Annotated in this window: 44 protein-coding genes; 16 read left to right on the top strand and 28 right to left on the bottom strand. The window is 71.9% G+C overall.

What is annotated here, in order from left to right; translation table 11 throughout:
* Positions 1–71 precede the first annotated feature (71 nt).
* The 3 genes from GTY47_RS38090 to leuA form a co-directional block, all read right to left on the bottom strand.
* The gene (locus tag GTY47_RS38090; RefSeq protein WP_040903437.1) at positions 72–2,156 is read right to left on the bottom strand and encodes an MMPL family transporter; all 2,085 of its coding nucleotides are present in this window, start codon (positions 2,154–2,156) and stop codon (positions 72–74) included.
* 184 nt (positions 2,157–2,340) lie between these two features.
* A complete protein-coding gene (locus GTY47_RS38085) occupies positions 2,341–3,039 on the bottom strand; it encodes a TerB family tellurite resistance protein (RefSeq protein ID WP_010042104.1) in 699 nt (232 codons plus the stop codon).
* A gap of 186 nt (positions 3,040–3,225) precedes the next feature.
* Complete coding sequence (gene leuA / locus GTY47_RS38080) at positions 3,226–4,947, bottom strand: 2-isopropylmalate synthase (RefSeq protein WP_010042103.1); 1,722 nt, start codon at positions 4,945–4,947, stop codon at positions 3,226–3,228.
* 319 nt (positions 4,948–5,266) lie between these two features.
* On the opposite strand from leuA, the gene GTY47_RS38075 reads away from it, so the two are divergent.
* The 3 genes from GTY47_RS38075 to GTY47_RS38065 all read left to right on the top strand — a co-directional run bounded on the left by GTY47_RS38075 (position 5,267) and on the right by GTY47_RS38065 (position 8,009).
* A complete protein-coding gene (locus tag GTY47_RS38075; protein ID WP_029181328.1) occupies positions 5,267–6,328 on the top strand; it encodes a M4 family metallopeptidase in 1,062 nt (353 codons plus the stop codon).
* Positions 6,329–6,348: 20 nt separating this feature from the next.
* Entirely contained in the window at positions 6,349–6,615 is a 267-nt protein-coding gene (locus GTY47_RS38070) for a protealysin inhibitor emfourin (RefSeq protein ID WP_010042100.1), read from the top strand.
* A 71-nt stretch (positions 6,616–6,686) separates the two neighbouring features.
* Positions 6,687–8,009 carry a GH1 family beta-glucosidase gene (locus GTY47_RS38065; RefSeq protein ID WP_010042098.1) on the top strand — a complete coding sequence of 441 codons (1,323 nt, stop codon included), beginning with the start codon at positions 6,687–6,689 and terminating at the stop codon, positions 8,007–8,009.
* Here GTY47_RS38065 and GTY47_RS38060 read toward each other — a convergent pair.
* From GTY47_RS38060 to GTY47_RS38050, 3 genes are all read right to left on the bottom strand, one after another.
* Positions 7,999–8,811 (bottom strand): SAM-dependent methyltransferase, encoded by an 813-nt coding sequence (locus GTY47_RS38060; protein WP_010042096.1) that lies wholly within the window; start codon positions 8,809–8,811, stop codon positions 7,999–8,001. The two genes, GTY47_RS38065 and GTY47_RS38060, sit on opposite strands and share 11 nt — an antisense overlap.
* 68 nt (positions 8,812–8,879) lie before the next feature.
* Positions 8,880–9,131, bottom strand: a complete 252-nt coding sequence (locus tag GTY47_RS38055; protein WP_010042095.1) for a DUF397 domain-containing protein — start codon at positions 9,129–9,131, stop codon at positions 8,880–8,882.
* On the bottom strand, positions 9,128–10,000 hold the full coding sequence (locus GTY47_RS38050; RefSeq protein ID WP_010042092.1) for a helix-turn-helix transcriptional regulator: 873 nt from the start codon (positions 9,998–10,000) through the stop codon (positions 9,128–9,130). The genes GTY47_RS38055 and GTY47_RS38050 overlap by 4 nt, the downstream gene beginning before the upstream one ends.
* A 246-nt stretch (positions 10,001–10,246) precedes the next feature.
* On the opposite strand from GTY47_RS38050, the gene GTY47_RS38045 reads away from it, so the two are divergent.
* The 6 genes from GTY47_RS38045 (at position 10,247) to GTY47_RS38020 (ending at position 15,561) form a co-directional block, all read left to right on the top strand.
* A complete protein-coding gene (locus tag GTY47_RS38045) occupies positions 10,247–10,699 on the top strand; it encodes an ATP-binding protein (protein WP_010042090.1) in 453 nt (150 codons plus the stop codon).
* Positions 10,700–10,834: 135 nt separating this feature from the next.
* Positions 10,835–10,948 (top strand): keywimysin-related RiPP, encoded by a 114-nt coding sequence (locus GTY47_RS38040; RefSeq protein WP_107500549.1) that lies wholly within the window; start codon positions 10,835–10,837, stop codon positions 10,946–10,948.
* Between the two features lie 109 nt (positions 10,949–11,057).
* Positions 11,058–12,893: a lasso peptide isopeptide bond-forming cyclase gene (locus tag GTY47_RS38035; RefSeq protein WP_010042088.1), complete on the top strand. Its 1,836-nt coding sequence runs from the start codon at positions 11,058–11,060 to the stop codon at positions 12,891–12,893.
* A 13-nt stretch (positions 12,894–12,906) separates the two neighbouring features.
* Positions 12,907–13,287 (top strand): lasso peptide biosynthesis PqqD family chaperone, encoded by a 381-nt coding sequence (locus GTY47_RS38030; RefSeq protein ID WP_010042086.1) that lies wholly within the window; start codon positions 12,907–12,909, stop codon positions 13,285–13,287.
* The gene (locus tag GTY47_RS38025; protein WP_010042084.1) at positions 13,284–13,757 is read left to right on the top strand and encodes a lasso peptide biosynthesis B2 protein; all 474 of its coding nucleotides are present in this window, start codon (positions 13,284–13,286) and stop codon (positions 13,755–13,757) included. The genes GTY47_RS38030 and GTY47_RS38025 overlap by 4 nt, the downstream gene beginning before the upstream one ends.
* A complete protein-coding gene (locus tag GTY47_RS38020) occupies positions 13,735–15,561 on the top strand; it encodes an ABC transporter ATP-binding protein (RefSeq protein WP_010042082.1) in 1,827 nt (608 codons plus the stop codon). Before GTY47_RS38025 ends, GTY47_RS38020 begins: the two co-directional genes overlap by 23 nt.
* 40 nt (positions 15,562–15,601) lie before the next feature.
* Here the strand turns inward: GTY47_RS38020 and era are convergent, their stop codons facing one another.
* On the bottom strand, positions 15,602–16,564 hold the full coding sequence (gene era, locus GTY47_RS38015) for a GTPase Era (protein WP_086012539.1): 963 nt from the start codon (positions 16,562–16,564) through the stop codon (positions 15,602–15,604).
* Positions 16,565–16,736: 172 nt separating this feature from the next.
* Between era and GTY47_RS38010 the strand changes: the two genes are divergently transcribed.
* Both GTY47_RS38010 and GTY47_RS38005 read left to right on the top strand, forming a co-directional pair.
* Positions 16,737–18,047: an ammonium transporter gene (locus tag GTY47_RS38010; RefSeq protein ID WP_010042078.1), complete on the top strand. Its 1,311-nt coding sequence runs from the start codon at positions 16,737–16,739 to the stop codon at positions 18,045–18,047.
* Positions 18,044–18,382: a P-II family nitrogen regulator gene (locus tag GTY47_RS38005; protein ID WP_010042075.1), complete on the top strand. Its 339-nt coding sequence runs from the start codon at positions 18,044–18,046 to the stop codon at positions 18,380–18,382. Before GTY47_RS38010 ends, GTY47_RS38005 begins: the two co-directional genes overlap by 4 nt.
* A 22-nt stretch (positions 18,383–18,404) precedes the next feature.
* On the opposite strand, the gene GTY47_RS38000 is transcribed toward GTY47_RS38005, so the two are convergent.
* The 9 genes from GTY47_RS38000 to GTY47_RS37960 form a co-directional block, all read right to left on the bottom strand.
* Entirely contained in the window at positions 18,405–18,881 is a 477-nt protein-coding gene (locus GTY47_RS38000) for a hypothetical protein (RefSeq protein ID WP_010042073.1), read from the bottom strand.
* Positions 18,882–19,063: 182 nt separating this feature from the next.
* Positions 19,064–19,417, bottom strand: a complete 354-nt coding sequence (locus GTY47_RS37995; RefSeq protein WP_010042071.1) for a hypothetical protein — start codon at positions 19,415–19,417, stop codon at positions 19,064–19,066.
* A gap of 20 nt (positions 19,418–19,437) precedes the next feature.
* The gene (locus GTY47_RS37990; RefSeq protein ID WP_010042069.1) at positions 19,438–19,797 is read right to left on the bottom strand and encodes an MmcQ/YjbR family DNA-binding protein; all 360 of its coding nucleotides are present in this window, start codon (positions 19,795–19,797) and stop codon (positions 19,438–19,440) included.
* Entirely contained in the window at positions 19,794–21,098 is a 1,305-nt protein-coding gene (locus GTY47_RS37985) for a hemolysin family protein (protein ID WP_010042067.1), read from the bottom strand. Before GTY47_RS37985 ends, GTY47_RS37990 begins: the two co-directional genes overlap by 4 nt.
* A 7-nt stretch (positions 21,099–21,105) precedes the next feature.
* Complete coding sequence (ybeY, locus tag GTY47_RS37980; protein ID WP_010042065.1) at positions 21,106–21,603, bottom strand: rRNA maturation RNase YbeY; 498 nt, start codon at positions 21,601–21,603, stop codon at positions 21,106–21,108.
* A gap of 14 nt (positions 21,604–21,617) precedes the next feature.
* Entirely contained in the window at positions 21,618–22,685 is a 1,068-nt protein-coding gene (locus GTY47_RS37975; protein WP_029181327.1) for a PhoH family protein, read from the bottom strand.
* A 344-nt stretch (positions 22,686–23,029) separates the two neighbouring features.
* Positions 23,030–24,166, bottom strand: coding sequence for a PfkB family carbohydrate kinase (locus GTY47_RS37970; RefSeq protein ID WP_010042061.1), 1,137 nt, complete (start codon positions 24,164–24,166; stop codon positions 23,030–23,032).
* 149 nt (positions 24,167–24,315) lie between these two features.
* Complete coding sequence (locus tag GTY47_RS37965; protein ID WP_010042059.1) at positions 24,316–25,614, bottom strand: glucarate dehydratase family protein; 1,299 nt, start codon at positions 25,612–25,614, stop codon at positions 24,316–24,318.
* Positions 25,611–26,582, bottom strand: a complete 972-nt coding sequence (locus GTY47_RS37960) for a 5-dehydro-4-deoxyglucarate dehydratase (RefSeq protein WP_050810267.1) — start codon at positions 26,580–26,582, stop codon at positions 25,611–25,613. The genes GTY47_RS37965 and GTY47_RS37960 overlap by 4 nt, the downstream gene beginning before the upstream one ends.
* A 100-nt stretch (positions 26,583–26,682) precedes the next feature.
* Between GTY47_RS37960 and GTY47_RS37955 the strand changes: the two genes are divergently transcribed.
* Together GTY47_RS37955 and GTY47_RS37950 are read left to right on the top strand one after the other, a co-directional pair.
* Positions 26,683–27,465, top strand: coding sequence for an IclR family transcriptional regulator (locus GTY47_RS37955; RefSeq protein ID WP_029181325.1), 783 nt, complete (start codon positions 26,683–26,685; stop codon positions 27,463–27,465).
* Between the two features lie 217 nt (positions 27,466–27,682).
* Entirely contained in the window at positions 27,683–28,996 is a 1,314-nt protein-coding gene (locus tag GTY47_RS37950; RefSeq protein WP_010042056.1) for an MFS transporter, read from the top strand.
* Positions 28,997–29,021: 25 nt separating this feature from the next.
* Here the strand turns inward: GTY47_RS37950 and GTY47_RS37945 are convergent, their stop codons facing one another.
* The 10 genes from GTY47_RS37945 to hrcA form a co-directional block, all read right to left on the bottom strand.
* Positions 29,022–30,014: an adenosine deaminase gene (locus GTY47_RS37945; RefSeq protein ID WP_010042055.1), complete on the bottom strand. Its 993-nt coding sequence runs from the start codon at positions 30,012–30,014 to the stop codon at positions 29,022–29,024.
* Between the two features lie 20 nt (positions 30,015–30,034).
* Positions 30,035–30,940, bottom strand: coding sequence for a ribonuclease Z (locus GTY47_RS37940; protein WP_010042054.1), 906 nt, complete (start codon positions 30,938–30,940; stop codon positions 30,035–30,037).
* Between the two features lie 6 nt (positions 30,941–30,946).
* On the bottom strand, positions 30,947–31,300 hold the full coding sequence (locus GTY47_RS37935) for a histidine triad nucleotide-binding protein (protein WP_010042053.1): 354 nt from the start codon (positions 31,298–31,300) through the stop codon (positions 30,947–30,949).
* Between the two features lie 98 nt (positions 31,301–31,398).
* On the bottom strand, positions 31,399–34,602 hold the full coding sequence (locus tag GTY47_RS37930; RefSeq protein WP_010042050.1) for a S41 family peptidase: 3,204 nt from the start codon (positions 34,600–34,602) through the stop codon (positions 31,399–31,401).
* 45 nt (positions 34,603–34,647) lie between these two features.
* Positions 34,648–35,205 (bottom strand): hypothetical protein, encoded by a 558-nt coding sequence (locus tag GTY47_RS37925; protein WP_040903434.1) that lies wholly within the window; start codon positions 35,203–35,205, stop codon positions 34,648–34,650.
* 49 nt (positions 35,206–35,254) lie between these two features.
* Entirely contained in the window at positions 35,255–35,647 is a 393-nt protein-coding gene (locus GTY47_RS37920; RefSeq protein WP_010042047.1) for a VOC family protein, read from the bottom strand.
* Between the two features lie 17 nt (positions 35,648–35,664).
* Positions 35,665–36,405, bottom strand: a complete 741-nt coding sequence (locus tag GTY47_RS37915) for a 16S rRNA (uracil(1498)-N(3))-methyltransferase (RefSeq protein WP_010042045.1) — start codon at positions 36,403–36,405, stop codon at positions 35,665–35,667.
* Entirely contained in the window at positions 36,402–37,478 is a 1,077-nt protein-coding gene (locus tag GTY47_RS37910; protein WP_010042043.1) for a nitronate monooxygenase, read from the bottom strand. The genes GTY47_RS37915 and GTY47_RS37910 overlap by 4 nt, the downstream gene beginning before the upstream one ends.
* A 213-nt stretch (positions 37,479–37,691) precedes the next feature.
* On the bottom strand, positions 37,692–38,828 hold the full coding sequence (gene dnaJ, locus GTY47_RS37905) for a molecular chaperone DnaJ (RefSeq protein ID WP_010042041.1): 1,137 nt from the start codon (positions 38,826–38,828) through the stop codon (positions 37,692–37,694).
* Complete coding sequence (gene hrcA, locus GTY47_RS37900; protein WP_010042039.1) at positions 38,828–39,844, bottom strand: heat-inducible transcriptional repressor HrcA; 1,017 nt, start codon at positions 39,842–39,844, stop codon at positions 38,828–38,830. The genes dnaJ and hrcA overlap by 1 nt, the downstream gene beginning before the upstream one ends.
* A gap of 171 nt (positions 39,845–40,015) precedes the next feature.
* Between hrcA and GTY47_RS37895 the strand changes: the two genes are divergently transcribed.
* Positions 40,016–40,747, top strand: a complete 732-nt coding sequence (locus tag GTY47_RS37895) for an MBL fold metallo-hydrolase (protein ID WP_029181323.1) — start codon at positions 40,016–40,018, stop codon at positions 40,745–40,747.
* 34 nt (positions 40,748–40,781) lie between these two features.
* Positions 40,782–41,588 (top strand): DUF3097 domain-containing protein, encoded by an 807-nt coding sequence (locus GTY47_RS37890; protein ID WP_029181322.1) that lies wholly within the window; start codon positions 40,782–40,784, stop codon positions 41,586–41,588.
* A 137-nt stretch (positions 41,589–41,725) separates the two neighbouring features.
* Here GTY47_RS37890 and hemW read toward each other — a convergent pair whose 3' ends face one another.
* Complete coding sequence (gene hemW, locus GTY47_RS37885; protein ID WP_010042030.1) at positions 41,726–42,958, bottom strand: radical SAM family heme chaperone HemW; 1,233 nt, start codon at positions 42,956–42,958, stop codon at positions 41,726–41,728.
* Between the two features lie 27 nt (positions 42,959–42,985).
* The gene (locus GTY47_RS37880) at positions 42,986–45,265 is read right to left on the bottom strand and encodes a SpoIIE family protein phosphatase (RefSeq protein ID WP_029181321.1); all 2,280 of its coding nucleotides are present in this window, start codon (positions 45,263–45,265) and stop codon (positions 42,986–42,988) included.
* A gap of 102 nt (positions 45,266–45,367) precedes the next feature.
* On the opposite strand from GTY47_RS37880, the gene GTY47_RS37875 reads away from it, so the two are divergent.
* The coding region (locus GTY47_RS37875; protein WP_199784621.1) for a HAMP domain-containing protein at positions 45,368–46,118 on the top strand (751 nt) is incomplete at its 3' end.

Raw genomic sequence — 46,118 nt, 5'->3', positions numbered from 1 at the left:
GGGCGGCACGGGTGGGCGATGGGGGTACCCCCCTGCTCGAGCGAAGCCGAGAGCTCGGGGGAGGCACCCCGCTACGCCGGGCTGCGAACCCGCCCCCGCTCGGCAACAGCGGGCGGTTCCGGTGCGCGCGACAGCCGTCCCGGCCACCAAACCCGCCGCCGCAACAGCACACTCGCCGTCGTCACCAGATACGTCCGCACCAGGAACGTATCGAGCAGCACCCCCACCGCGATGACGAATCCGAGCTCGACGAGCCCGACCATCGGCAACGTCGTCAGCACGGCGAAGGTCGCCGCGAGCACCACACCCGCGGAGGCGATGACCCCACCGGTCGTACGCAACGCGGTGAGCGCGGCCGCCTCCGGCTCGACGCCCTTCACGGACTCCTCCCGCATCCGGTGCATCAGGAAGATCCCGTAATCCACACCGAGCGCGACCAGGAACACGAACGACAGCAGCCCCAGCCCGGGATCCGTACCGCCGAAGCCGAACACCGGCTCGAACACCAGCCCCCCGATGCCGAGCGCCGCACCCCACACGGCCACCACCGCCGCCAACAGCAGCAACGGCGCGACGAGACTGCGCAACAGCCCGACGAGGATGACGAACACGGCCCCCAGCACCAGCGGCACGATCACCTTCCGGTCCCGGGACTCGCTGTCGGCCAGGTCGATCTGCTGCGCGCTGGGACCACCGACATAGGCGCCCGCGGGGTCGAGCCGGGCCCGCAGGGCCTCGATGGTCCGGGTCTCGGCCGGAGTCTCGGGCGAGGCGGTCGTGAAGACCGCGATCTCGGTCCACCCCGAGCCACTGCGCCCGGCAACCACCTCGGCGACACCGTCGGTCGCACGGGCCCGCTCCACAGCCGTGCCGGCCCGCTCGTCGGGGGCGATGACCGTCACCGGCCGGCTGCTGCGCTCCGGATACTCCCGCGCCAGCGTCCGCATCGCGGCGATCGACTCGGGCCGCTCCGTGAAGGAGTCCTCCTGCTTGATGCTCCCGGACAGATTCAGCGTGCCGAGCGCCAGCGCACCGAGCAGCGCGGCCCCACCGACGAGCACGGTGACGGGCCTGCGCGTCGCCGAGGTCCCCATCGCGGCGAACAGCGACCGGCGCGCCCTAGGCTCGCTGCCGAACGCGGGGATCAGCGGCCAGAAGACCCGCCGCCCGAGCAGCACCAGCACGGCGGGCAGCAGGGTCGTCATGGCGACCAGCGCGGCGAGCACCCCGACCATGCCGACCGGTCCCATGCCGCTGCTGCTGTTGAGGTCGGCGGCGAGCAGGCACAGCAGCCCGGCCCCGACGGTCCCGGAGGAGGCGAGGATCGCCGGTCCGCAGCCGCGCAGGGCGGCGCTCATGGCGTCGTACGGCCGCTCGTGGCGCCGCAGTTCCTCGCGGTAGCGGGAGATGAGCAGCAGCGCGTAGTCGGTGCCGGCGCCGAGGACGAGCACGGTCATCACGCCGCCGCTCTGGCCGGTGACGGTGACGTCGAACAGTTCGTGGAGCCCGTACCCGGCGGCCATCGACACGGCGGCGGCGACGCCCGCGACGGCGAGCGGCACCAGCCACAGGAACGGGCTGCGGTAGATCAGGATCAGCAGGACGGTGACTACGGCGAGCGTGGCCAAGAGCAGGGTGCCGTCGATCGTCTCGAACACCTTGCTCATGTCGGTGTTCAACGCCCCGGGCCCGCCGACCTCGACGCTCAGCCCGCCGCTGCCCTCGGCGATCTCCCGCACGCCGTCCACGAAGGCGTTCCGGGCCTCCTCGTCCTGGCCGGGCTGGGTGCTGGACACCGGGTACATCAGGGTGGTGCCGTCCTCGGACGGCACGCCGTGCGGCTCGCCGGTCAGGTCGTAGGCGCCGCGCACCTCGGCGACCTGCTCGGCGGCCGTGCGCCGGTCGGCGTCGGTCAGACCGCCGTCCCGGTGGTACACGAGCACCAGGTCGGTGGACTCGCCTCCCGGCAGCCGGTCCTGGATCCGCGCGACCTGCGTGGAGTCGGCGCTGTCGGGCAGGTAGTCGACGGCGCGGTTCTGCTGGATGCCGGCGAACTTCCCGGCGAGCGGCCCGACCAGCACGAGGGCGGCGAGCCACAGCCCGACCACCACCCAGGGCACGGTTCGCCGCCGTGCGGTTTTCCTTGTGTCCCCCACTGTTCGGGCTCCCTCCGGTCCGGGTGTCTGGAACGGTCTCCAGACTCCCGGCGCGCGGGGGCCGATGCGTCGGACCCGAGGCCGAGTCGGGGGTTACTGCGGAGGGCGGTACGGGCGGCGGATTACTCCCCGGGGAGTAACGCCCGGGGAGCGACGCCGGGGAGTGCCCGGCAGGGGCGCTGCCCTACGACGGCGTCCGTGCCGCCTCCGCCAGCACCCGTGTCACGTCGTCCGAGCAGATGGTGAGCGCCGCCCCCACCGTCGCGAGCACGTCCCGCTCGGCGGGCGTGTACGGCCCGTCCGCCAGGGCGATACGGGCCCCCTGGAGCAGGATCGATTCGCGGCCGACCGTGGCGAGGTGCGGGGCGAGCGGGTCCAGCGCCTCGTGCAGCTCTATGGCCAGCCCCGCACCGCAGGGCTCCCCGGTGATCCGGCCGGTGTCCGCCTCCAGCGCCTCCACGAGGGCGGCCAGCTGTTCCTCCGTGCAGTCGTCGAAGCCGGCCGCGCGCACGGCGAGCACCGCGGCCTCCAGCGCCGGACGGGAACCGGCGCCGCCCGCGGCCAGCACGGCGAGGGCGACGGTGTGCACGGCGTCGCGGAGCATCGCGGAGAAGCGGGTGGTGGTCGGATGGTCGAGGACGTCCGTGCCGAAGTGGCGGCGGCAGGCGGCGCACTCCACGACCGGGCCGGTCTCACCGCGCGGCAGCACGGGCAGGCCGAGCAGGGTGAAGCGGCGTTGTCCGGTCAGCCGCTGGTAGTTGCGGTCGCCGCCGCAGCCGGGGCAGAAGAACTCCCCGTCACCGGCGGGCGTCCACGCGGTACGGGTGCCCAGGATGCTCGAAAACCTGGCGGCATGGCCGTTTCGTCCCCGTCCTGGCAGCACGTCGCACCTCCGTCACGCCGCACGGCAGCGTCGCCGCGCTTGCGTGATGTTAGCCACATCCGTGAGGAGGAGTCAGTACCCCGGAGGAGACCTTTCCGTGACCCTCACAGGGATTGGCCGGTATGCGACGGGGCTCCGCCCGCCGGACAACGGCGGACGGAGCCCCTGAACCCTCGTCGGGACAGGTCAGCGCGTCGCCCGGTTGACGGCCGAGACGACCGCCTTCAGCGAGGCCCGCGTGGTGTTCGCGTCGATTCCGATCCCCCACAGGACCTTGTCGTCGATCGCGCACTCGATGTAGGAGGCGGCCTGCGCGGAGGCGCCCTCGCTCATCGTGTGCTCCTGGTAGTCCAGCAGGCGTACGTCGATGCCGACGGACTGGAGCGCGTCGAAGAAGGCCGAGATCGGGCCGTTGCCGGAACCGGACAGGACGGTGTCCTGGCCGTCGACCGTGGCCTCCACCGTCAGCGTGTCCACGCCGTCGGTGTCGGTCGTCGACTGGTTGTTCTTGACCTGGATCCGGCCCCACGGGTTCTCGGGGTTGGGCAGGTACTCGTCCTGGAAGACGGCCCAGATGTCCTTCGGCGTGACCTCGCCGCCCTCGGCGTCCGTCTTCGCCTGGATGATCTTCGAGAACTCGATCTGCATCCGGCGGGGCAGTTCCAGCTTGTGGTCGTTCTTCAGGACGTACGCGATGCCGCCCTTGCCGGACTGCGAGTTGACCCGGATGACCGCCTCGTAGGAGCGGCCGACGTCCTTGGGGTCGATCGGCAGGTACGGGACGGCCCACTCGATGTCGTCGACGGTGACGCCCTTGGCCTTCGCGTCGGCCTCCATGGCGTCGAAGCCCTTCTTGATGGCGTCCTGGTGGGAGCCGGAGAAGGACGTGTAGACCAGGTCGCCCACGTACGGGTGGCGCGGGTGGACCTCCATCTGGTTGCAGTACTCCCACGTGCGACGGATCTCGTCGATGTCGGAGAAGTCGATCTGCGGGTCGACGCCCTGCGAGAAGAGGTTCATGCCCAGGGTGACCAGGTCGACGTTGCCGGTGCGCTCGCCCTGGCCGAACAGGCAGCCCTCGACGCGGTCGGCACCGGCCATCAGGGCCAGCTCGGCTGCGGCGACGGCCGTGCCGCGGTCGTTGTGGGGGTGGACGGACAGGCAGACGTGCTCGCGGCGGGAGAGGTTGCGGCCCATCCACTCGAAGCGGTCCGCGTGGGTCGACGGGGTCGAACGCTCCACCGTGGCGGGCAGGTTGAGGATGATCTCGCGGCCCGGGCCGGGCTGCCAGACGTCCATGACCGCCTCGCAGACCTCCAGCGCGAAGTCCAGCTCGGTGTCGGTGAAGATCTCCGGCGAGTACTGGTAGCCGAACTCCGTCTCCGGGCCCAGCAGCTTCTCCGCGTACTCCATGACCAGCCGCGTGCCGTCGACGGCGATCTGCTTGATGTCGTCCTTGGAGCCCCGGAAGACGACCCGGCGGAAGACGGGGGCGGTGGCGTTGTAGAGGTGGACGGTCGCGCGCTTGGCGCCCTTCAGGGACTCCACCGTGCGCTCGATCAGGTCCTCGCGGGCCTGGGTCAGTACGGAGATGGTGACGTCGTCGGGGATGGCCCCGGGCTCTTCGATGATGGAGCGCACGAAGTCGAAGTCGGTCTGGCCGGAGGCCGGGAAGCCGACCTCGATCTCCTTGTAGCCCATCTTGACCAGCAGGTCGAACATCGCGCGCTTGCGGGCGGGCGACATGGGGTCGATCAGGGCCTGGTTGCCGTCACGCAGGTCGGTGGAGAGCCAGCGGGGGGCGGCGGTGATGCGGTTGTTCGGCCAGGTGCGGTCCGGGATGTCGACCTGCTCGTAGCGGCCGTACTTGTGGATCGGCATGGAACTGGGCTGCTGGCGGTTCGCCATGATGCGGGGGCTCCTCAGAGTGTCCGGAAGGACGGCCGACGACGCAGCACCAAGCTCCGCGGGGAGGGAGTCGGCCTCGACTACAGGCCCTCGCCGCGGCAGCTAAGGAGAAGCAGCCCGAAACGCATGATGCGCAGCATGCTAGCCGAGGCCCTCCGGGTGCGCGGGTCCGTATCAGTATGCGGGACCGGGCGCACATACGGGACAAAAAGTGCGCTATACCACTTCGCCACGGAGGGTGAAGGCCCTTGTCCCGGTATTTCACCAATCATGGTGGCGACTAGTGACAGCTCCGTCACGCAGTGCAAGGGTGCCGGGCATGACGACTCACGGGGGCTTCGAGCCCGTCTTCTGCACCATCGTTCCACCGCATGTCCTCGACAAGCTCGCCCAGGCCGAGGACCCCGCGCTCGCCGGGCCCGCCCGCCGCACGCTGCAGCGCGACGCCTTCGAGCGCACCCAGCGCCGCCTCACCACGGTCATCGGCGCGACCGCCGTCACCGGGGTCGCCGACGGCAAGCCGCAGCGGACCATCCACGACGCCCGGCACGGCACCGACCTGCCCGGCCACAAGGTCCGCGGCGAGGGCGACAAGCCCGGCAAGGACGCCACCGTCAACCGCGCCTACGCGGGCCTCGGCGCCACCTTCGAGCTGCTCTGGCGGGCGTACCAGCGCGACTCCATCGACGGCGGCGGCCTGCCCCTGAACGCGACCGTGCACTACGACCGCGACTACAACAACGCCTTCTGGAACGGCGAGCAGATGGTCTTCGGCGACGGGGACGGCGAGATCTTCCTCGACTTCACCATCCCGATCGACGTCATCGGCCACGAACTGGTCCACGGCGTCACCCAGTACACGGCCAACCTCACCTACTTCGGTCAGCCCGGCGCGCTGAACGAGTCCCTGTCGGACGTCTTCGGCTCGCTCATCAAGCAGTACACGCTGGGCCAGACCGCCGCCGAGGCGGACTGGCTGATCGGCGCGGGCCTGCTCGCCCCACGGGTGACGGGCAAGGCGCTGCGCTCCATGAAGGAGCCGGGCACGGCGTACGACGACGACGTCCTGGGCAAGGACCCGCAGCCGGCCACGATGGACGACTTCGTCCGCACCGGCCGCGACAACGGCGGTGTCCACATCAACTCGGGCATCCCGAACCACGCCTTCTACCTGGCGGCCACGGCCCTCGGCGGCCACGCCTGGGAACGCGCGGGACAGGTCTGGTACGACGTGCTGACCGGCGGCGAGCTGAAGCAGCAGGCGATGTTCGCCGACTTCGCCACGCTCACCGTCAAGGCCGCGCGGGAGCGGTTCGGCGACGGGGAGGAGCTGGACGCCGTGTCGAAGGCCTGGGAGCAGGTCGGGGTGCGGACCCTGTAGTTCCGTACTAGACAGGTGCCATGCGGATTCAGGTGAGGCGCACGGGCGGGTTCGCGGGCATCGAACGGCATGCCGAGGTGGACACCTCCGGCCGCCCCGATGCCCCCGAATGGCACGCCCTGGCCGAGAAGGCGTTCGCCGCCGGACGGAGCACTCCGCCGATCGGCGTTCCGGACGGCTTCGGCTACCAGATCACGGTGGACGGCAAGACGGTGTACTGCGCGGACCCCCGGCTGACCGAGGAGCAGCGGAAGCTGATCTCCCGGGTGCTGAAGGAGGGGGCGTGACAGGCGGGGGCAACAGGTGCTCCGCGGCGGCCTGTTGACTTCTGTTACCGGCGGTACGGATGATCCAGCGCATGGCGACTGACGCAGGCAATCCGATCCCCCGCTTCCCGGCCGGCTTCCTCTGGGGCGTGTCGACCTCGGCGCACCAGATCGAGGGCGCGGCGGACGAGCGCGAGCCCTCCGTGTGGGACGCCTTCACGGCCGAGCCGGGCCGGGTGAAGGACGGCTCGACGGCGGTGGTGGCCTGCGACCACTACCACCGCCACCGCGAGGACGTGGCACTGCTGGCCGGCCTCGGCGTGAACGCGTACCGCTTCTCGGTGTCCTGGCCGCGCGTGCGCTCCGAGAAGGGCCTGGACTTCTACGACCGGCTGGTGGACGACCTGTGCGCGGCCGGGATCCGCCCGGTGCCGACCCTGTTCCACTGGGACCTGCCGACGGACCTGGACTGGCTGGAGCGGGACACGGCGGCGCGTTTCGCCGAGTACGCGGCCCTGGTCGCCGGCCGCCTGGGAGACCGGGTGACGAAGTGGATCACCCTCAACGAGCCCGCCGAACACACCCTGCTGGGTCACGCCCTGGGCGTGCACGCGCCGGGCAGGCAGCTGCTGTTCGACGCGCTCCCGGCCGCCCACCACCAGCTGCTGGCCCACGGCCTGGCCGTCCGGGCCCTGCGCGCCTCGGGCGTCACGGACATCGGCATCGCCAACTCGCACGGCCCGACCTGGGCCGCGTCGACCGAGGCGGCGGACGCGGAGGCGGCCGAGTTCTACGACGTGCTGCTGAACCGACTGTTCGCGGACCCGCTGCTGCTGGGCCGCTACCCGGACGGCATCGGCGAGCTGATGCCCGGGGACGTCGCGGCCGACCTGAAGGTGATCGCCGAGCCGGTCGACTGGTACGGCGTCAACTACTACGCGCCGACGCGGGTGGGCGCCCCGCAGGGCACCGACATCACCTTCGGCGGCGTCGCCATGCCCGCCGAACTCCCCTTCTCCGTACGGGAGATCACGGGCCACCCGGTCACCGACTTCGGCTGGCCGGTCGTGCCCGAGGGCCTGACCGAGCTCCTCACCACCTTCCACGACCGCTACGGCGACCGGCTCCCGCCCGTCGTCATCACCGAGAACGGCTGCTCGTACCCGGACGTCGACGACCAGGACCGCATCGCCTATCTGGACGGCCACATCCGGGCCCTGCACCGGGCGCTGGAGGCGGGCGTCGACGTACGCGGCTACTTCGTGTGGTCCCTGCTCGACAACTTCGAGTGGGCGGAGGGCTACGCCCGCCGCTTCGGCCTGGTCCACGTCGACTTCGAGACCCTGGAGCGGACCCCGAAGTCGTCGTACCGCTGGTACCGGGAGGTGCTGCGGGCCCAGGGAACTACGGTTTGACGCCCACCCCGGTCCACAGGCTGACCTCGGCGTCCGTCGGGGCGTCGCCGTCGGTGGCGTCGGGCCGCCAGCGGTGGCCGACGGTGACACCGGGGTCGAGCAGCTCCAGGCCGTCGAAGAAGCGGGTGACGTCCGCCCGGGAGCGGAACTGCACCGGCGTCCCGGCCGAGGTGTAGATCTCGGTGACCTTCTGCCAGGTCGACGGGTCGAAGTCGGGCGTGCAGTGGCTCAGCGCCAGGGCGCTGCCCGAGGGCAGGACGTCCAGCAGCCGGCGCACGATGCCGTACGGGTCCTGGGCGTCGGTGACGAAGTGCATCAGCGCGTTGAGGGAGAGCGCGACCGGGCGGCTCAGGTCGAGGACCTCGGCCAGTTCGGGTGCGGTCAGCAGCGCCTGGGGGTCGTTGACGTCCGCCTCTATGTACGTCGTACGGCCCTCGGCCGTGCTGCGCATCAGGCGCTCGGCGTACTTGAGGACGAGGGGGTCGTTGTCGGCGTAGACCACGCGGGCGTCGGGGACCACGGACTGGGCCACCTGGTGCAGGTTGGGCTCGGTGGGGATGCCGGTGCCGATGTCCAGCCACTGGCGGATGCCGTGCTCGCGGGCGAGGACGCGGGTGGCCCGGTGCATGAAGGCGCGGTTCTCGCGGGCGCAGACGAAGATGGCGGGGTAGGCCTCGGCGACCCGCTCGGCCGCCTGCTTGTCCACCTCGAAGTGGTCCTTGCCGCCCAGGTAGTAGTCGTACATGCGGGCGGAGTGCGGCCTGCTGGTGTCGATGTCCCGTGACGCGTGCGAGTGGGTCATGCCGTGCCTCTCGGTGGGGGGTGGTGGTGCGGGTCCGGCTCGGTGGGGGTTGTGGGGATCGCGGGGGTTCAGAGGGCCGTGAGATGGTCGGCGAGGCCCTGCTTGACGCCCGCGACGAACGCGGTGATCTCCTCGGGCGTGTAGATCAGCGCCGGACCGGCGGGATCGGCCGACTGCCGAACCGCCACGCGGCCGTCGGCCAGTTGCTTGGTCTCCACGCACTGGCCCCCGTTGGGGCCGCTCCACGGACGTTCCCAGCCCTGTTCCCCGAGGTCCGACGCGGGCATCCCGTTGTACACGGCGCCCTCGGCGATGGTCATGAGTACTCCTTCCGCATGCGGTTCAACAGCGCCTTGCTGTCCGCTGACGAGGTCTTCAGCGACAGCCGGTTGTGGGCCTCCAGATGGGCCACGACGTCGGCGCGCTGGTCGAGGTAGACGGACGCGGAGAGGATCTCGCTGTAGACAATGTCGGGCAGCTCCCGCTCCTCGAACCGGAAGTAGGTGAAGGGCGCGCACGCCCCGACGTGGGCGCCCGCCGTGAACGGCACGATGTCGACGCTGACGTGCTCCAGCTCGGACGCCTCCAGGAGCCGGTCGATCTGCTCGCGCATCACCTCGGGGCCGCCCACCACCCGGTGCAGCACGGCCTCCTCCATCACCACCCACAGCGTGGGCGCGTCCGGCTTCGTGAGCAGGCTCTGGCGGCGCAGCCGCAGCTCCACGCGCCGCTGGAGGTCCTCGTCGTTGTCGTTCGGGAAGCCGCCGCGCAGCACGGCACGGGCGTACCCGGGTGTCTGGAGCAGTCCCGTGACGTACTGCGGCTCATAGGTGCGCAGTGTTCTCGCGCCGGTCTCCAGGCTCACGTAGGCGGTGAACCAGGACGGCATCACATCGCGGTACGGGTGCCACCAGCCGGGCTCGTTGGCCCGCTCGGCCAGACTGACGAACTCGTCGATCTCCTGCTGCTCAGCCCCGTAGGTCTGGAGCAGCTTCTCGACGTAGAGGATCTTCAGGCCGACCTCGGCCTTCTCCAGGCGGCGGATGGTCAGCGGCGTGACGCGCAGGGCCTTGGCCGCGTCGTCGAGGGACAGGCCCGCGGTCTGCCGGGCCTCCTGGAGGCGGCGTCCCAGGATCATGCGGAGAACGGTGGGCGCGCCGGCGCCGGTGCCTGATCGCGCGTCGTTCACGCCCGTGCCTCCTGAGGGGTCGTCACCGGTGCAAGCCTGACAGGGACTTGATCGTCCGCCAAGCGGCCCGGAGCAGCGATACCTTCCTTCTGAAATTATCAGGCAGATGGTTGCAGCGTGAACTGCTCTACGAGCATAGTTACTTGTGTGAACAGGGCGCCGGAATCCCCAAGTCCCCTTCCGGGCGGTCCGTTTCGCGCCTCGCCCCTTCCTTGACTGCGCCCACCCCCACGGAAGGCGAATGCCGTGTCCCCCCACACGACTTCCACTCCCCGGTTCCTGGACGCGGTGCGCCCGGGCCGCACCCACTGGCTGGAGCTGCCGTCCCACCGGACCAGCGTCAGAGTCGCCCGTCATGCCACGCAGGCGCGGCTGGACTCCTGGCAGGTGCCCGACGAGGCGTGCGCGAACGCCGTCCTGGTGGTGTCCGAGCTGGTGACCAACGCCGTTCTGCACACGCCCGGCGAGCGGATCCTGTGCGGCGTGGGCCGGATGACGGCGGAACGCTTCCGGCTGGAGGTGCACGACGGCGACCTCACGGGCCGCGGCATCCCCGACTGCCGCCCCGCCCTCGACGACGAGGGCGGCCGTGGCCTGCTGCTCGTACGGGAGATAGCCGACAGCTGGGGAGTCACCCGCTCACCCCTCACGGGGGGCAACGCGGTGTGGGCGAGCCTGGCGACGACCCAATGCCCCTGAGAAGTCCTAAAGGTTGAATCAGTAACGTTATCTGGCTCTTTGGTCAAACCAGACTTTTTGGCCAATCACCCCATTTGGTGTCATGGTGGAAGAGACAACCGATAGCGACGCGCGCAGTTCAGGAGGTGCAACGACATGCGCACCTACGAGCGTCCGACGCTGACTGCGGTCGGCTCCTTCCGCAAGACCGGTCTGGGCTTCAGGGACGGGCCGGAGAGGTTCTGGTTCTTCCGGAGGAGGTTCTTCTGATCCGCCGGTTGTTCCGCCGGTGCGGGATCTCCGAGGGGTGGCAGGGCGTCAGTCCTGCCGCCCACATCTCTTGATCGCTTCAGGGCTCGGGGTACAGGAAGGGACCGGCATGGTCGATTTTCCTGGTTCCGGCGAGGGTCCGGGCTGGTTCGTCGTCCTTCCGGACTGTGCTTCGGCGGCCCGGGTGTCCGCCGCACTTCGCACCCGGAAGGTCCAGGAGGTCAGCCACCCGTCGGGACGGCCGTGGCTGCTCGGCCACTGGTCTCCCGGTGCCATGGCCGTCGGCGAGGCGGGCCGGACGAAGATCGCAGTCGTCGGTGAACACGCCGTCACCGCCGACCGGCTCACCCCGGCGGCCGACCGGATCCGGACGATCAGCGACCTGGACGGTCTGGCCCGCGGCCTGGCCGGGAGTTGGCATCTGGTCGCTTCGGTCGCCGGACGGGTGCGTGTCCAGGGGAGCGTCACCGGCTTTCGGCGGGTGTTCCACGCCAGGCTCGAGGACACCACCGTGGCCGCGGACCGGGCCGACGTCTTGGCCGCTCTGCTCGACGCGGAGGTCGACGAGCAGCGGCTGGCGGCCCGCCTGCTGAATCCGTGCGCGCCGCACCCGCTGGCCGGCGAACCGGTGTGGCGTGGTGTGGGCGCCCTGGGGATCGGCCGCTACCTGGCGCTCGACGCCGACGGCCGGGGACGGCCCGTCGCGTGGTGGGCGCCTCCCGAGCCGGTGGTGCCGATGGCCGAGGGCGCGTCGGCGTTGCGGAAGGCACTGTCGGCGGCGGTGGAGGTCCGCGTCCGGGGCCGGGACGTGGTGAGCTGCGATCTGGGCGGCCTGGACTCGACCTCGGTGTGCGCTCTGGCCGCACGCGGCACGGCGAAGGTCATCGCCTACACCGCCGACGGTCTCGACCCCCTGTGCGACGACGTGACCTGGGCGCGCCGGACGGTCGCGAGACTGGGCGACGTCGGTCACCACGTCATCGCCGGAGACCAGTTGCCGATGGTGTACGAGGGCCTCCGGGACGTGGACGAGCGCTTCGACGAGCCGTGCCCGGCGATGATGCATCCCAGCCGCTGTCTGCTCATTCCGCGGCTTGCTGCGGCACAGGGCTCCCGCATACACCTGACGGGCTTCGGCGGGGACGAGTTGCTCTCCGGCTCGCCGGCGCATCTGCACACGCTGGCACGGACCCACCCCAGGATCGCGTGGCAGCGCCTGCGCGGCTTCGCCGCCCAGGGCCCGTGGCCGTACCGGGAAGCACTGCGGCAGTTGTGGGACAACAGCTCCTACCGGACGTGGCTCGGCCGAGCCGGCGACCTGCTCACCGCCGTACCGCCCCCCTTGGAGACGCCCGCGCTGGACTGGGGGACGCCGCCACGGCTCCCTCCATGGGCGACGCCGGACGCCGTCGCGGCCGTACGCGAACTGATCCGCACCGCGGCGCGTACCGCCGAACCACTGGCCGAGAGGCGCGGGCAGCACATCGAGCTGGAAGCCATGGGGAACAACTCCCGCATGGTCCGGCAGGTGGGCCAGATGGCCAGCCGCGCCGGGCTCACCCTCGCCGCCCCCTACTACGACGACCGGGTGGTCGAAGCGGGCCTGGCGGTGCGGCCGCAGGACAGGATCACCCCCTGGCAGTACAAGCCGCTCATCGTCGAGGCGATGCGCGGCATCGTTCCCGACGAGAGCCTGACCCGTCACACCAAGGACGAGGGTTCCTACGAGGCGGAGGTCGGGATGCGGGAACAGCGTGCCGAGTTGCTGGCCCTGTGCGAGGACTCCCGGCTGGCTCGGTTGGGTCTGATCGACGCGAAGGTGCTGCGCGAGACGTGCGGCCGGCCGCTGCCCCCGAGCCTGCCTTTCGACGCGCTGTACCAGACCGTGGTGTGCGAGATGTGGCTGCGCACGCTGGAAACCGCCACCACCGCTGTTCCGGGCTGAATGGAGACGGCCGATGGCGTTCAAGCTGCGTGAGGGTGTGTTCACGGCCGAGACCGACTACGGGATCGCGATCCTCGACGAGGACCGCAACCAGTACTGGACGCTCAATCCCAGCGCCGCCGTCGCCTTGCACACGTTGCTGGCGGGCGGCAGCGAAGACGACGCCGCGCAGACGCTCAGCGCGGAGTACGCGGTGGACATCGGCACGGCGCGGCGGGACGTCCGGGACCTGGTCGGCGGACTGTACTCGGCGGGCCTGGGCGAAGCGGACAGCGACGGGCCGGGAGAGGGCGCCCGAGCTCCGACGGCCCGGCCCGTCGGGCTGGTGCGGCGGCGGATGGGCGGCCGATGGCCGCACCTGCGCGGCCGGCGTGCGGGGAGGGAGCGGCGATGACCTCACCGGAGGTGATCTTCCACGACCCGCGCTCGGTTCCTCTGCGGCGCCGGATCCCGGTCCGGCTCGCCGTGGGAGCAGCGCGGCTCCTGGCCCGTCAGCGCCCCCGGCGCATACGGGCCGCGCTGGAGTGGCTGCGCCGGGGCGCCCGTCCGGCCACCCTCGGGCAGACCCGGGCCGCCCGGGACTCCGTGGTCGCGGTCAGCCTCGCGTGCGGGGGGCGGGAAGGGTGCCTGCCCCGGTCGCTCGCCACGGTCCTGCTGTGCCGCCTGCACGGCCAGTGGCCCACCTGGTGCGTGGGCGCGCGGCGCCTGCCGCCCTTCGGTGCGCACGCCTGGGTGGAGGCGGAGGGGGTGCCGGTGGGAGAGGAGCACCCGCCCGACTACTTCCGCCCCCTGTTCACCGTGCCCTGCGTTCCTGGTTCCGTCCGCCGTGAGGCCGTGATCCATGAAGCCCCGAGCGACGGGTGAGACCGACGAGCGGAGCCGGACCGCGCCGCGGGACTTCCTGCGCCTGCTGCACGGCCACCGGCGGTGGGTGGCTCTCGCCGTCCTGCTGACACTGGGAGCCTCCGCTCTGAGCCTGGCCCAACCGCTGCTGGTCAAGCAGGTGATCGAGTCGACCACCTCCGGCAGCGCGATCGGGACCGCCCTGGTGCTGCTCGTCGTCCTCTTCCTCGCCCAGGCACTGGTGCAGGGCCTCGCCCAGTTCGTCCTGGCCCGGACGGGCGAAGGGATCGTCCTGGGGATCCGGCTCGGCCTGATCAAGCACGTGCTGCGGTTGCCCATGGCCGTCTACGACCGCCACCGCATAGGCGATCTGATCTCGCGCACCAGCACCGACAGCACGACCTTGCGGCTGCTCGTCGCGGAGGGCTTCACCGAAGCGATCACCGGTGTCATCGGGCTGATCGGTGTCGTGGCGCTGATGATCTGGCTCGACTGGTTGATGTTCCTCGTCGTGCTGGGCATGGTGGCGATCGCCACCATGATCGTCGTCTCGGTGCTGCACGGCATCGAGGTGGCGTCGCTGTCCACGCAGCGGGCGACGGGTGCGATGACCGCTGATCTGGAGCGCGCGCTCGGTGCCATCCGCACGGTCCGGGCCAGCCGCGCCGAGCAGCGCGAAACCGACCGCATCGCGGATGGCGCCCGATCGGCGTACGCGGGAAGTGTGCGGATGGCGAAGCTCGACGCCGTGGTGGCACCGGCGATCCAGCTGGCCGTCAAAGGATCCTTCGTCGTCGTGCTGCTCATCGGCGGCATGCGGGTCGCCGACCGGCAGGGGTCGATCGCCGATCTCGCCGCCTTCCTGCTGTACATGATCTATCTGGTGGAGCCGATCGGCATGCTGTTCCAGTCCCTCAGCACCATGGAGCAGGGCGTGGGCGCGTACCGCAGGGTCACGGAAGTGCTGGAGCTGCCCACGGAGCAGGACGCCGTGTCGGGAGCCGGAGCTCCGGTGTCCCGCCCGGCGGGGGGCAGCGGCGGCCGGTCACGGGCGCCCGCGCTGGAGTTCCGTGACGTGTGGTTCGGCTACGAACCGCGCCGTCCCGTCCTGCGCGGCGTGACCTTCGAGGCACCGGAGCACTCCCACGTGGCCCTGATCGGCAGCTCGGGAGTCGGAAAGTCCACCGTGTTCGCGCTGATCGAGCGGTTCTACGACCCGGACAGCGGCCACATCCTTGCCGAGGGCCGTGACATACGGGCGAGCGGCCGGGCCGAACACCGGGCCCGGATCGGCCTGGTGGAACAGCATGCCCCGGTGCTGTACGGCACACTGCGGGAGAACCTGATGTACGCCGTCCCGGACGCTGAACCGGAGGAGCTCGACCGGGTGGTCGAGCTGGCGCACCTGTCGGACCTGATCACCCGTCTGCCGCGGGGCCTGGACACCGACGCCGGTGAGCACGGCATGGCGCTCTCCGGTGGTGAGCGCCAGCGGATCGCCATCGCCCGTGCTCTGCTGGCCCGGCCGCGTCTGCTCCTGCTGGACGAGCCGACCGCCCATCTGGACGCGGTCAGCGAGGCGGCGCTGCGCAGGTCGATGCGGGAAGCCACGCGGGAGTGCACGTTGCTCGTGATCGCGCACCGCATGTCCACCATCCACGCCGCGGACCTGATCGTCGTCCTCGACGCCGGCCGGGTCGTCGCCACGGGCAGCCATGGGGAGCTCCTCGACAGCAGTGAGCACTACCGGTCGCTCCTCCGCGCTCAGCAGACCGGGGATCTCCGCGTGCCGCGCACGGCCGGCCTGAAGGGCGGCGCCGGGTGACCGTCCGCGTGACGTCCCACCGGCACGGGAAGCCGGCTCCTCAGAACCCCAGCTTGCGCAGCTGCCTCGGGTCCCGCTGCCAGTCCTTCGCGACCTTCACGTGGAGGTCCAGGAACACCGGTGTCCCGAGGAGTGCCTCGATCTGTTTGCGGGACTTGATGCCGACCTCCTTCAGACGCTTGCCCTTGGGGCCGATGATGATGCCCTTCTGGCTGGGGCGCTCGATGTAGACGAAGGCGTGGATGTCGAGCAGGGGCTTGTCGGCGGGGCGGTCCTCGCGGGGGAGCATCTCCTCGACGACGACGGCGATGGAGTGCGGGAGCTCGTCGCGGACGCCCTCCAGCGCGGCCTCCCGGATCAGCTCCGCGATCATGACCTGCTCGGGCTCGTCGGTCAGGTCGCCCTCGGGGTAGAGCGCCGGGCCCTCCGGCAGGAGGGGGACGATCAGGTCGGCCAGCAGGCCCACCTGCTTGTCGCCGACCGCCGACACCGGGACGATCTCCGCCCACTCGAAGCCCAGCTCCTTGCCGAGCTGGTCGATCGCGATGAGCTGCTCGGCGAGCGCCTTGCCGTCCACCAGGTCCGTCTTCGTGACGATCGCGATCTTCGGCGTCTTCTTGATGGACGCGAGTTCCTTCGCGATGAAGCGGTCGCCGGGGCCGAGCTTCTCGTTCGCCGGCAGGCAGAAGCCGATCACGTCCACCTCGGCCCACGTCGTGCGCACGACGTCGTTCAGCCGCTCGCCCAGCAGCGTGCGCGGCTTGTGCAGCCCCGGGGTGTCGACCAGGATCAGCTGGGCGTCCGGGCGGTGCACGATGCCCCGCACGGTGTGCCGCGTCGTCTGCGGCTGGTTCGCCGTGATCGCCACCTTCTGGCCGACCAGAGCATTCGTGAGGGTGGACTTGCCCGCGTTGGGACGGCCCACGAAGCAGGCGAAGCCAGCCCGGTGGACAGCTTCGGCCGGCTCTTCGGATGACTGGGTACGAACGCTCATGGCGCCCATTCTCCCTGATCCACAGAGCCCCGCCGCACAGGCGCCCGAACGCCGCCCGGCCCGTGAGGTTCCGGAAACCCGCAGGCAACGAAACGTCACGGAAACACACTCGTACGCAACCGGAAACGCAGGCCGGTGAACCTCTGACGAGCCCCCGGAGCCCCACCTCGTTGGAGACACCGTGCCTCTGGCCGCCGCAAGCGCCGACACCGGCGACACCGCCTGGCTGCTCGCCGCCACCGCCCTCGTCCTGCTGATGACCCCGGGCCTGGCCCTGTTCTACGGCGGCATGGTCCGCACGAAGAGCGTGCTCAACATGCTGATGATGAGCTTCGTGTCGATCGCCCTGGTGACGGTGGTGTGGCTGGCCGCCGGCTACTCCCTCGCCTTCGGCGAGGACGCCGCGGGCGGGCTCATCGGCGGGCTCGACCACGCCGGCATGAGCGGCCTCGGGCCGGACAGCGTCCAGGGCACGGTCCCCACCCTCCTGTTCGCCACCTTCCAGCTCACCTTCGCGATCATCACCGCCGCCCTGGTCAGCGGCGCGGTCGCCGACCGGGCGAAGTTCGGGGCGTGGCTGGTCTTCGTGCCGGTGTGGGCGCTGCTCGTATACGTTCCGGTCGCGCACTGGGTCTGGGGCCCGGGCGGCTGGATCCTCGACCGGCTCGGTGCCCTCGACTTCGCCGGCGGACTGCCCGTGGAGATCGTCTCCGGTGCCTCGGGGCTCGCGTTGTGCCTGGTCCTGGGCCCGCGACTGGGCTTCAAGAAGGACGCCATGCGCCCGCACAACCTGCCCATGGTGATGCTGGGCGCCGGTCTGCTCTGGTTCGGCTGGTTCGGCTTCAACGCCGGCTCGGCCCTCGGCGCCAACGGCCTCGCGGCCGCCGCGTTCCTCAACACCCTCGCCGCGGGCTGCACCGGCCTGCTCGGCTGGCTCTTCGTCGAGCAGAAGCGCGACGGCCACCCCACCACCCTGGGCGCCGCGTCCGGCGCGGTCGCGGGCCTGGTCGCCATCACCCCGTCCTGCGGTTCGGTGTCCCTGCTCGGCGCCCTGGTCGTCGGCCTCACCGCCGGTGCCGTCTGCAGTTACGCCGTGAGCTGGAAGTTCAAGCTGAACTACGACGACTCCCTCGACGTCGTCGGCGTCCACCTGGTCGGCGGTGTCATCGGCACGCTCCTCATCGGCGTCTTCGCCGTGGAGTCGATGACGGGCGGCGCCGAGGGCCTCCTCTACGGCGGCGGCCTCGGCCAGCTCGGCAAGCAGCTGCTGGCCGTGGTCGTGGTGGCGGTGTACGCGTTCGGTGTGACGTACGGGATCGGCAAGCTGATCGACGCCACGATGGGCTTCCGCGCGAGCGAGGAGCAGGAGCAGACGGGCCTGGACCTTACGGTGCACGCCGAGACGGCCTACGATCACGGGGTCCTGGGCCACGGCGCCCCGGTCTCCTCCTCCGTCGTCTCCTCCGCCCAGAAGGTCACCCCCCAGGCATGAAGCTCATCACCGCGATCGTCAAGCCGTACCGCCTCGACGAGATCAAGAACGCCTTGCAGGAACTCGGCGTGCAGGGCCTGACCGTGAGCGAGGCCAGCGGCTACGGACGGCAGCGCGGCCACACCGAGGTGTACCGCGGCGCCGAGTACCAGGTCGACCTGGTGCCGAAGGTCCGGATCGAGGTCGTCGTCGAGGACGCGGACGCCGAGGCCGTCATCGACGCGGTCGTGAAGGCCGCGCACACCGGCAAGATCGGCGACGGCAAGGTGTGGGCGCTGCCCGTGGACACGGTCGTGCGGGTGCGGACGGGCGAGCGCGGGCCGGACGCGCTGTAGGTCGCGCCCGGCCCGGCCGGGATCAGTCGAACACGAACGGGCCCGGCGACTGCGGCCCGGTCGCCGTGCAGGTGATGGTGATGCCGAAGACGGTCATCTTCAGCGAGCCGCCGAAGGCCTCCAGGCTGTCGCCGGAAGCCACGGTGCCGCTGAGGGGGCCGACCTCGACGGGGGCGCCGGCGGCCATCGCCGGGTTCTCCGTGCCGGTGAAGTCGACGGTGCCGCCGCCGGTCTTCACCAGGGTGAGGGTGGACGCGATCGAGTCCTCGCCGAGGCCGATCGGCGCGGTGATCGCGGACGACTTGACGGTGACGGTGGCGGCGGTGCCGTCCTGCGTGGCCGTGAGCGTGGCCTCGCCACTGCCGAAGGTGCCGCAGTCGGCGCTGATCGTCGCCGTCTGAGGGGTGACGGCGAGTGCGGCGGGGGCGAAGGCGAGCCCGGTGACCGCGAGGGCACCGGCCGCCAGGGCCGCGCCCGCTCCGATTCGCTTGCATCTCATGGGATTACGGTTCCCTTTCCGTGTGGGGGGACCGCTCGGCACGTGGATGCGGACACACTGCCGAGAGCCGAACCTGACGGTCCGTCGGAACTGACGGTTCCATTGATGCGGCTGGGGCAGACGGCGGCAAGGTTGAAATCTCGCCTAATTACCGCCGGTTACAGCGAAGTTCGGCCAGCACGTCAGCCGGCGGTCACCGTGGCACGGACCGTCCCGTCGGGCCCGGCGATCAGTACCGGCGTCCCCGCCCCACCGAGATCCCGTACCGCCGCCCGGTCCTCGGCGGACGCCGTCTCCGCCTCCGTCACGACCGCCGCCGCCTCCAGCGACGTCGCGCCCGAGGCCACCGCCATCGCCACCGCCGTCTGGAGGGCACTGAGCCTCAGGGAGTCGAGGGCCACGGTCCCCGCGACATACGTACGTCCGGTCTCGTCCCGTACGGCCGCCCCCTCGGGCACGCCGTTGCGGGCCCGTGCGGAACGGGCCAGGGTGACGATCTTGCGGTCCTCGGGGTCGAGCGCGCTGCTGTCGGTCATGATCCGAGCATACGTAAGCGTCAGGACCGGTCGAGGCGGAGGCGGTCCGCTCGCGGCAGGCCCGCGACGACGAGGTCGTAGGAGTCCTCGACGAGCTCCCGGACCAGCCGGTCCGGGAGTCCCCCGTCGGCCGTGACCGTGTTCCAGTGCCGCTTGTTCATGTGCCAGCCGGGGACGATCAGGCCCTCGTGCTCGCGGCGCAGCCGGATCGCGTCGTCCGGGTCGCACTTGAGGTTGACCTTCAGGGGACGCGCGTCGAGGTGCGACAGGGCGAAGAGCTTGCCCTGGACCTTGAAGACCGAGATCTCCGGGCTGAACGGGAAGTCCTCGACCGCCGCGTTGAACGACAGGCAGAACGCGCGCAGTTCCTGCGGAGTCATTCCGGCTTCTCCTCCTCGGGGGGATCCGCCGGATCCACCGGCTCCACCAGCACGGTCACGATCTTGTTCCGGCGGCCGGCCGCGGCCTCAGCGGTCAGGCGCAGTTCCCTGCCGTCCGGGAGACCGACGACGGACGACGCACCGGCGATGGGAACCCGGCCCAGCGCCTTCGCCAGCAGACCGCCGACCGTCTCGACGTCCTCGTCGTCGAACGCCTCCAGGCCGTACAGCTCGCCCAGGTCGCCGATGTCCAGGCGGGCAGTGACCCGGTAGCGGTCCTTGCCGAGGTCCTCCACCGGCGGCAGTTCGCGGTCGTACTCGTCGGTGATCTCGCCGACGATCTCCTCGAGGATGTCCTCGATGGTGACGATGCCGGCGGTGCCGCCGTACTCGTCGACGGCGACGGCGACGTGGTTGCGCTCCTTCTGCATCTCGCGCAGCAGGTCGCCCGCGTTCTTGGTGTCGGGCACGAAGAACGCCGGGCGCATCGCCGTGGACACCTGCTCGGACTCGGCCTCGCGGCTGATGTGCGTCTTGCGGACCAGGTCCTTCAGATACACGATCCCGACGATGTCGTCCTCGCTCTCGCCGGTCACCGGGATCCGCGAGAAGCCGGAGCGCAGGGCGAGGGTGAGGGCCTGGCGGATGGTCTTGAAGCGTTCGATGACCACCAGGTCCGTGCGCGGGACCATGACCTCCCGGACGAGGGTGTCGCCCAGCTCGAAGACCGAGTGCACCATGCGGCGCTCCTCGTCCTCGATGAGCGATTCCTTCTCGGCGAGGTCGACCAGCGCGCGCAGCTCCGCCTCGGAGGCGAAGGGCCCCCGGCGGAAGCCCTTGCCGGGGGTGAGCGCGTTGCCGATGAGGATGAGCAGCGACGGGATCGGGCCCATGATCCGGGCCAGCGGCACCAGGACGTACGCCGAGAGCGTCGCCGTGTTCAGCGGGTGCTGGCGGCCGATGGTGCGCGGGGAGACGCCGACGGCGACGTACGACACGAGGACCATGACCGCGATGGCGATCAGGAGGGCCTCGGTCGTGCCGTCGAACTCCTTCAGGCAGCCGTAGGTGATCAGCGCGGCGGCGGCCATCTCGCAGGCGACGCGGACCAGCAGCGCCACGTTCAGGTAGCGGGTCGGGTCGGCGGCGACCTGGGACAGCTTGGCGCTGCCGCGGCGGCCGGAGCGCACGGCCTCCTCCGCGCGGAAGCTGGAGACGCGCGCGAGGCCCGCCTCCGCGCAGGCGGCGAGCCAGGCCACGACGACCAGGGCGACCGCGCCCAGGGCGAGTTGGGGACTCATCGGCGGCTCAGGAGACCGTCGGCGCCGGGGACGGGCCGGTCAGGCCCCGCTCCGCGCGCCAGCCGTCCACGATGGCCGCCTGGAGGCCGAACATCTCGGCCTTCTCGTCCGGCTCCTCGTGGTCGTAGCCGAGCAGGTGCAGCACGCCGTGGACGGTGAGGAGCTGGAGCTCCTCGTCCATGGAGTGCTGCGTGTCCGCTTCCTTGCCCTGCTTCTCGGCGACCTCGGGGCACAGCACGATGTCGCCGAGCAGCCCCTGCGGCGGCTCGTCGTCGTCCTTGGACGGCGGGCGCAGCTCGTCCATCGGGAAGGACATGACATCCGTGGGGCCCGGCAGGTCCATCCACTGGATGTGGAGCTGCTCCATGGCGTCGGCGTCCACGACGATCACCGAGAGCTCGGAGAGCGGGTGGATGCGCATCCGCGCGAGCGCGTAACGGGCGATGTCGAGGATCGCCTGCTCGTCGACCTCGGTGCCGGACTCGTTGTTGACGTCGATCGACATGGTGCTGTGTGTGTCTACTTCCCCTTGTGCCCGGCCTTGCCGCGGCTCTTGTGCGCGCCGTTCTGGGTGCCGTGCTTGGTGTCGTACTGCTCGTACGCATCGACGATACGGCCCACGAGCTTGTGCCGGACGACATCGTGGGACGACAGCCGGGAGAAGTGGACGTCATCGACGCCGTCCAGGATGTCCTGCACCTGGCGCAGACCGCTCTTCGTCCCGTCCGGGAGGTCGACCTGCGTCACGTCACCCGTGATCACGATCTTCGAGTCGAAGCCGAGGCGGGTGAGGAACATCTTCATCTGCTCGGGGCTCGTGTTCTGGGCCTCGTCCAGGATGATGAAGGCGTCGTTGAGCGTGCGGCCGCGCATGTAGGCGAGCGGCGCGACCTCGATCGTGCCCGCCGCCATCAGCCGGGGGATGGAGTCCGGGTCGAGCATGTCGTGCAGCGCGTCGTAGAGCGGGCGCAGGTACGGGTCGATCTTCTCGTAGAGCGTGCCCGGGAGGAATCCGAGCCGCTCTCCGGCCTCGACCGCCGGGCGGGTCAGGATGATGCGGTTGACCTGCTTGGACTGCAGGGCCTGCACCGCCTTGGCCATCGCCAGGTAGGTCTTGCCGGTGCCGGCGGGGCCGATGCCGAAGACGATCGTGTGCTTGTCGATCGCGTCCACGTAGCGCTTCTGGTTGAGCGTCTTGGGGCGGATCGTGCGGCCTCGCGAGGACAGGATGTTCTGCGTGAGCACCTGGGCCGGGGTCTCCTGGCCGTCGCTCTCCCCGTTCTCGCTCGCCTTGAGCATGGCGATCGAGCGTTCCACTGCGTCCTCCGTCATCGGCTGTCCGGTGCGGAGCACCAGCATCATCTCGTCGAACACGCGGGCGATGAGGGCGACGTCCACGGGGTCGCCGACCGCGCTGATCTCGTTGCCCCGGACGTGGATGTCGGCCGCCGGGAAGGCCTTCTCGATCACGCGCAGGAGGGAGTCGCCGGAACCCAGCACGGTCACCATGGGGTGCTGGGCGGGGACGGTGAACTGCGCTCTCGCCTGCTCCTGCGCGGGGGTGTGAGCTGTGGGTGTCTGAGTCATGGGCCGGCGCTGAAGGCCTGCGGTTCCTCCTCTTCACGGCCGCGTAGCTGAGGGCGGCCTCGCGATTCCCAGGGTACGACGGGGGACTGACAACGCCGTAGGGGTTTTGGGGGCGGGGTTGGAAACGGGGGCGACAGGCCGTGGCAACCGACCGCTTCGGGGATGACGGCGGCTCTTGACCGGTTGATCCGGGGCGGCGGTGCCTGGCGGCCGAGTGATTCGGGGCGGCCGTGCCACCCGGCTGACCGCTTCGGGGGCGACGGCGGCTCTTGACGGGGTGATTCGGTGGCGGGTGGGCACAGGCCGGGGGTCCAGGGAGCGGAGCCCCCTGGGAGGCCAGGAGGTCACGCCGAGCGCCGGAAGCCGATCGTAGGTACGGCCCGCCGCAGCGGCCAGGGCCTCATCAACTCCTCCGACACCAGCCCTGCAAGGAACCCGTACCGCTGCAGGGCCTCCGGATCCTGCCCCTCGACCGACTGCACCCTCCGCCACCACGCCGCGATCTCCGACCACCCCGGCGCCGACAACGACCCCCCGAACTCCTGCACCGACAGCGCCGCCGTCAGCCCGGCGAAGGCCAGCCGGTCCGCCAGCGGCCAGTCCGCCAGGGTCCCGGTCACGAACCCGGCGACGAACACGTCCCCCGCCCCGGTCGGATCGAGCGCCTCGACCTCGATCGCCGGAACCTCCGCCGTCTCCCCCGTACGCCGGTCCACCGCGTACGCCCCGTCCGCCCCGAGCGTGACGACCGCGAGCGGCACGTGGTCGGTCAGCGCGTGCGCCGCCGCCCTGGGGCAGTCCGCGCCCGTGTACCGCATGGCCTCCTCCGCGTTCGGCAGGAACGCCTCGCAGTGCCGCAGGTCGGGCAGCGCCGCCAGGTCCCACGCGCCGGTGTCGTCCCAGCCGACGTCGCCGAAGACCCGGGTGCCCTTGCTCGCGGCCTGGGCGATCCAGGGCGCGCTGACGCCGGGGGCGAGGGAGGCGACGGCGGCACGCGCGCGCGGCGGGCACTCGGGGGCGGGCTCCTCCGGGGGCGGCTCATGGCCGTGCGAGACCATCGTGCGCTCCCCCTCGTAAGCCATGGAGACCGTCACCGGGGAGTGCCAGCCGGGCACCGTGCGCGACGCGGAGAGGTCGATGCCCTCGCCGTGCTCCAGGGCGTCCCAGCAGTAGTCGCCGTAGTGGTCGTCGCCGAAGGCCGCCGCGAGGGACGTGCGCAGGCCGAGGCGGGCCAGGGCGGTGGCCATGTTGGCGGCGCCGCCGGGGCTCGACCCCATCCCGCGTGCCCAGGACTCGGTCCCGCGCACCGGGGCGGAGTCGAGCCCGGTGAAGATGATGTCGAGGAAGACGGTGCCGGTGAGATAGACGTCCCAGGGCGGGTCGTCCGGCGCGCGCAGCGGGGCGAGCGGATCGACCTGACTCTGGCGGTGCGATCCCTTTCCGGCCGGGCCCTTTCCGGCCGGGGCGGTGGACGCGATCACGATGCGCTCCCTGACGTGGTGCGGTTCAGGCCAGTGTGCACCACACCACCGACAACGTGACGCCGATCACGCAGGACCCACCCGTTCCGTGAGCTCGCACCGGCCCTCGCGCGCCCCTGGGCGACCAGTGGGCGACCGGGGAGCCGGCGCTACCAGCGGGGCATCGAGGGCGTCACCCACTCCGGGTCGGCGACCCGCATGGCCGCCGCGTCGTCGCGGTCGCGCAGCGTACCGTCGTCATCCAGCCACCGCCGGTGCAGTACGGCCAGCCGCTCACGGTCGAGCTGCACGCCGAGCCCGGGCGCGTCGGACACGGCGATCCTGCCGCCCTCGAAGGTGAGCCGCTCGGTGAGCACGTCCTCCGACTGCCACGGGTAGTGGGAGTCGCAGGCGTGGTGGAGGTTCGGGACGGTGGCCGCCACATGGGTCATCGCGGCGAGCGAGATGCCCAGGTGGGTGTTGGAGTGCATCGACACGCCGACGCCGAAGGTGCGGCAGACGGCCGCGAGCTGCTGGGTGTTGCGCAGTCCGCCCCAGTAGTGGTGGTCGGAGAGCACCACCTGGACGGCGCCGACGGCGCCCGTGGTGAACGCTTCCTTGATCTCGGCGAAGGTCGTCACGCACATGTTGGTGGCGAGCGGCACCCCCGTCCGCTCGGCGACCTCGGCCATGGCGGGGGTGCCGAGGGTCGGGTCCTCCAGGTACTCCAGGACGTCCCCGAGTTCCCGCGCCACCCGCAGCGAGGTCTCCAGGGACCAGGCGCCGTTGGGGTCGAGCCGCAGCGGGTGCCCGGGGAACGCCTCGGCGAGCGCCCGGACGGCCGCGATCTCCTCGTCGGGCGGGAAGACGCCGCCCTTGAGCTTGAAGGAATTGAAGCCGTACCGCTCGGTGAACCGGCGGGCCTGTTCCACCACCCCGGCCGGGTCGACGGCGGCCCCCCAGTCGTCCTTCTCGCAGGCGACGCCCTCCGGGTGGCCGGCCCACTTGTAGAACAGGTACGCGCTGTACTCGACGGCGTCGCGCACCTTGCCGCCGAGCAGCGCGTGCACGGGCAGCCCGAGGGCCTTGCCGAGGGCGTCGAGGCAGGCGACCTCGAAGGCGGAGACGACGGACAGCCGCAGCTTGTCGGCGGTCTGGACGCCGCGCAGCCCGCCGACGTCGACGGCGTCGACGACCCGGGAGGCGTCCACCGCGACCTGGTCCGCGACCGTGAACAGCCCGTTGAGGTCGCTGACCTGGCGTCCCTTGAGCCGCTCGGCGAAGGGCCGGGCCAGCTCCAGGTACTTGGTGTCGCCGTAGGTCTCCCCCACGCCCGTGACCCCGTCCGCCGTGACGACCTCGACGATCAGCCGGGGCGTGTACGGCTGGTGCACGCCCTGCGTGTTCAGCAGCGGCGGGTCCGCGACCAGGATCGGCGTCAGCCGTACGTCGGTGATGGCGAGGTTCACAGAGCGGCTCCCACGAGGTCGAGTCCCGCGGTGAGCAGGGCGGTGAGGGCGGCCAGGTCGGCGGGCGAGGGGTCGGTGAGCGGGGCGCGGACGGGGCCCACGGAATGGCCGCGCAGCCGGGCCGCCGCCTTCACCAGCGACACGGCGTACCCGGGGACGCGGTCGCGCAGTTCGACGAGCGGGACGTAGAAGCCGCGCAGCAGCTTGTCGACGGTGCCGTGGTCGCCGTCGCGCAGGGCGGCGAAGAAGGCGTCGGCGATCTCGGGGGCGAAGGCGTGGACGGCGGAGGAGTAGGCGGGGACGCCGACGGTGGCGTAGGCACGGGCCTGCATCTCGGCGGTGGCGGCGCCGTTGAAGAACAGGAATCCCTCGGGCGCCGCGAGGGTGAGGCGCTGGAGCCGGTCCAGGTCGCTGTGGCCGTCCTTGAGGCCGATGACGCCCGGCAGGGCCGCGATGCGCCTGAGCGATGCGGCGGTGAACGCGACCTGGCCACGCTGGTAGGCGATCAGGGGCAGCCGGGTGCGGGCGGCGATCTGTTCCAGCTGGGCGACCAGGCCGTCTTGCGGGGCGGCGACGAGGTAGTGCGGCAGCACGAGCAGCGCGTCGGCCCCGGCGTCCTCGGCGATGCGCGCGAACCGGACGGCCTGCGCCCAGCCGTAGCCGACGCCCGCGACGACGGGTACGCGGCCCGCCGCCTCCTCGACCGTGATGGCGACGACCTGCCGGTACTCGTCCTCGTCGAGCGAGAAGAACTCGCCGGTGCCGCAGGCGGGGAAGACGGCGCCGGGCGAGGCGGCGAGCCGGCCCGCGACGTAGGCGCGAAAGCCCTCCGGGTCGAGGCTGCCGTCGTCGCGGAAGCTGGTCAGCGGGAACGACAGCACGCCACCGGCCATGCCGTCCCGCAGCCGGTGCGCGACGGCACCCGGTCCGGCGCTCAGGGCCGTCTCCTCACTCGTCTCCTGGGCCATCTCCTCGGCCATCTCCTCATGTAGACGTCATCTATGTATGAGAATGCGGGGTGGATGCGTGAACGTCAACTGCGCGGGCCGGCCCGATTACCATCGGCGCATGCCAGACACAGGGGGCGTCCGCGAGGTGAAGTCCGCGGCCCGCACGGTCGAGCTGCTGGAACTCCTCGCGGCGCGCGGCGACCGCCCGGCACGGCTCCAGGAGCTGGCCGACGAACTCGGCGTGCCCCGCAGCTCGATGTACGCGCTGCTCCAGACCCTGATCTCGCGCGGCTGGGTCCGCACCGACGTCACCGGCTCCCTGTACGGCATCGGCATCCACGCCCTGCTCACCGGCACCAGCTACCTGGACTCCGACCCGCGGGTCCGGGCCGTACGGCCGTATCTCGACGAGGCGTCCGAGGCGCTCGGCGAGACGATCCACATGGGGCGCCTGGACGGCCGGGACGTGGCGTATCTGGCGACGCGGGAGTCGCACGAGTACCTGCGCACGATCAGCCGGGTGGGGCGGCGCCTGCCCGCGCACGCCGGGGCCCTGGGCAAGGCGCTGCTGGCGGAGCGCCCGGACGCGGAACTGCCCGAGGGGCCGTACGAGGCGCTGACCCCGAACACGCACACCAGCCGGGAGTCCCTGGTGGCCGACCTCGCCCAGGTCCGGGCCCGCGGCTGGTCCGCGGATCGCGAGGAGGGAGTGACCGGCATCGTCGGCTTCGGCTTCGCGCTGCGCTACGACACCCCCGCGCTGGACGCGATCAGCTGCTCGGTGCCGGTGGCCCGGCTCACGCCGGAGCACGAGGAGCGCATCGTCGCCGTGATGCGGGAGATCCGGGCGAAGGCCGAGGCGGCGGTTCCCGGAGGCACCGGGTCAGTGCACTGGCGGTAGCGGCAAACGCCTGCTGAAGGGGCCTGCGACGCCTCGCGAAAGACCTTCGTTTACCCGGACTTCATCGCACCAAACGCAACGTGCGCCACATCACACCCTCCGGGCTAACTCGTACGACTACTTGCTTGATACAAATTGCCCGCGCGTTCCTGTCCGTCGACGGTCGTCGCCCAACCCCCCTCCTCCACCGCTCCTTTCGCATGCCCTGGGAACGCCCGTGTTCGCCCCCCGCACCACCCCCTGGCCCCTCGTCGCCCTCTTCACGGCCGGGTACCTCGCCCCGTACCTGCTGCCGACCACCGTCGGCAGGCTCGACTCGGGCCTACCGCTCTCCGCCACCCAGGCCGGCGCCGTCGGCAGTGCGCTGCTGCTGAGTTCGGCGACCGCCGGATTCGCCCTGGCCTCACGGGTCGAGCGGATCGGGGCCCGTGCCCTCGCCCGGCTCGGGCTCGCACTGGCCCTGCTCGGCTACGGCGGTGCCGCGCTGACCACCGCCGTCCCGGCCGTAGTCGTCGGCGCGGTCGTCGGCGGATTCGGATCCGGCACGGCCACCACCGTCGCCGCCACCCTCATCGCCGCCCAGCAGGATCCGCACCGGGCCTCCACGGCCGGTCTGCTCACCGTCTCCGCCCTCGCCGGCGCGGTGTATCTGACGGTCCCGCACCTCGGCCCGGGGCACGGACTGCCCCTGGCCGCGATCGCCCTCACGGCCCTGGCCGTGTGGCCGCTGACCGGCCGCCTGCACGCCGGTACGCCCGCCGCGCCCACGCGGCACCACAAGGCCCGGCTGCCACACGCCCGTTCGGGCCTGGTGCTGGCCGCCGCCATGCTGTGCTGGTCGCTCGCCCAGAACTCCCTGTGGGGCGTGAGCGGACAGATCGGCCTGACCCAGGCCCACCTCGGCGAGGCCACCGTCGGAGCGGTCTTCGCCGTGGCGCTGGGCGCCGGACTGACCGGCGTCCTCGCGGCGGGGGCGCTCGGGGCGCGGCTGGGACGCGCGGTGCCGATCGGTGCGGGCACGGTCCTGATCGCCGGCTGCATCGTGCTCAGCGCCTCCGCGACCGACCTGACGAGCTTCGCGACCGGCGAGATCGCCTGGAACACCCTGTATCCGGTGGTGCTGTCGTACCTGATCGGGCTCGCCGCATCGCTCGACCCGCGCGGCCGCTGGGCGGTGCTCGTCGGCTCGGCGTCCTCGCTGGGCACGGCCGCCGGGCCGCTGGCCGGCAGCGTGCTGTCGGCGCAGGCCGGGTTCCCGGTCATGGGCGCGATCCTGGCCGCCGGCCTGCTGGTGATCGCGCTGCCGATGACCGCCGTCGCCCTGCACACCGGCGGGCGCCCGCTGCTCGCCGGGGCGATCCGCCGCCGCGGCGGCCACCCGGCCGCCCTGGTCGCCGCCACCACGGGCACCCCCACCGGCGCGGTCCCCGAGATCGGCGCTCCGGAACAGCCGGTGGTGGAGATCCCCGTGGACACCCCGGCCGTCCCGGCCCAGCGCGCCTACGGCAAGGCCGGGTCGGAGGTCCTGTGAAAGGACCCCTGAGGCCGTCGGTTCCTCAGCGAAACTCGTAGGCCTCCACCTCGGCCAGATACCGCGCCCGCAACTCCTCGTCGTCCTGAAGGAACGAGGCGAGGAAGGAGTTGCGGGCGAGCTCGCGCAGCCGCTCCTCGCTCAGGCCGAGGGTGTCGCGCACGGCGTCGAAGTTGTCACCGGCGTACCCGCCGAAGTACGCCGGATCGTCCGAGTGCACCGTGCACATGAGGCCGGCGTCCAGCATGGCGGGCAGGGGGTGGTCGGCGAGGGTGTCGACGGTGCGCAGCCGGACGTTCGACAGGGGACACAGCGTCAGCGGCACCCGCTCCCGCACCAGGCGCTCCACCAGCGCCGGGTCCTCCACGCAGCGCAGACCGTGGTCGACCCGCTCGACGCCGAGGACGTCCAGGGCCTCGGTGATGTACTCCGGCGGCCCCTCCTCACCGGCGTGCGCGACCCGCCGCAGCCCGAGCGCGGCGGCGGCCTCGTACACCTCGCGGAACTTGGCCGGCGGATGCCCGACCTCGGCCGAGTCGAGGCCGACGCCGGTGATCCGGTCCAGGTACGGCTTGGCCGCCTCCAGGGTCGCCAGGGCCGACTCGGCGGACTCGTCGCGCAGGAAGCACATGATCAGCCGGGTCGAGACGCCGTGCTTCGACTCGCTGTCGCCTAGCGCCCGCCACAGCCCCTCGACGACCGTGCCGAGCTCCAGCCCGCGGGCGGTGTGGGCCTGCGGGTCGAAGAAGATCTCCGCGTGCCGCACGCCCTGGGCGGCGGCGCGTTCGAGATAGGCGTTCGCGAGGTCCTCGAAGTCCCGCTCGGTGCGCAGGACGGCCATGAGCTCGTAGTAAAGGTTCAGGAACGACTGAAGGTCCTCGAACCGGTACGCCTCGCGCAGCGCGTCCGTGTCCGCGTACGGCAGTGTGACGGCGTTGCGCGCGGCGAGCTCGAAGGCGAGTTCAGGTTCCAGGGTGCCTTCGATATGAAGGTGCAGTTCGGCTTTGGGGAGGGACATCAATTCATCGTACGGGCGTTTCACCGACGCTTCGGAACCGGCACCCTCAGCAGATCGTGCGCCACGGTCAGCTCACCCTCGTACCCCGCCGCCCGTGCCTGCCGCTCGAACTCGTCCGGGTCGGTGTAGCGCTGGCTGAAGTGGGTCAGCACGAGGTGCCGCACACCGCCGTCCCGGGCCACCCGCGCCGCCTGACCAGCCGTCAGGTGGCCGTGCTCCACGGCCAGTTCCTCGTCCTCGTCGAGGAAGGTCGACTCGATGACGAGCATGTCGCAGCCCTCGGCGAGCGCGTACACCCCGTCGCACAGCCGGGTGTCCATGACGAACGCGAACCGCTGCCCGCGCCGCACCTCGCTGACGTCGTCGAGCGAGACCCCGCCGAGCGAGCCCTCGCGCTGTAGCCGGCCGACGTCCGGCCCCTTGATGCCGTGCGCGGCGAGCCGCTCGGGCAGCATGCGGCGGCCGTCGTGCTCGACGATCCGGTAGCCGTACGACTCGATGGAGTGCGACAGCCTGTGGGCGTCCAGCGTGTACGACGGCGTGACCGCGAGCACGCCGTCCCCGTCGGCCGGGGCCTCGGTGAGGAAGACGGTCGCGCGGTAGGGCGTGGCGTACTGGAGCCGCTCGTAGAAGCGCTGCCCGGACTTCGGGTAGTGGGCGGTGATCTCGTGCGGCACCTGGTCGAGGTTGATGCGCTGGATGACCCCGGGCAGACCGAGTGCGTGGTCGCCGTGGAAGTGCGTGACGCAGATCCGGTTCAGGTCGTGCGCGGCGACTCCGGCACGCACCATCTGGCGCTGCGTGCCCTCGCCGGGGTCGAACAGGATGCCCTCGCCGTCCCAGCGGAGCAGGTAGCCGTTGTGGTTGCGGTGGCGGGTCGGGACCTGGCTGGCGGTGCCGAGCACCACGAGTTCGCGTACGGACAAGGCGGATTACCCCGGAGGCCATTCCAGGCCGCGGCCGCCGAGCACGTGGCCGTGCACGTGCCAGACCGTCTGGCCGGCGCCGCTGCCGGTGTTGAAGACGAGGCGGTAGCTGTCCAGCTTCTCCTCGTCGGCGACGGCCTGGGCCTCGCGGAGCACGTCCGCGGTGAGGGCGGGGTCGGCGGCGGCGAGGGCGGCGGCGTTCTCGTAGTGCGCCTTCGGGATGATCAGGACGTGGGTGGGGGCCTGGGGGTTGATGTCGCGGAACGCGACGGTCGTTTCCGTCTGGCGGACGATCGTCGCCGGGATGGTGCCGGCGACGATCTTGCAGAACAGGCAGTCTTCCTGGGGCTCCCCTGCCATGTTTCCTCCGGGGGTTGGCCGAATGGGGGTCCGACTCGGGCATCGTATCGTCGTCGTGTGCGGGTGCGTTGTGGCTGGTCGCGCAGTTCCCCGCGCCCCTAAGAGGTCGGCACAGTCGGGGGCGTTTTTGCGGGACTGGTCTCCAGAGCCTCCAAAGCGAGTCGGATCGCCTCGTCCAGTTGGGTGTCTCGGCCCGCCGCGTAGTCCTGGGGGCGCTGCACCACCTCCACGTCCGGATCGACGCCGTGGTTCTCCACCCCCCACTCGTAGCCCTCCAGCCAGAAGGCGTACTTGGGTTGGGTGACCAGGGTGCCGTCGACCAGGCGGTAGCGGCTGTCGATGCCGATGACGCCGCCCCACGTGCGGGTGCCGACCACCGGACCGAGGCCCAGGGCCTTGATCGCGGCGTTGACGATGTCGCCGTCGGAGCCGGAGAACTCGTTGGCGACGGCTACGACGGGGCCGCGCGGGGCGTCCTCGGGGTAGCTGTAGGGGCGCATGCCGCGCGGGACGGCCCAGCCGACGATGCGGCGGGCGAGTTTCTCGATGACCAGCTGGGAGGTGTGGCCGCCGCGGTTCTCGCGGACGTCGACGACCAGGCCCTCGCGGGCGACCTCGACGCGCAGGTCGCGGTGGATCTGGGCCCAGCCGGGCGCCTGCATGTCCGGGACGTGGAGGTATCCGAGCCGGCCGCCCGACTTCTCGTGGACGTAGGCGCGCCGGTCGGCGACCCACGCGTGGTAGCGCAGCGGCTCCTCGTCCGCCACCGGGACGACGACGGCGTGCCGCGGGTCGCCGCCGCCGGACGGGGAGATGGTCAGCTCCACCGGCTTGCCCGCGGTGCCGATCAGCAGCGGGCCGGGGCCGGTCACCGGGTCGACCGGCTGTCCGGCGACCGCGAGGATCGCGTCCCCGGGGCGCACGGCGACGCCGGGTGCGGCCAGCGGGCTGCGGGCGTCCGGGTCGGAGGTCTCGGAGGGCAGGATGCGGTCGACGCGCCAACTGCCGTCCTCGTGGCGGGAGATGTCGGCGCCGAGCAGGCCCTGGCGGGGACCGCCGCCGAAGCCGCCGCGCGGGGTGACGTAGGCGTGCGAGGTGCCGAGTTCGCCCTGCACCTCCCACAGCAGGTCGACCAGGTCGTCGTGGGTGGCGAGCCGGTCCACGACCGGGCGGTAGCGGTCGAGGACACCGGCCCAGTCGACGCCGCTCATGTCCGGCCGCCAGAAGTGGTCGCGCATGATGCGGCCGTTCTCGTCGAACATCTGCCGCCACTCGGCGGCCGGGTCGACGAACTGGCGTACGCGGCCCAGGTCGACGGTGATGTTGGTGTCGCTGTCGTCGTCGCCGGAGGCACGCCGGTCGCTGGGGACGACCTTCAGCCGCCCGTCGGTCCACAGCAGCACCCGCTTGCCGTCGCCGCTGACCTCGAAGTGGTCGGCGTCGACGGCGAGGTGCTCCACGCGCTGCTGGGCGAGGTCGTACCGCTCCAGCTCGGCCTTGGGCTCGGGGTCGTCCGGGGTGGCCCGGGACGCGCCGAGCACACCGGCGACCGGGTGGCGCAGCCACAGGACGCCGTCCTTGGCGGCGCGCAGGTTGGAGTAGCGGGCGGCCTCGACCGGGAAGGGCACGATGCGGTCCGCGAGGCCCTCGAGGTCGATGCGGGTGGTGGGGGTGCCCTCGCTGTCGGGGGTCTCCTCCCGGTCGGGCGTCTCGAAGGACCGGCCGTGCCGCTGCGGCCCGAACGGGGACGGCGTGGTGGCCGCGAGGGTGATCAGATGCGGCCGGGCGCCCTCCACGAAGGCCAGGTCGAAGACGTGCTCGTCGTAGACCGGGTCGAAGGAGCGGGTCGACAGGAACGCGAGGTGCTTGCCGTCCACCGTGAACGCCGGCGCGTAGTCCTGGAAGCGCAGCGGGGTCGCCTCGGTGACCGACAGGTCGGTGGTGTTGGCGAGCTTCAGCTGCGCCAGGGGACGCGGGCCGGGGTGGGACCAGGCGAGCCAGGCCGAGTCGGGGGAGAAGACGAGCCCGGACACGTCACCGTCCTCGCTCCGGTCCACCTCCCGCACCTCGCCCGTCTCCCTCTCGACGAGCAGCAGGCGCCCGTCGTGGGAGGCCACGGCCGCGCGGCTGCCGTCCGGTGCCATGGCGAGCTCCAGCACCCTGCCGAGCTGCCCGGCGGCGAGCCGGCGCGGTGTCGCTCCCGGGGCGAGGCCGGTGGCCGGCGCGAACTCCAGGGCGTCGTCGCCCTCGGCGTCCGTCACCCACACCACCCACTCCTCGCCGTCCGTGCGGAACGTCCGCGGCAGCCGGGCCCGGACACCGGGCGTCGCGGCCAGGGCGCGGGCCGGGCCGGAGCGGTGGGTGACCCAGTGGACGGAACCGCGTACGGACACGGCGCTGCCGCGTGCGGTGTGGTCCGGGGACGCGGACCCGAACCACCGGGAGGCGTTCACGGGGAACGGCTGGAGGTCGACGCGCTGTCCGCCGAGCCGCACGTCCAGCCGCCGCGGCTCGGCCCCGTCCAGGTCGTCCAGCACCCACAGCTCACCGGCACTGGAGTAGACGACACGGGTGCCGTCGGTCGCCGCGTGCCGGGCGTAGAAGCCCCCGAGTGGGGTGTGCCGGCGCAGGTCGGAGCCGTCGGCGAGGGAGGAGTACAGCGCGCCGGTGCCCTCGTGATCGGAGAGGAAGGCCATCCGCTCCCCCACCCACAGCGGGTACTCGATGTTCCCGTCGAGTTCCTCGTGCAGCCGGACGAACTCGCCGTCGCCGTCCCGGTCGATCCACAACTTGCCCGCCGTACCGCCCCGGTACCGCTTCCACCAGGCGGCCTCGCGCCCCATCGGCGCGGACAGCAGGACGACACTCGGCCCGTAGGCGACGTCACCGACCGGCCCGTACGGCAGGGTGGCGGCAGGGCCGCCGTCGAGCGGGACGGCATGCGCCCAGGTGCGTCGCAGGCTCGCCCGCGCATGGGAGGTGATCGCGAGCACCTCGCCGTCCGGGGTCCAGCCGCGCACCTGTGTCTTCAGACTGCCCCAGTACGTCAGGCGCTTGGCGGGGCCGCCGTCGACCGGGGCGATGTGCACCTCGGGGGCCCCGTCGCGGGTGGAGGTCCAGGCGACCGTGGTGCCGTCCGGCGAGATACGGGGCAGGGTCACCGGCACGTTCTCGGCGCTGACCCGCCAGGCCCGTCCGCCGTCGAGAGGAGCGAGCCACACGTCGTCCTCGGCGGTGAAGGCGACCAGGTCACCGTGCACGTGCGGGAAGCGGAGGTAAGCAGACGATGCGAACTGTGTCACCCGATCACCCTATGCAGGGAGGCCGCCGTGCGGACAGGGTTCGGATCACTTGCCCTCGACAGGGCGGCAGTCCGGATACCGATCGCACCAGATGGTCTGCGTGACGGTCACGGTGACCGTGGGACCGGGCTGCCCGTTCGAGGGCCCACCCCCCACGGGCGGCGGGCTGGTGGAGTTGCAGTCGCCGAGCCCGTCGACCTGGAACCACACCTTGCCGTCCACCTTGGCGGTGATGTTCCCGCGCACACAGGCACCGTCCACCGCGTGGGTGACCTTGCCGTCGACGGTGATGTCCTTCCCGTCCTCCGTCTCCCCCTGGCAGTCGACGGTGGCGACGGTCTTCTGACGCGCCGAGGGCGACGGCTTCCCGCCCTGGCCGGAGTTGCCGTAGGAAGCGGTGCACGTCAGCCAACGCACGCCCGCCTTCTGCCGGTCGAGCTCCTTGGTGACGGTCTCGTCGGTGGTGTACGCGACGGACGCGGAGCTGATCCCACCACCGGGTTCACACGCCACGGCCCCGCCCACGGCAACCACCGCGAACGCCGCCGCGACCGTCACCCGCCGACTGCGCCGCCCCCGTCCAATCCTCCTCGATGCCCCCATGGAGGGGAGCCTGCCACTGTCGGGGGCCGTGCGGTAGAGCGCAAAGGCGTCAGCCGCGGAGCAGCAGCCACTCCTGGAGCTCCACCAGATTGCCCTCCGGGTCCTTGAGGTGGGCGACGCGCAGGCGGTCGGTCAGGTGGGCCGGGCCGTGGAGGATCGTGGCGCCGCGCATCGTGATCTCCTCGCAGTACGCGTCCAGGGCGTCGACGCGCAGGACGACCAGGGAGCGGTGGCCGTTCGCCGTGTCGCCCAACTCGTCCAGGATCTCGGCCATCATCGTGCGGTCCTGGAGGGCGATCCCCGCCGAGCCGACGGCGGGGCTGAACTTCTCGTACGGCCCGTCCGCCGCCCCCGACTGCGGCTTGAGGCCGAGGACCTCGCCGTAGAAGTGGTAGCAGGCGGCGAAGTCGGTCACGAGCAGTCGTACCTGTGCGAGTTCCACGGTGCCTCCGAGAAGGGTCAGGTCCAGCGGCCGGTGCGAGCCAGGAGCACGGCCGCGGCCGCGGTCCCGGCAGTCGATGTGCGCAGCACACTGCGCCCGAGGCGATACGCCTTGCCCCCCGCTTGTGCGAACAGCGCCAACTCCTCCGGCGCCACGCCCCCTTCGGGCCCCACGACGAGCACGATCTCGCCGGACGACGGCAGTTCGGCCGTCGCCAGCGCCTCGTCCCCGCTCTCGTGCAGCACGGCGGCGAAGTCGGCACCGGCCAGCAGCGCCGCGACCTGTTTGGTCGTCGCCGCCTCCGCGACCTGCGGGAAGCGCACCCGGCGGGACTGCTTGCCCGCCTCCCGGGCCGTCGCCCGCCACTTGCCCAGCGCCTTCAGCCCTCGGTCGCCCCTCCACTGCGTGATGCAGCGGGCCGCCGCCCACGGCACGATCGCGTCGACGCCGACCTCGGTCATCGTCTCGACGGCCAGCTCCCCGCGGTCGCCCTTGGGCAGCGCCTGGACGACGGTCACCCGGGGCTGCTCCGGCGGTTCCTCCGTCACCGGGTCCAGCCGGACGATCAGCCGGTCCTTGCCCTCGGTGTCCAGCACGACACCGTCGGCCCGGCGCCCGGCCCCGTCCGTGAGGACGACGTCCTCCCCGGGCCGCAGCCGCTTCACGGAGACGGCGTGCCGTCCCTCCGGGCCGTCGAGGACATAGCGGCCGCCCTCGCCCGCGTCGAAGTGCTCGACCACGAACACCGGAGCTGTCATCGCACTCCGCCTCCGCCCGACAACGCTGTCCGCGCCGCGGCGAGTTCACCGGCCAGCACCTCCACGAGCTGCCCGGCGGGCAGCTCCCGCGCCATCCGGTGTCCCTGCCCGGCCCACAGCGCCATGCCCTGCGCGTCCCCCGCCTTGGCGGCGGCCTTGCGCAGCGGCGCGGTGAGGTGGTGGATCTCGGGATAGGCGGCGGGTGCGTACGGGCCGTGCTCGCGCAGGAAGCGGTTGACCAGGCCGCGTGCCGGGCGCCCGGAGAAGGCCCGGGTCAACTCCGTACGGACGAACAGGGGGTTGGTCAGCGCCTGCTTGTGCAGGGCGTTCGCGCCCGATTCGGCGGTGGCGAGGAACGCGGTGCCGAGCTGGGCCGCGCTCGCGCCCGCCGCGAGGACGGCGGCGATCTGGCCGCCGCGCATGATGCCGCCGGCGGCGATGATCGGGATGCCGACGGTCTCCCGGATCTGGGCGACCAGCGACAGCAGTCCGATGCCGGAACCGTCCGTCTCGGGGATGTCCCGGTGCGTGCCCTGGTGGCCGCCGGCCTCGACGCCCTGCGCGATGACCGCGTCCGCGCCCGCCCGCTCGACGGCCCGGGCCTCGTCGGGGGTGGTGGCGGTGACCAGGACGAAGGTGCCGACCCGGTGCAGTGCGTCGACGACCTCCTGGCTCGGAGCGCCGAAGTGGAACGACACCACCGGCACGGGGTTGTCGCGCAGCACCGCGAGTTTGGTCTCGTAGCCGTCGTCGCGGCCGCTGTCGGGGTCGCCGAGCTCGGCCTCGTACCAGGAGGCCTCACCGGCCAGTTGGTGGGCGTAGACGTCGATGGCGGCGGGGTCGGCGTACTCCGGCTGCGGCATGAAGAGGTTCACTCCGAAGGGCCTGCCGGTGAGGCTCCGGAGCTGCTTGATCTCCTGGTACATCCCGTCGGCGGTCTTGTACCCGGCGGCGAGGAACCCGAGTCCGCCCGCCTCGCACACGGCGGCGGCGAGCTTCGGTACGGAGACGCCGCCCGCCATGGGGGCCTGCACGATCGGGTGCGGGAAGAGATCGGTCAGCGCGGAGGACATGACCGCATGTTGTCACGTCCTCCGAACAACTCCGAAACCGGCCTGCCGTGTGGCATAGACCAGAGGAAAAGCCACCCGCGGCCCCCGGAGGAGCCGGAGTCAGCGCCCGTTGAACGCGTCCTTCAACCGCGAGAACAACCCCTGCTGCCCGGGCTGACCGTGCCTGCCCGGGGGCCGACCCCCGGACCCCCAGCAGTGGCCCGGCCGCCGGAGTCAGCGCCCGTTGAACGCGTCCTTCAACCGCGAGAACAACCCCTGCTGCCCGGGCTGGAACTGACCCGTCGGCCGTTCCTCGCCGCGCAGCTTGGACAGCTCGCGGAGCAGGCGCTCCTGCTCGGGGTCGAGCTTGGTCGGGGTCTGGACCTCGACGTGGACGATGAGGTCGCCGCGTCCGCCGCCCCGCAGGTGCGTGACGCCGCGGCCGTGCAGCGGGATCGACTGGCCGGACTGGGTGCCCGGGCGGATGTCGACCTCCTCCAGGCCGTCGAGCGTCTCCAGCGGCACCTTCGTGCCGAGGGCCGCCGCGGTCATGGGGATCGTCACCGTGCAGTGCAGGTCGTCGCCGCGCCGCTGGAACATCGCGTGCGGCAGTTCGTGGATCTCCACGTACAGGTCACCGGCGGGACCGCCGCCGGGCCCGACCTCGCCCTCACCCGCGAGCTGGATCCGCGTGCCGTTGTCGACACCGGCCGGGATCTTGACGGTGAGCGTACGACGGGACCGTACGCGCCCGTCGCCCGCGCACTCCGGGCACGGCGTGGGCACCACGGTGCCGAAGCCCTGGCACTGCGGGCAGGGCCGCGAGGTCATGACCTGGCCGAGGAAGGACCGCGTGACCTGGGACACCTCACCGCGGCCGCGGCACATGTCACACGTCTGGGCGGAGGTCCCCGGCGCCGCGCCCTCACCGTTACAGGTGTTGCAGACGACTGCCGTGTCGACCTGGATGTCCTTCGTCGTGCCGAAGGCCGCCTCGTCGAGCTCCACCTCGATGCGGATCATCGCGTCCTGACCGCGGCGGGTGCGCGAGCGCGGACCGCGCTGCGACGCCGTGCCGAAGAACGCGTCCATGATGTCGGAGAAGTTCCCGAAGCCGCCGGCCCCGAAGCCGCCCGCGCCGCCGCCCCCGGCCTGCGAGAGCGGGTCGCCGCCGAGGTCGTAGACCTGCTTCTTCTGCGGGTCCGACAGCACCTCGTAGGCGGCGTTGATCTCCTTGAACCGCTCCTGGGTCTTCGGATCGGGGTTGACGTCCGGGTGCAGCTCGCGCGCGAGCCGCCGGAAGGCCTTCTTGATCTCTTCCTGCGACGCGTCGCGGCGCACGCCGAGTACGGCGTAGTAGTCCGTGGCCACTACGACTCCGCCAGGATCTGTCCGACGTACCGTGCCACTGCGCGTACCGCTCCCATCGTTCCCGGGTAGTCCATGCGGGTCGGTCCGACCACGCCGAGCTTGGCGACAGCCTCGCCGCCCGAACCGTAGCCGACCGACACGACGGACGTGGAGTTGAGTCCTTCGTGGGCGTTCTCATGACCGATACGTACGGTCACGCCCGGATCCTTCGCCTCGCCGAGCAGCTTGAGGAGCACGACCTGCTCCTCCAGCGCCTCCAGCACCGGCCGGATCGTGAGGGGAAAGTCGTGCCCGAAGCGGGTCAGGTTGGCGGTGCCGCCGATCATCAGCCGCTCCTCGTTCTCCTCGACGAGCGTCTCCAGAAGTGTGGAGAGCACCGTGGAGACCGTACCCCGGTCCTCGTGCTCGAACGCCTCCGGCAGATCCTCCACCAGACTCGGCACATCCGTGAAACGGCGGTTCGCCACCCGGCTGTTGAGCCGCGCGCGCAGATCCGCGAGCGAGGCCTCGCCGAAGGGCGCCGGGCAGTCGACCACGCGCTGCTCGACCCGCCCGGTGTCCGTGATCAGCACGAGCATCACGCGCGCGGGCGCGAGGGAGAGCAACTCCACGTGCCGCACGGTCGAGCGGGTCAGCGACGGGTACTGCACGACGGCGACCTGTCGCGTGAGCTGGGCCAGCAGCCGTACCGTCCGCGCCACGACGTCGTCGAGGTCGACGGCGCCCTCCAGGAAGTTCTGGATCGCGCGCCGCTCGGGCGCGGTCATCGGCTTGACGCCGGCCAGCTTGTCCACGAACAGCCGGTAGCCCTTGTCGGTCGGGATGCGCCCGGCGCTGGTGTGCGGCTGGGCGATGTACCCCTCGTCCTCCAGGGCCGCCATGTCATTGCGGACGGTGGCCGGGGAGACGCCGAGGTTGTGCCGCTCGGTGAGGGCCTTGGAGCCGACCGGCTCCTCGGTGCCGACGTAGTCCTGGACGATGGCGCGCAGCACCTGAAGCCTGCGTTCACTGAGCATCCGCGCACACCTCCAGAAGTCGTCCGCCTGGTGTCCTGCCTGTGGGGCCTGGCACTCTGCGCGTGCGAGTGCCAGCATTCCCCGCCCAGTGTACGGCGGTGGGGTGCGCCCCCGGCAAGGCTGGTCGCGTGCTGTCGTGCCACGGACTGCGCTCACCGCTAGCGTCGCCGTATGACGGTGACTTGGGAAGAGCTCGGATGGGAGCGCGTGGCGGCGGGGGTGGGGCGGTGCCGGCTCCCGGTGTGGGACTGCACGGTGGGGCTCGTCGCCGGTGCCGGCGCGGTCCTCATGATCGACGCGGGGTCGAGCCCGGCGGAGGGCGCGCGGTTGCGCGAGCAGGCGCGGTCGCTCACCGGGCACCGTGTGACGCATCTCGCGCTGACCCATCCCCACTTCGACCATGTCTTCGGGGTGGCGGAGTTCACGGACGCGGAGGTGTTCGGCGCGGTGGGCGTGGACGCGGTGCTGACGCGCGTACGGGACCGCGAGGAGCTGCGCGCGGACGCGGTGCGCAACGGCCTGGCGGAGACCACCGCCCAGGAGGCCGCCGACCGGCTGGTCGCGCCCCGCCACCTGGTCTCCGGCGAGTGGACCCTCGACCTCGGCGGCGGGCGCCAGGTGCTGCTGGCCAACGTGGGCCCCGGGCACACCGCGCACGACCTGGCGGTGCTGGTGCCGGGTGATCCGGAGGTGGTGTTCTGCGGCGACCTGGTCGAGGAGTCCGGCGAGCCGCAGGCGGGCCCCGACGCCGTGCCGTCGCACTGGCCGGCCGCCCTGGACCGGCTGCTCGACCTGGGCGGGGAGGACGCGCTGTACGTGCCCGGTCACGGAGCGGTGGTGGACGCGGCGTTCGTGCGCGCCCAGCGCGACGCGCTGGCCGCCGGCTTCGGCGTGTCTCCGTGACCACCACCCACCGGCTTCTCCTATCGTCATCAGAATGCGCCAGTACTCGCCCGATCTGACTCCGCCGTGGAAGAAACCGCAGCCGGTGCCCGAGGTTCCGGCGGAGCCGGGCCTGGTGGTCGAGGAGCCCGGCACCGGTTTCTGCGGTGCGGTGATCCGCTGCGAGGCGGGCACGGTGACCCTGGAGGACCGCTTCGGCAAGCACCGGGTGTTCCCCATGGAGCCGCGCGGCTTCCTGCTGGAGGGCAGGGTCGTGACGCTGGTCCGCCCCTCGCCTGCCGGCCCCGCACGCCCCTCCCGTACCGCGTCCGGTTCGGTGGCCGTCCCCGGCGCCCGCGCCCGCGTGGCCCGTGCCGGGCGCATCTATGTCGAGGGCCGGCACGACGCCGAGCTGGTCGAGAAGGTCTGGGGCGACGACCTGCGCATCGAGGGCGTGGTCGTGGAGTACCTGGAGGGCGTCGACGACCTGCCGTCGATCGTCGCCGGCTTCGCCCCCGGCCCGGACGCGCGGCTGGGCGTCCTGGTGGACCACCTCGTGCCGGGCTCCAAGGAGTGGCGCATCGCGCAGTCGGTGACGAGCGACCACGCCCTGGTCGTCGGCCACCCCTACATCGACATCTGGGAGGCGGTGAAACCGTCGTCCCTGGGCATCGAGGCGTGGCCCCGGATCCCGCGCGGCCAGGACTGGAAGACGGGGGTGTGCAGGACGCTGGGCTGGCCGGAGAACACGGGCGCGGCCTGGCAACGGATCCTGTCGGGCGTACGGTCGTACAAGGACCTGGAGCCGGAACTACTGGGCCGGGTGGAGGAACTGATCGACTTCGTGACGACACCGGCGTAGCGACCGAGCTGCTCAGCTGCGGGCATGCGCTGAGCTGCGGGCAGTCGTGCCGCCAGGGGCGGCACGGGTGGGCGCGGCGGCACCCCGCTCATCCGGGCTGCGCAACGCCCCGGCCCCGGCACCAACGCCGCAGCACCTCAGTCCACGAGATCCCGAACCACCGCATCGGCCAGCAACCGCCCCCGCAACGTCAGCACGGCACGCCCCTCGTCGTACGCAGCGGCATCCAGAAGCCCGTCCGACAACGCCCTGCGCGAGGCGACAAGCCCTTCTTCCCGCAACAACGCAAGCGGCACACCTTCCCGCAGCCGCAACTCCAGCAGAATCCGCTCGACCCGCCGGTCTTCCTCCGACAGCACCTCACGCCCCGCCCCAGGCGACCTCCCCGCCGCCAGCGCCCCCGCATACGCCCCGGGATGCTTCACGTTCCACCACCGCACCCCGCCCACATGACTGTGCGCGCCAGGCCCGGCCCCCCACCAGTCGGCCCCCCGCCAGTACAGCTCGTTGTGCAGGCACCGCCCCGCCTGTGAGGTCGCCCAGTTGGACACCTCGTACCACTCGAACCCCGCGCCGGAGAGCACCTCGTCCGCGATCAGATACCGATCGGCATGCACATCGTCGTCGGTCATCGGCACCTCACCCCGGCGGATCCGACGAGCCAGCTGCGTCCCCTCCTCGACGATCAACGCGTACGCGCTGACATGGTCCGGCCCGGCCCCCAGCACCGCGTCCAGAGACGCCCGCCAGTCGTCGTCGCTCTCCCCCGGCGTGCCGTAGATCAGGTCGAGGTTCACATGCTGGAAACCGGCCGCGCGGGCCTCCGCCACGCACTCCTCCGGCCGCCCCGGCGTATGCGTCCGGTCCAGCACCTTCAGCACGTGCTGCCGCGCACTCTGCATCCCGAAGGAGACCCGGTTGAAGCCCCCCTCGCGCAGGGCCGCCAGGTAGGCAGGGTCCACCGACTCCGGGTTCGCCTCCGTCGTGACCTCCGCGTCCGGCGCCAGCCCGAACTCGTCGCGGATCGCCCCCAGCATCCGTACGAGATCACCGGCGGCCAGCAGCGTCGGCGTGCCGCCGCCGACGAACACCGTGCGGACGGGCCGCGGGTCGTCACCCAGCACCTTGCGGGCCAGCCGGACCTCGTCGACCAGCGTCTCTGCGTAGTTGTCACGCGAGGCCAGCACGCCACCGCTGCCGCGCAGCTCGGTCGCCGTGTAGGTGTTGAAGTCGCAGTAGCCGCAGCGGGTCGCGCAGTACGGAACGTGCAGGTAGAACCCGAGCGGGCGGTCGGCCGCCCCGGCGAGCGCGGACGCGGGCAGCGCGCCGTCGTCGGGGACGGGCTCGCCGTCGGGGAGTGCGGAAGGCATACGTCCCATTGTCCAGCACCCGGGCGGTCACTCCGCCTGGAGCACCAGCAGCGCCAGATCGTCCGCCGGGGGCCGCGCCCCGAACTCGTGCACCAGCCGCTTGATCCGCTCGGCTATCAGCTCCGCGTCCAGCCCCGCACACCCGGCCAGCGCCGTCGCCAGCCCGTCCCCGTCGTCGAACTGGCGGGAGCCCGAGCGCCGCTCGGTCACGCCGTCCGTGACGCACAGCAGTGTGTCGCCGGAGCGCAGCTCGAAGGTCTCGCTGGTGTACGTCGCGTCCTCGACGACCCCCAGCAGGGTCTGCGGCTGCGCGGCCGTGTGGACCTCGCCACCCGCCCCGAGCAGCAGGGGCAGCGGGTGCCCGGCGGAGGCGACCGTGCAGCGGACACCGCCCTCGAAGGGGACCAGCTCGCCGTAGAGCAGGGACAGGAAACGTGTCTGGGGCCCGTCGCCGGGCGGGGTCGGCCGCGCGCCGGCCGCCACCAGCGCGCGGGCCGCCGCGTCCGCGGCCTCCGTGGCGTCGTCGAGCAGGAGCTGGTTGAGGCGGTCGAGGACGTCGGCGACCCGGTAGCCCTCACGGGCCAGCAGCCGCAGCCAGGGCCGGGCCAGGCCGATCACGACGGCGGCCTCGGGCCCCTTGCCCTGGACGTCGCCGACGGCGAAGCACCAGCGGCCGTCGCCGGCCGGGAACAGATCGTAGAAGTCGCCGCTGGGCCCGCCCTTGTCGCACGGCTCGTAGACGAGGGCGCTGCGCACCCCGGGGATCTCGGCCACGGCGCCGGGCAGCAGTCCGCGCTGGAGCACGGCGCTGATGGTGGCCTGGCGGGCGTACTGGCGGGCGGCCCCGATGGCGAGCGCGACCCGGCGGCTGAGGTCCTCGACGAGGCCGGTGATCTCGTCGGGGAAGCCGGCGGAACCGGACCGTCCGATGACGAGGGTGCCCAGCGGGCGTCCGCCGGCGACGAGCCGGTACGCCAGGGCCGAGCCCGGCTCGCCGGGGGCGTCACCGAGCGCCTCGCCGGGCCAGGGGTAGTCGACCGGCCCGGACCGTAACGGGTCGGACGGGTGCGGTGCGTCCTTCTCCAGGGACCGGCGCAGCTCCTCGATGCGGTTCTCGCTGCCGTGCCAGACCCGGGCCAGCCGGGGCCCGCCCGCTCCGGCCCCGCCGCTCCAGCCGCCGGCGGTGGCCTCGTCCTCCAGCCACACCGCGCACCAGTCGGCCAGCCGGGGGACGATCAACTGCCCGGCGAGAGCGGCGACCAGGTCCTCGTCGAGCTGTCCGGCGAGAAGGTCGGAGGCCTCGGCGAGGAAGGAGAGGGCACCGCGGCCCAGCCAGGAGCCGTCACGTCCGTCGCGGCCGTCGCAGTCCTCGTACCGTTCCCGCCAGTCCCGCAGGTCGTGCCAGTCGCGCAGGTCGCGCGAGCCGCGCTGGTCATGGGAGCCACGCGGGTCGTCGGAGCCACGCGGGTCGTCGGAGCCGCCGGGATCCTGCACGTCCCGTAGGTCGTGCGCGTCCTGCGGGGCGTACCCACCCTGCGGCTCGTTCCCGTCGTGCCCGGCACGCCGACGGCCCCGGTCGCCCTCCCGGCCGTCCCGCCCGGGGGGCGGTTCCGGTGCCAGGATCTCCGCCATCCGCAGCCCGCGCGCCAGCGCGTGCTCCCCGGCGTACGCCTCGATCTGCTCGGCGGCCGCACAACCCCCGGCGGGCAACCGCGCCCACACGGTCTTCCGGCCGGTGCGGTAGGTGATGCCCCAGGCCTCGGAGAGCGCGCCGACGAGCCGCAGGCCGCGCCCGTACTCCGGGGTGTCGTGCGGCGTCTCCGGCTCGCCGCCGCGCGGGGCGCGTGAGGGATGGTGGTCGGAGACCTCGACGAGGAGCGCGGCCGTGTCCTTGTCGTCGCCTTCCAGCCGGCACTCCAGCTGGACGTCGGTGCCGGCGTGCACGACCGCGTTGGTGACGAGTTCGCTGACGACGAGCAGGGCGTCGTCGGCGAGACGGTCGGTGAGGTGCTCGGCGCCGGGCAGGCCGAGTCCGGTCCACTCGTCGATCGCCGCGCGTACCAGGGCGCGAGCGGAGCCCGGCGCGAGAGAGCTGCCGGACAGGGTCGCGTACGCCCGCGCGCGCTCCTTGGCGGGCGCCTCAGCGGTGAGCGCGGGCGCCTCTGGCCCGAGCACCGGCGCCTCGGAAGGCAGCGCACACTCCTCGGAGACGGCCCCTTCGTGCAGGGGCACAGGCATCTCCGAAGCGTGGGCAGGCGCCTCTGAGGCACGGGAAGCGGTCTCCCGTTGCGTCGGAATGGCCCCCATGGACAGCTCCCCGGGCAGTTCGTACGAATACGCCACAGTCGATGCCGACAGGGTGACAGACTGGCCACGCCCATAAGCGCCGAGTTACCGAAGTGGGCCGTCATGAGTGAGAAAAGCGCTCCTCCTGTGGTCGAAGACCGGTACGAAGACGGTCTGATTCGTGCATCCGATCTGCGTCCCCTGCTCGCGGCCATGACAGCCGCACGCGACGGCGACTTCACCAAAGTGCCGGAAACCGGCCACGGGATGGTGGCCGAACTCACCGCGGTCTACAACCAGATCATGGACCGCAGCGTCCACTTCACCACCGAGGTGCGGCGGGTGAGACGGGAACTGGTGCGGCACGGCCGGCTCGACGAGCGGCTCTCCGCCAGTCCGGGGCAGGGACTGTGGACGTCCCGCGTCAACGACGTGAACCAGCTGCTCGACGCCCTGGTCGCCCCGGCGGCGAACGCCACGCGCGTGCTGGACGCGGTGGCCGGCGGCGATCTGACGCAGCGGGTCGATCTGCACGACGGCACGCGGGAATTACGCGGCGACCTGCGGCGCCTCGGCCGGGCCGTGAACAGGATGGTGGACCAGCTCTCCCTGTTCACCGGCGAGGTGACACGGGTCGCGCGCGAGGTCGGCACCGAGGGGCGGCTCGGCGGCCGGGCCAAGGTGCAGGGCCTGTCGGGGAGCTGGCGGGACGTGACCGAGGCCGTCAACACGATGGCGTCCCGGCTGACGGCCCAGGTGCGGGACATCGCGGCGGTCACGACGGCGGTGGCACGCGGCGATCTGACCCGCACGGTCACGGTGGAGGCGACCGGCGAGCTGCTGGAGCTGAAGCTGACCGTGAACACGATGGTGG

Origin of the sequence: Streptomyces sp. SID5464, from assembly GCF_009862985.1 — a bacterium.
GTDB classification, from domain to species: domain Bacteria; phylum Actinomycetota; class Actinomycetes; order Streptomycetales; family Streptomycetaceae; genus Streptomyces; species Streptomyces chartreusis_D.
This window is presented reverse-complemented; position numbering and strand designations above follow the sequence as displayed.

What these genes read in the sequence shown, in the direction of transcription:
- GTY47_RS37925 (WP_040903434.1), bottom strand. Translation starts at nt 35,205, where the DNA reads ATGGGGGCATCGAGGAGGATTGGACGGGGGCGGCGCAGTCGGCGGGTG.
- hemW (WP_010042030.1), bottom strand. Translation starts at nt 42,958, where the DNA reads ATGCCTTCCGCACTCCCCGACGGCGAGCCCGTCCCCGACGACGGCGCG.
- GTY47_RS38020 (WP_010042082.1), top strand. Translation starts at nt 13,735, where the DNA reads ATGAAGCCCCGAGCGACGGGTGAGACCGACGAGCGGAGCCGGACCGCG.
- GTY47_RS38025 (WP_010042084.1), top strand. Translation starts at nt 13,284, where the DNA reads ATGACCTCACCGGAGGTGATCTTCCACGACCCGCGCTCGGTTCCTCTG.
- GTY47_RS37895 (WP_029181323.1), top strand. Translation starts at nt 40,016, where the DNA reads ATGACGGTGACTTGGGAAGAGCTCGGATGGGAGCGCGTGGCGGCGGGG.
- GTY47_RS37995 (WP_010042071.1), bottom strand. Translation starts at nt 19,417, where the DNA reads ATGACCGACAGCAGCGCGCTCGACCCCGAGGACCGCAAGATCGTCACC.
- GTY47_RS38035 (WP_010042088.1), top strand. Translation starts at nt 11,058, where the DNA reads ATGGTCGATTTTCCTGGTTCCGGCGAGGGTCCGGGCTGGTTCGTCGTC.
- GTY47_RS37955 (WP_029181325.1), top strand. Translation starts at nt 26,683, where the DNA reads ATGCCAGACACAGGGGGCGTCCGCGAGGTGAAGTCCGCGGCCCGCACG.
- GTY47_RS37935 (WP_010042053.1), bottom strand. Translation starts at nt 31,300, where the DNA reads ATGGCAGGGGAGCCCCAGGAAGACTGCCTGTTCTGCAAGATCGTCGCC.
- GTY47_RS38030 (WP_010042086.1), top strand. Translation starts at nt 12,907, where the DNA reads ATGGCGTTCAAGCTGCGTGAGGGTGTGTTCACGGCCGAGACCGACTAC.
- leuA (WP_010042103.1), bottom strand. Translation starts at nt 4,947, where the DNA reads ATGGCGAACCGCCAGCAGCCCAGTTCCATGCCGATCCACAAGTACGGC.
- GTY47_RS37910 (WP_010042043.1), bottom strand. Translation starts at nt 37,478, where the DNA reads ATGTCCTCCGCGCTGACCGATCTCTTCCCGCACCCGATCGTGCAGGCC.
- ybeY (WP_010042065.1), bottom strand. Translation starts at nt 21,603, where the DNA reads ATGTCGATCGACGTCAACAACGAGTCCGGCACCGAGGTCGACGAGCAG.
- GTY47_RS38000 (WP_010042073.1), bottom strand. Translation starts at nt 18,881, where the DNA reads ATGAGATGCAAGCGAATCGGAGCGGGCGCGGCCCTGGCGGCCGGTGCC.
- GTY47_RS37880 (WP_029181321.1), bottom strand. Translation starts at nt 45,265, where the DNA reads ATGGGGGCCATTCCGACGCAACGGGAGACCGCTTCCCGTGCCTCAGAG.
- GTY47_RS38040 (WP_107500549.1), top strand. Translation starts at nt 10,835, where the DNA reads ATGCGCACCTACGAGCGTCCGACGCTGACTGCGGTCGGCTCCTTCCGC.
- GTY47_RS38005 (WP_010042075.1), top strand. Translation starts at nt 18,044, where the DNA reads ATGAAGCTCATCACCGCGATCGTCAAGCCGTACCGCCTCGACGAGATC.
- GTY47_RS37985 (WP_010042067.1), bottom strand. Translation starts at nt 21,098, where the DNA reads ATGAGTCCCCAACTCGCCCTGGGCGCGGTCGCCCTGGTCGTCGTGGCC.
- GTY47_RS38060 (WP_010042096.1), bottom strand. Translation starts at nt 8,811, where the DNA reads ATGACCCACTCGCACGCGTCACGGGACATCGACACCAGCAGGCCGCAC.
- GTY47_RS37945 (WP_010042055.1), bottom strand. Translation starts at nt 30,014, where the DNA reads ATGTCCCTCCCCAAAGCCGAACTGCACCTTCATATCGAAGGCACCCTG.
- GTY47_RS37890 (WP_029181322.1), top strand. Translation starts at nt 40,782, where the DNA reads ATGCGCCAGTACTCGCCCGATCTGACTCCGCCGTGGAAGAAACCGCAG.
- GTY47_RS37915 (WP_010042045.1), bottom strand. Translation starts at nt 36,405, where the DNA reads ATGACAGCTCCGGTGTTCGTGGTCGAGCACTTCGACGCGGGCGAGGGC.
- GTY47_RS38055 (WP_010042095.1), bottom strand. Translation starts at nt 9,131, where the DNA reads ATGACCATCGCCGAGGGCGCCGTGTACAACGGGATGCCCGCGTCGGAC.
- hrcA (WP_010042039.1), bottom strand. Translation starts at nt 39,844, where the DNA reads ATGCTCAGTGAACGCAGGCTTCAGGTGCTGCGCGCCATCGTCCAGGAC.
- GTY47_RS37960 (WP_050810267.1), bottom strand. Translation starts at nt 26,582, where the DNA reads ATGGCCCAGGAGACGAGTGAGGAGACGGCCCTGAGCGCCGGACCGGGT.
- GTY47_RS38065 (WP_010042098.1), top strand. Translation starts at nt 6,687, where the DNA reads ATGGCGACTGACGCAGGCAATCCGATCCCCCGCTTCCCGGCCGGCTTC.
- GTY47_RS38070 (WP_010042100.1), top strand. Translation starts at nt 6,349, where the DNA reads ATGCGGATTCAGGTGAGGCGCACGGGCGGGTTCGCGGGCATCGAACGG.
- GTY47_RS37975 (WP_029181327.1), bottom strand. Translation starts at nt 22,685, where the DNA reads ATGACTCAGACACCCACAGCTCACACCCCCGCGCAGGAGCAGGCGAGA.
- GTY47_RS37990 (WP_010042069.1), bottom strand. Translation starts at nt 19,797, where the DNA reads ATGACTCCGCAGGAACTGCGCGCGTTCTGCCTGTCGTTCAACGCGGCG.
- era (WP_086012539.1), bottom strand. Translation starts at nt 16,564, where the DNA reads ATGGGCGCCATGAGCGTTCGTACCCAGTCATCCGAAGAGCCGGCCGAA.
- GTY47_RS38075 (WP_029181328.1), top strand. Translation starts at nt 5,267, where the DNA reads ATGACGACTCACGGGGGCTTCGAGCCCGTCTTCTGCACCATCGTTCCA.